This window comes from Diplocloster hominis, from assembly GCF_032380655.1.
Classification (GTDB): domain Bacteria; phylum Bacillota; class Clostridia; order Lachnospirales; family Lachnospiraceae; genus Diplocloster; species Diplocloster hominis.
The window spans coordinates 57672-115342 of record NZ_JAWDIY010000001.1 but is presented as its reverse complement, the minus strand read 5'-3'; the positions used below and the strand labels follow the sequence as shown (position 1 = coordinate 115342).

Annotated in this window: 46 protein-coding genes (2 of these 46 cut by a window edge); 41 read left to right on the top strand and 5 right to left on the bottom strand. The window is 50.1% G+C overall.

Annotated features, from left to right (window positions below):
- The 5 genes from ABC831_RS00460 to ABC831_RS00440 all read left to right on the top strand — a co-directional run.
- A protein-coding gene (locus tag ABC831_RS00460) for an ABC transporter substrate-binding protein (protein WP_343246329.1) crosses the window boundary here: on the top strand, positions 1 to 689 show its 3' portion. 640 nt of this gene lie to the left of the window's left edge; 689 of the gene's 1329 nt are visible here — the last part of the coding sequence; its start codon lies off the left edge, out of view; it ends in the stop codon at positions 687 to 689.
- 117 nt (positions 690 to 806) lie between these two features.
- Positions 807 to 1703: a carbohydrate ABC transporter permease gene (locus tag ABC831_RS00455; protein ID WP_343246328.1), complete on the top strand. Its 897-nt coding sequence runs from the start codon at positions 807 to 809 to the stop codon at positions 1701 to 1703.
- A gap of 10 nt (positions 1704 to 1713) precedes the next feature.
- The gene (locus ABC831_RS00450) at positions 1714 to 2571 is read left to right on the top strand and encodes a carbohydrate ABC transporter permease (RefSeq protein ID WP_343246327.1); all 858 of its coding nucleotides are present in this window, start codon (positions 1714 to 1716) and stop codon (positions 2569 to 2571) included.
- Between the two features lie 50 nt (positions 2572 to 2621).
- On the top strand, positions 2622 to 5432 hold the full coding sequence (locus ABC831_RS00445) for an alpha-L-rhamnosidase-related protein (protein WP_343246326.1): 2811 nt from the start codon (positions 2622 to 2624) through the stop codon (positions 5430 to 5432).
- Between the two features lie 22 nt (positions 5433 to 5454).
- The gene (locus tag ABC831_RS00440; protein WP_343246325.1) at positions 5455 to 8715 is read left to right on the top strand and encodes an alpha-mannosidase; all 3261 of its coding nucleotides are present in this window, start codon (positions 5455 to 5457) and stop codon (positions 8713 to 8715) included.
- Between the two features lie 238 nt (positions 8716 to 8953).
- Here ABC831_RS00440 and ABC831_RS00435 read toward each other — a convergent pair whose 3' ends face one another.
- Positions 8954 to 9718 (bottom strand): IclR family transcriptional regulator, encoded by a 765-nt coding sequence (locus ABC831_RS00435; RefSeq protein WP_343246324.1) that lies wholly within the window; start codon positions 9716 to 9718, stop codon positions 8954 to 8956.
- 263 nt (positions 9719 to 9981) lie between these two features.
- Here ABC831_RS00435 and ABC831_RS00430 point away from each other — a divergent pair, with 263 nt between their 5' ends.
- From ABC831_RS00430 to ABC831_RS00390, 9 genes are all read left to right on the top strand, one after another.
- Complete coding sequence (locus ABC831_RS00430) at positions 9982 to 10917, top strand: dihydrodipicolinate synthase family protein (protein WP_343246323.1); 936 nt, start codon at positions 9982 to 9984, stop codon at positions 10915 to 10917.
- Positions 10914 to 12314: an ABC transporter substrate-binding protein gene (locus ABC831_RS00425; protein WP_343246322.1), complete on the top strand. Its 1401-nt coding sequence runs from the start codon at positions 10914 to 10916 to the stop codon at positions 12312 to 12314. The genes ABC831_RS00430 and ABC831_RS00425 overlap by 4 nt, the downstream gene beginning before the upstream one ends.
- Before the next feature lie 67 nt (positions 12315 to 12381).
- A complete protein-coding gene (locus tag ABC831_RS00420; RefSeq protein ID WP_343246321.1) occupies positions 12382 to 13257 on the top strand; it encodes a carbohydrate ABC transporter permease in 876 nt (291 codons plus the stop codon).
- Between the two features lie 46 nt (positions 13258 to 13303).
- Positions 13304 to 14107: a carbohydrate ABC transporter permease gene (locus ABC831_RS00415; RefSeq protein ID WP_343246320.1), complete on the top strand. Its 804-nt coding sequence runs from the start codon at positions 13304 to 13306 to the stop codon at positions 14105 to 14107.
- A gap of 440 nt (positions 14108 to 14547) precedes the next feature.
- Positions 14548 to 15585 carry a Gfo/Idh/MocA family protein gene (locus tag ABC831_RS00410; protein ID WP_343246319.1) on the top strand — a complete coding sequence of 346 codons (1038 nt, stop codon included), beginning with the start codon at positions 14548 to 14550 and terminating at the stop codon, positions 15583 to 15585.
- Positions 15575 to 16543 carry a Gfo/Idh/MocA family protein gene (locus ABC831_RS00405; RefSeq protein WP_343246318.1) on the top strand — a complete coding sequence of 323 codons (969 nt, stop codon included), beginning with the start codon at positions 15575 to 15577 and terminating at the stop codon, positions 16541 to 16543. The genes ABC831_RS00410 and ABC831_RS00405 overlap by 11 nt, the downstream gene beginning before the upstream one ends.
- A 97-nt stretch (positions 16544 to 16640) precedes the next feature.
- Positions 16641 to 17816 carry a mandelate racemase/muconate lactonizing enzyme family protein gene (locus tag ABC831_RS00400; RefSeq protein WP_343246317.1) on the top strand — a complete coding sequence of 392 codons (1176 nt, stop codon included), beginning with the start codon at positions 16641 to 16643 and terminating at the stop codon, positions 17814 to 17816.
- Between the two features lie 12 nt (positions 17817 to 17828).
- Entirely contained in the window at positions 17829 to 18512 is a 684-nt protein-coding gene (locus ABC831_RS00395; RefSeq protein WP_343246316.1) for an N-acyl homoserine lactonase family protein, read from the top strand.
- 42 nt (positions 18513 to 18554) lie between these two features.
- On the top strand, positions 18555 to 19448 hold the full coding sequence (locus tag ABC831_RS00390) for a dihydrodipicolinate synthase family protein (RefSeq protein ID WP_343246315.1): 894 nt from the start codon (positions 18555 to 18557) through the stop codon (positions 19446 to 19448).
- 257 nt (positions 19449 to 19705) lie between these two features.
- Here the strand turns inward: ABC831_RS00390 and ABC831_RS00385 are convergent, their stop codons facing one another.
- Complete coding sequence (locus tag ABC831_RS00385; RefSeq protein ID WP_343246314.1) at positions 19706 to 21736, bottom strand: oxidoreductase; 2031 nt, start codon at positions 21734 to 21736, stop codon at positions 19706 to 19708.
- Positions 21737 to 22049: 313 nt separating this feature from the next.
- Between ABC831_RS00385 and ABC831_RS00380 the strand changes: the two genes are divergently transcribed.
- From ABC831_RS00380 to ABC831_RS00370, 3 genes are read left to right on the top strand one after another with little or no spacing between them, the layout of a single operon-like run.
- Positions 22050 to 22976: an alpha/beta hydrolase gene (locus ABC831_RS00380; protein WP_343246313.1), complete on the top strand. Its 927-nt coding sequence runs from the start codon at positions 22050 to 22052 to the stop codon at positions 22974 to 22976.
- Between the two features lie 6 nt (positions 22977 to 22982).
- A complete protein-coding gene (locus ABC831_RS00375) occupies positions 22983 to 24797 on the top strand; it encodes a DUF6320 domain-containing protein (RefSeq protein ID WP_343246312.1) in 1815 nt (604 codons plus the stop codon).
- Positions 24794 to 24955 carry a hypothetical protein gene (locus ABC831_RS00370; RefSeq protein WP_343246311.1) on the top strand — a complete coding sequence of 54 codons (162 nt, stop codon included), beginning with the start codon at positions 24794 to 24796 and terminating at the stop codon, positions 24953 to 24955. Before ABC831_RS00375 ends, ABC831_RS00370 begins: the two co-directional genes overlap by 4 nt.
- Before the next feature lie 37 nt (positions 24956 to 24992).
- On the opposite strand, the gene ABC831_RS00365 is transcribed toward ABC831_RS00370, so the two are convergent.
- Positions 24993 to 25211 carry a hypothetical protein gene (locus ABC831_RS00365; RefSeq protein WP_343246310.1) on the bottom strand — a complete coding sequence of 73 codons (219 nt, stop codon included), beginning with the start codon at positions 25209 to 25211 and terminating at the stop codon, positions 24993 to 24995.
- 689 nt (positions 25212 to 25900) lie between these two features.
- Here ABC831_RS00365 and rpsL point away from each other — a divergent pair.
- The 20 genes from rpsL to ABC831_RS00265 all read left to right on the top strand — a co-directional run bounded on the left by rpsL (position 25901) and on the right by ABC831_RS00265 (position 49726).
- Positions 25901 to 26323 (top strand): 30S ribosomal protein S12, encoded by a 423-nt coding sequence (gene rpsL, locus ABC831_RS00360; protein ID WP_343246309.1) that lies wholly within the window; start codon positions 25901 to 25903, stop codon positions 26321 to 26323.
- Positions 26324 to 26515: 192 nt separating this feature from the next.
- Positions 26516 to 26986: a 30S ribosomal protein S7 gene (gene rpsG, locus ABC831_RS00355; protein WP_238727421.1), complete on the top strand. Its 471-nt coding sequence runs from the start codon at positions 26516 to 26518 to the stop codon at positions 26984 to 26986.
- Positions 26987 to 27096: 110 nt separating this feature from the next.
- Entirely contained in the window at positions 27097 to 29214 is a 2118-nt protein-coding gene (gene fusA, locus ABC831_RS00350; protein ID WP_343246308.1) for an elongation factor G, read from the top strand.
- A 141-nt stretch (positions 29215 to 29355) separates the two neighbouring features.
- The gene (gene tuf / locus ABC831_RS00345; RefSeq protein WP_343246307.1) at positions 29356 to 30549 is read left to right on the top strand and encodes an elongation factor Tu; all 1194 of its coding nucleotides are present in this window, start codon (positions 29356 to 29358) and stop codon (positions 30547 to 30549) included.
- Positions 30550 to 30860: 311 nt separating this feature from the next.
- Complete coding sequence (locus ABC831_RS00340; RefSeq protein WP_343246306.1) at positions 30861 to 31700, top strand: hypothetical protein; 840 nt, start codon at positions 30861 to 30863, stop codon at positions 31698 to 31700.
- A gap of 397 nt (positions 31701 to 32097) precedes the next feature.
- Entirely contained in the window at positions 32098 to 33015 is a 918-nt protein-coding gene (locus tag ABC831_RS00335; protein WP_343246305.1) for an ROK family protein, read from the top strand.
- A 51-nt stretch (positions 33016 to 33066) separates the two neighbouring features.
- Positions 33067 to 34359 carry a C4-dicarboxylate ABC transporter gene (locus ABC831_RS00330; RefSeq protein WP_343246304.1) on the top strand — a complete coding sequence of 431 codons (1293 nt, stop codon included), beginning with the start codon at positions 33067 to 33069 and terminating at the stop codon, positions 34357 to 34359.
- A 69-nt stretch (positions 34360 to 34428) separates the two neighbouring features.
- Positions 34429 to 36582: a hydantoinase/oxoprolinase family protein gene (locus tag ABC831_RS00325; RefSeq protein WP_343246303.1), complete on the top strand. Its 2154-nt coding sequence runs from the start codon at positions 34429 to 34431 to the stop codon at positions 36580 to 36582.
- 35 nt (positions 36583 to 36617) lie between these two features.
- Positions 36618 to 37319 (top strand): beta/alpha barrel domain-containing protein, encoded by a 702-nt coding sequence (locus tag ABC831_RS00320; protein ID WP_343246302.1) that lies wholly within the window; start codon positions 36618 to 36620, stop codon positions 37317 to 37319.
- Complete coding sequence (locus ABC831_RS00315) at positions 37316 to 38803, top strand: DUF4127 family protein (RefSeq protein ID WP_343246301.1); 1488 nt, start codon at positions 37316 to 37318, stop codon at positions 38801 to 38803. Before ABC831_RS00320 ends, ABC831_RS00315 begins: the two co-directional genes overlap by 4 nt.
- A 67-nt stretch (positions 38804 to 38870) precedes the next feature.
- Positions 38871 to 40223, top strand: coding sequence for an FAD-dependent oxidoreductase (locus tag ABC831_RS00310; protein ID WP_343246300.1), 1353 nt, complete (start codon positions 38871 to 38873; stop codon positions 40221 to 40223).
- A gap of 1 nt (position 40224) precedes the next feature.
- Positions 40225 to 40827 carry a hypothetical protein gene (locus ABC831_RS00305; protein WP_343246299.1) on the top strand — a complete coding sequence of 201 codons (603 nt, stop codon included), beginning with the start codon at positions 40225 to 40227 and terminating at the stop codon, positions 40825 to 40827.
- 73 nt (positions 40828 to 40900) lie between these two features.
- Entirely contained in the window at positions 40901 to 42220 is a 1320-nt protein-coding gene (locus ABC831_RS00300; RefSeq protein WP_343246298.1) for a hypothetical protein, read from the top strand.
- 178 nt (positions 42221 to 42398) lie between these two features.
- Positions 42399 to 42965, top strand: a complete 567-nt coding sequence (locus ABC831_RS00295; protein WP_343246297.1) for an RNA polymerase sigma factor — start codon at positions 42399 to 42401, stop codon at positions 42963 to 42965.
- A complete protein-coding gene (locus tag ABC831_RS00290; protein WP_343246296.1) occupies positions 42907 to 44382 on the top strand; it encodes a hypothetical protein in 1476 nt (491 codons plus the stop codon). The genes ABC831_RS00295 and ABC831_RS00290 overlap by 59 nt, the downstream gene beginning before the upstream one ends.
- 304 nt (positions 44383 to 44686) lie before the next feature.
- A complete protein-coding gene (locus tag ABC831_RS00285) occupies positions 44687 to 45217 on the top strand; it encodes an RNA polymerase sigma factor (RefSeq protein WP_343246295.1) in 531 nt (176 codons plus the stop codon).
- Positions 45214 to 46017, top strand: a complete 804-nt coding sequence (locus ABC831_RS00280; RefSeq protein ID WP_343246294.1) for a hypothetical protein — start codon at positions 45214 to 45216, stop codon at positions 46015 to 46017. Before ABC831_RS00285 ends, ABC831_RS00280 begins: the two co-directional genes overlap by 4 nt.
- Complete coding sequence (locus ABC831_RS00275) at positions 46008 to 46895, top strand: ABC transporter ATP-binding protein (RefSeq protein ID WP_343246293.1); 888 nt, start codon at positions 46008 to 46010, stop codon at positions 46893 to 46895. Before ABC831_RS00280 ends, ABC831_RS00275 begins: the two co-directional genes overlap by 10 nt.
- Positions 46882 to 48108: an ABC transporter permease gene (locus tag ABC831_RS00270; protein WP_343246582.1), complete on the top strand. Its 1227-nt coding sequence runs from the start codon at positions 46882 to 46884 to the stop codon at positions 48106 to 48108. The genes ABC831_RS00275 and ABC831_RS00270 overlap by 14 nt, the downstream gene beginning before the upstream one ends.
- Before the next feature lie 247 nt (positions 48109 to 48355).
- Positions 48356 to 49726: an ABC transporter substrate-binding protein gene (locus ABC831_RS00265; RefSeq protein ID WP_343246292.1), complete on the top strand. Its 1371-nt coding sequence runs from the start codon at positions 48356 to 48358 to the stop codon at positions 49724 to 49726.
- Here ABC831_RS00265 and ABC831_RS00260 read toward each other — a convergent pair whose 3' ends face one another.
- Together ABC831_RS00260 and ABC831_RS00255 are read right to left on the bottom strand one after the other, a co-directional pair.
- Complete coding sequence (locus ABC831_RS00260) at positions 49727 to 50917, bottom strand: AraC family transcriptional regulator (protein ID WP_343246291.1); 1191 nt, start codon at positions 50915 to 50917, stop codon at positions 49727 to 49729.
- A complete protein-coding gene (locus ABC831_RS00255; RefSeq protein WP_343246290.1) occupies positions 50910 to 52694 on the bottom strand; it encodes a sensor histidine kinase in 1785 nt (594 codons plus the stop codon). Before ABC831_RS00255 ends, ABC831_RS00260 begins: the two co-directional genes overlap by 8 nt.
- A 223-nt stretch (positions 52695 to 52917) precedes the next feature.
- On the opposite strand from ABC831_RS00255, the gene ABC831_RS00250 reads away from it, so the two are divergent.
- From ABC831_RS00250 to ABC831_RS00235, 4 genes are all read left to right on the top strand, one after another.
- Positions 52918 to 53802, top strand: a complete 885-nt coding sequence (locus tag ABC831_RS00250) for a carbohydrate ABC transporter permease (protein WP_343246289.1) — start codon at positions 52918 to 52920, stop codon at positions 53800 to 53802.
- A complete protein-coding gene (locus tag ABC831_RS00245; protein ID WP_343246288.1) occupies positions 53802 to 54635 on the top strand; it encodes a carbohydrate ABC transporter permease in 834 nt (277 codons plus the stop codon). The genes ABC831_RS00250 and ABC831_RS00245 overlap by 1 nt, the downstream gene beginning before the upstream one ends.
- Before the next feature lie 28 nt (positions 54636 to 54663).
- Entirely contained in the window at positions 54664 to 57393 is a 2730-nt protein-coding gene (locus ABC831_RS00240) for a glycoside hydrolase family 38 N-terminal domain-containing protein (RefSeq protein ID WP_343246287.1), read from the top strand.
- A 77-nt stretch (positions 57394 to 57470) separates the two neighbouring features.
- Positions 57471 to 57671, top strand: the 5' end (the start) of a protein-coding gene (locus ABC831_RS00235) for a phosphotriesterase family protein (RefSeq protein WP_343246286.1). It continues 843 nt past the right edge of the window; only the first 201 of its 1044 coding nucleotides appear in the window; the start codon lies at positions 57471 to 57473; its stop codon lies off the right edge, out of view.

Here is a 57671-nt window from a genome sequence, read left to right as displayed (position 1 = left end):
TCGCGTTCGGAGCCTCCGATCCCTGGGAGATCCTGTTCCAGTTCGAACCCCTTCTGGCCGCCATGCACATAGACTGGCTGGATGAGTACCAGGAGAAAGGAACTGTGGCGGTGAATGATAAGAGAGTGGTGGAAGTCTTTGAAAAAATGCTTGAATGGGCGGACAAGGGGTATTATGGCGTGGGTTATACAGGAATAGATGGCTCCGGTGCGCTGCTGGCTCTCTCTACAGGGAAGGCGGCCATGTGTATCGATGGAACATGGAACGTACAGACGATCCAGGAGAATAATCCGGATCTGAACCTGGGAGCGTTCCAGGTGCCCTGTGAGGACGGAACCAGACCGTTCGTGGGGACCAATTCCAATGGCTTTTCCATAAACGCGAAGACGGAGAATCCGGACGCGGCGGTTGCGTTTGCTAATTATTTTGCTTCCCTGGAAGGACAGACAGCCTGGCTGAATGTGCTGAACAGTGTGCCGATGACGGAAAAGATCGTTTCCTCCAACGAAGTCATCAATGAGATTGCCAGGTTTGACAAACAGGTGGAAAGCTATTACAGCATACTGGGATACCTGGAAGGAGACGGGGAGAGCCCCAGAAACATATGGGAAGAGGATCAGACGAAGGTGTTCTCCGGAGGATTGACTCCGCAGGAATTTACAGACGAACTTCAAGCCCTGTTAAAGTAAAGGAACGGTTAGCCACTGCATAGATTGGGCCTGGCGTGTTCGGAGAGTCGGACTGTCTGAACGCGTCAGGCCCGGTCTGGGTTTTGAGTGCAAAAAGGCATAGGAATGGAGGAAAAAATGAGAAAAAAGCGGTCCTATATCGGATTTATAACTCCGGGCTTTATACTATATACAGTTTTTATGATCCTGCCGATTCTCTGCGCGGCTTACTTTAGTCTGTTTGACTGGGGCGGATTCGGCGAGATGAAATTTATCGGTCTGGATAATTTTCAAAAATTATTCTTTGATAAAAGAATGTCCGGCATTTTTTTTAACGCGCTGGGCAATAACATGAAATATTTGTTATGCGTGCTGTTGATTATCACGCCGCTGCAGATCCTGTTTGCTTACGTTCTGTATATAAAGATACCTTTACACAAATATATCAGGTTCATGATCTTTCTGCCCTACGTGATCAGCACTTCCATTGTGGGATTTTTTGCGATCCTGCTGTTTGATGCCAACATAGGGATTTTAAACGATGTGCTGGGGAAGATCGGGGGGCAAAGCGCGAAGCTGGCCTGGATGGGGGATCAGAATCTGGTATTTAAGGTGTTTGTCTGTGTGATCATCTGGGCATGTATCGGGGCGGGTATGATGATTTTTTATGCCAATATGCAGGAGATCTCCCCGGACGTGATCGAGTCGGCTACCATAGACGGTGCCGGCGAGGTAAAAAAGTTCTTTTATGTAGTGCTTCCCATGCTGAAGTCATCCCTGTCCACGAACCTGACCTTAAGCGTCATCTATGCGCTGACAATGTTTGATATCCCTTATGTGCTGGTTGGGCCGCAGGGGGGCGTGAACAACAGTCTGGATTTTGTAAATATGGTATTTTACAGATATGCGTTCGGGGGTACCTATTTCGGGGAGACATCGATCGGATTCGGCTCCTCGATCAGTATCACCATGTTTGTAATTATCATGGCATTCTCACTGGCTGTCCGGGCGGTCATGAAGAAAATGGAAAGCTGAGGTGCGTATCATGAAAAAAACGAAAAGCTCTGGCACACATCCCCATCATAAGCCGAAGGGATTACAGTGGGCAATCACGGCCATTCTCCTGCTGTACTCGCTGATCGCCATCTTTCTGATCGGAAATACCATTCTATCCTCTTTCAAGACAAAATCGGATCTGATCAGCAATATGGTGGGAATACCGGAAAAATTTACAATGCAGAATTATCACACTGTCCTGATCGAAGAACATTTTGGACGTTACTTTTTAAACAGCGTGGTACTGGTGTCGGTGTCGCTGCTGTGCCTGATCGCGGTTGCGTCTATGACCGCTTATGGTCTGGTGCAGTACGAGTTTAAGGGCAGGGGATTCCTGCAGGCCTATTTCCTGGTGGGGTTAATGTTCCCGATTCAGCTCGGCATCCTTCCTATCTTTATCATGATGACGAAGCTGCATCTGAATAATACGCTGCCGGGCATGATATTGATATACACGGCCAATCTGTCATTTTCCGTATTTGTATTCTCTAATTTTTTCAAGGGAATCCCCATATCGCTGATTGAATCCGCCAGGATAGACGGAGGATCGGAATTCCGTATATTTTTGAGTATCGTGCTGCCCATCTCCAAACCGGTTATATCAACGGTAGGACTGTTAAGCTTTGTCCAGCTGTGGAACGACTTCTTTATGCCGCTGGTATTCCTGACCAAGAAGAATGTGCGGACACTAACTCTGGCGGTATATAATTATACGGCAGATTTCCTGGCCAACTGGGATAAAATATTTGCTGCGGTGACGGTTGCCCTGATACCGATCATTCTCGTATATATTCTGTTCTCGGAACAGATTGTGGCCGGTCTGACCGGCGGGGCGGTAAAAGAATAGGGCAGCCGGAGAGGGAAAAATAGGTGAAGGCTAAAGAAGGGGATAAGATTATGGAAATGAAATGGATCTGGGCAAGGAATGCCGGCGAAGAGAATGTAAGGGTGTGTTTCCTGGGGGAATTTGTGCTGGACAGCGGGGAGGAACAGGCGAGTGTTCAGATCTGCGCGTCCACCCGGTATATCTTATATATAAACGGAGAAAAGATCGGGCAGGGTCCGATACGTTCCGGTAAAAAGACCGGGTATCTGGACTGCTGGGATATTGGCAGCGCCTGTGTGAAAGGGCTCAATTATATCCAAATAAGGGTCTGGAGTTACGGCTGGTCCACCTACCAGTCGCTTTTCGCAGAAGGAGGAGTCTGCTATCGCGTGGAAGCGGGCGGCAGGCTGCTGGCGGTATCGGACGAACAGGTCCGGTGCGCAAAGGATAAAGGGCATCAAAGCTATGCCCCGAAGAGAAATGTAAATCTGGGATTCACGGATTATTATGACGCCCGCTGCTTTGACAGTTCCTCGCTTTTTTCACCGGAAACTTGTTCCGGGTGGGAGAGGGCCAGGATCAGCCATATGCCTTTTGAGAATCTGGAAGAGCGGCCGGTCCTGCCCTTCCATATGCAGGAAATCTTCCCAAAGAGGCTGCTGCATATCCAGGAGGTGTCAAAGACCGCGCTGTCGGTCAGTATCAATACGCGCGATGCGTTTTTTCCGGGCAGGCAGGATGCGGATGAAACGATTTTCCTGGGATATCTGGGTTCTGTTATAAACTGTGAGAGGGATATGAAAGGGATGATTTCTTTTCCCAACCGCTCCTGGAATGGATTACTTGGGAGCTTTTGCATCGACGGTTCGCTGTACCGGGTTACGGACCGGGACCGGTCGGTGGAGGTGGAGCTGACAGCGGGCGCACATTTTTTCCTGATGCAGCTGGCCGGTAAATTCGATGATTTATACTGTCATATGGAATTTGCCTTCCCCGGTGCGCTGGCCTTTGGTGATGGCGGGAAGCATCAGTTTTTTACAGCCGGGCCTTATGCACGCCTTACTTCCGGGACGGACGGCCGGGCACGGATCTATAATGATTTTGAACCTGAGGATGGAGAAAAAAAGGGGCTGTTTTGCCTGGATACCTTTGAAGAATTTGAAAAACAGGCGGGAAATATCGTCTGGGTAGATGAAAAATATGTTTTTATGGATAGTTATCTGCTGTCCATGGCCAGAACGGAAAAGGTGGTCAGGGAATTAAGCGTCCGGGTGGATAATCTGGGTATTCTCTGGAACAACCAACAGGATACCCGGATCAGTCCGCCCAAACAGGGGGACTATAAACGTCTGCTGCTGGATTTTGGAGACGAATATGTGGGAACTTTCTCATTTACCCTGCGGGCGGCCGCCGGGACGGTGCTGGATATATACTGTTACGAGAATCACTATGAGGATCAGCCGGATTATACCATTGGGCTTAATAACGGTGTCCGCTATATCTGCCGGGAGGGATGGCAGACCTATGCCTGTATGGCGCGGACCGGCGTGCGGTACGCGCTGCTCACATTCCGTGATCAGGCCCAGGAGGTGCGCATCCGCAGGTTTTCCCTGGAATACGCGGTCTATCCCATGAGCGGCCAGGCTGAATTTTCGTGCAGCGACTATGAGCTGAACAGAATCTGGGAGATGTGCAGTCATACACACCAGCTCTGTATGGAGGATACCTTTACCGACTGTCCGGCATATGAGCAGGCTTACTGGATCGGGGACGCCCAGTTAAGCTCAACGATTAACGGCTGTATCTCGGGAAATTATGAGCTCATGCGCCATAATCTTTGCTTCGCCGTAAATGCTCTGGAGAATACAGGTCTCATGAATGCACTGACGCCCACAGACTGGAACACGTCTATTCCATTGTGGGCGATGAACTGGTGTATCGCTATCCGGGACTATGCGGCGCTTACAAATGACACAGGGATAATCGCCGAACTCTATCCGCATGTGAAAGAGATGCTTACTGCGTATGCAGCGCTTATCACAGAGGAGGGGCTGTTCCTGATCAGCAGCTGGAACCTGATCGACTGGGCGGACCTGGATATCAGGGACAACCAGGGAGTGGTGACAGGGCAGCAGGCCGCTCTGTCTTATTGCTACAAAATCGGGGAAGGCTTTGCTGAAAGAATGAAGGACGCAGCAGGGCAAAGATTCTTCAGGGAATGCCGGGATAAGCTGCTTCGTGGGATCGGGGAGAATCTGTGGGACAGCGATAGGAGCTGCTATTACGACGGCTTTACCCGGGAGGAGGGATATTCGAAGACAGCCAGCATCCAGACCCATGCGCTGCTGTACCTGTACGATGCTATTTCAGACCCTGAACGCCGGAAGCAGACAGCGGAATATCTGATACAACCGCCGGATTATTTTGTAAAAGCAGGCTCTCCGTTCATGCTCTATTATGTCTATGAATGTCTGGACCGGATCGGGGAACAGGGCAGGATTCTTGAGGATATCCGGGATAAATGGCTCAGGATGCTTTCCTTCGATACCACCACCTGCTGGGAGGTATTCCCGGGTTTTTATGAGGAGGACCGCACCAGAAGCTATTGCCATTCCTGGTCTGCGTCTCCGGTTTTGTTCTTGCAGAGGCTGATACTGGGTATAAGACCGCTTGAAGAAGATTTTTCCGGGATCTGCGTAGAACTGCCCGAAGCCCCCATCACCTGGTGCAGGGGTTCCATGCCGACGGTTCGGGGAACCATCTTCCTGTGGTGGAACCGGGAGGAGAAGAGGATGAAGGTGCGCGTCCCGGAGGGCACGGAAGTGGAACTTAAGGTACCGGATGACTGGAAGGTGGAAATGACGGAGACATCGGAAGATTAGAACAAAGAAGGAGGAAGAAAAGGTGGATGCCTTCACGGAGAAGAGGATTGAAAAGATCCTGGGAGTGCTGGAGTCCGGCCGCCGGCCTGTCAGTATCCCGGCCGCGGGGTGGCGTTTTACGAAACGGCATTTTCCTGTGTCAGACCGGGCTTTGGTCACCGGGACGCAGAACTGGGACAGGGAGCCGGTTATACCTGCTGAGTGGGAGGAATGCACGGATAACCGGACTTATGAGGGAATGGGAACCTACTATGCATTTTGGAACCGTATCCCCATAGCCAAAGACCTGCGGGCGGAACATCTGGAGCTGGTAATCGAGACAGGGCCGGAAGGACGCTGGGATGCTTCCAACCCTCAGGGGGCGGTATACATAAATGGAGAACTTGCCCAGGGGCTGGATGTGAACCACACCAGCGTCTTTATAAAAGGGAAAGACACAGGGGCCGCGTATACGGACGGGCCGGAGTACTGCGAAGTACTGATACTGCTGTACAGCGGGGAGGAGGCCCGGGAATTTCCTTTTCACGCGCGTCTGTGCGCGGTAGATGACAGGACCGAGGAATTTTACTATGATCTGCTGGTGCCCTGGCAGTGCGCCCGCCTGATGGAAAAAGAGGAGACGCAGTACCAGCGGCTGATGGAAGTGCTGAACGGTACGGTTAACCGGCTGGATCTTCGGAGAATAGGGAGCAGGGAATATTATGACAGTCTTAAGGAGGCGGACCGCTATCTGATGGGCGCGCTTGAGGATATGTACAGTATGGACAAAATGCCTCAGGCTTACTGCGTGGGACACACCCACATTGATATCGCCTGGCTGTGGACGGTAGAGGTAACCAGGGAAAAGGCGGCCAGAAGTTTTTCTACGGTACTGTCGCTGATGAACCGGTATCCGGAGTACCGGTTCCTGTCCAGTCAGCCGATTCTGTATGAGTTTGTGAAGGAAAATCAACCCGAATTATACGGGAGAATACAAAAACGCATAGAGGAAGGGCGCTGGGAGGCGGAGGGCGGAATGTACCTGGAGCCTGACTGTACCCTGACGTCAGGCGAGTCATTAGTCCGCCAGCTCTTGTACGGCATAGGTTTTTTTGAAAAAGAATTCGGGAAGAAGAGCAGGATACTGTGGCTGCCGGATACCTTCGGCTTCTGCGGTACCCTGCCGCAGATCATGCGCCAGTGCGGAATAAACTGGTTCGCGACGACGAAGATCAGCTGGAACGAGACGAACCGGTTCCCATACGATACCTTTTACTGGGAGGGAATCGACGGCAGCAGAGTCCTGGCCCATATGATACCGACCAGGGACTACGAAACCCCGGGGCGCAGGATACGGACGGATCAGGAACATCATTCGGAATTTACGACCAATTACAACGGCTGCCTGAATCCGGCGCAGATCAAGGGAGGATGGCAGCGGTACCAGCAAAAGTCCTGCAGCTCCGGCTTCCTGTGTTCTTACGGTTATGGAGACGGCGGAGGCGGCCCCACCCAGGATATGCTGGAGACGGAGAAGCGCCTGCGCAGGGGAATGGGCGGCTGTCCTTGCACCAGGCTGTCTACAGCAGGGCAGTTCTTTGCCGGCCTTGAAAGAGAACTAAGCGGAAATCCCGCTGTTCCGGTATGGTCCGGGGAATTGTATCTGGAATACCACCGGGGCACCTACACTTCTGTGGCAAAAAATAAAAGGCTGAACCGGAAACATGAATTCCATCTGCTAAACCTGGAATGTCTGCTGGTCCTGGCGGAACAGTATCTCCAACTGCCCTATCCGGCCAAAGAGATGGAAGCCATGTGGCGGATACTGATGCAAAACCAGTTCCACGATATCCTTCCAGGGTCTGCCATAAAGGAAGTGTATGAGAACTCTTGGAGGGAATATGATCTTTTGGAGCAGAGGGAAGAGGTGCTGGAGAAACGAATATCCGACCGGTTAAACGTCCTGTTCCCGGACGGCGGCGTACTGATCTATAACCCTAATGGGTTTGAGGACAGCTGTCTTGTCCAGATCCCCGGTGACGGCGGCTTTGGCACGGATGGGACGGCTGTGAAACCCGGAGATTGGATCGTGTCCGGGCGGATACCGGCCAAGGGCTGTTGTTTTTATACGGACAAGGAGCTGGAACAGCGGAAAGTCAAGGATGGGCCGGCCGGCTTTTCAGTCGAAGGCAGGAAAATAAAGACTCCCTGGTATTCTCTGGAATTCGATGAAAACGGATGGTTTCAGTCCATCTATGACAGCCAGAACCAAAGGGAACTGGTCCCGGCGGGAAGACGGATGAATGTCCTTACTATATACGAGGACATCCCTTATGATTTTGACAACTGGAACCTGTACTCTTATTACCGGGACAAAGCCTATTATCCGGAAGCCGGCAGCAGCTTTGAGGTTCGGAGGCGGGACAGCGGGATTCTGGAGGTATACCTGACGTGGAAATACCAGTCTTCGCGAATCGAAGAGACCATCCGGCTGTATAAAGACAGCAGGCGCATCGACATTTCAGCGGAGATTGACTGGCAGGAGAGCAGGCAGTTCCTGAAAGCAGAATTTCCGGTAGATATTAACAGCAGGGAAGCGGTCTTTGATATTCCATACGGTAACATCACCCGGAGCACCACGGAAAACACCTCCTGGGACCAGGCGAAATTCGAAGTTCCCTACCAAAAATGGATGGATATATCGGAGGGAGGTTTTGGAATCAGCTTCCTGAACGATTGTAAGTACGGGGTAAGTATCCGGCAGGGTGTGGTCGGTCTGTCTCTTGTCAAATCGGGGGGCTATCCTTACCCGGAGGCGGACAGGGGGAGGCACCGGTTTATTTACTCCATATATCCTCATGCCGGAGATTTCCGCCAGGGCGGTACCGTACGAGAGGCATACCGGCTGAACAATCCGATGCAGCTCGTGAGAATAACTGCAGGCTGTCAAAATGCAGGCCGGCATAATACAGGCCGACATGGCAGTCAGACCCGGCATATACTGCCGGGCAGGCAGGCGCAGCCCGGCGGAATATCAGATCTACGCCTGAATCTGGTGGCTTTTCAGGCAGATAATATAATCCTGGAGGCGGTTAAAAAGAGCGAGGACGGCCGAGGCTATATATTCCGGTTTTATGAGTGTTATAACCAGAGGTCTGGTCTGCGGCTGAATTTTACGGAAAAATATAGTCATGTGTACCGCTGTAACCTTTTGGAAGAACCCGTTCTGGAGCTGGAGGCGGCTGACCAGGTTTATATAGTGGATGTGAGGCCTTATGAGATCTTTACAATAAAATGCATATGAGAGGGGACTGGCATCTTTCGGCAGTAACGTCAGCCCGAACAGCAGCTGCGTGGAGAAAGGGGCCTGTCCCCGGAAGCCGGTCTGTTAGAGGAAAAAAAGCGCCTGCTACCCCGGATGCTGAACTATTCCAGTCAACAACCGGGGACAGGCCCCTTTCTCCGCGCAGCTGCTGTTCGGGCTGACGTTACTGACGAAAGATGCCAGTCCCCTCCCAATATAAATGAATCTAAGAGCATTTCTAAATATCTAATGTTGTCAGTATACTTTCTAACTGATGCTTTGCATCCATCAATATTCCCGCCATCTGATCCATATTTTCCTCACCCCGGTAGACCGGCATGGAGATGGAAAGCGCCGCAATGGTGGCGTGCTGTCTGTTCCATATAGGAGTAGCGATACACTTAATATAGGGGGAGGACTCTTCCGTCTCATAGGCCAGCTGGGTGATCCGGATCTGACGGACCTGATCCAGCAGCATTTCCAGGGAAGTGATCGTATTCGGTGTCAGGGAGATCAGTTCCTGATCCTGGTACAAGCCGCGGATTTCCTCGTCGCTGTAGCCGGAGAGCAGGGCTTTGCCGATGGCTGTGGCATGAGCCGGGATTCGCTTTCCCACGTGGGAAGCGATGCGCAGAGGCTGCTTGCTCTCATATTTATACAGGTAGACGACATCCGTGTGGTTCAGGATGGCGAAATGCGCAGTCTCATTACTGCGGTCCGAGACGTCGGCGGTAGTTTCCTTGGCCATCGAGTAGAACGGGTTCGATGACAGATAGGAGTTTCCAACTTCAAAACACTTTAAACCGATACTATACTCGCTGTAGTTCGGTTTTTTTGTGAGAAAATCCAGATTGCTCAGGGTCAATACCAGGTTGTGGACGGTACTCTTGGGAAGGTCGGTTACATCGCAGATTTCTTTAAAGGTAACAGGGCGGCTGGATGTAGCTACAAATTCCAGTATTTCCAAAGAGTGCTGCAGAATTCGATGGTTTTTAACGTCCATTTTCATATCCTCCGATTCATATATATGAATAACGTATATATACTATACAATAAATTGGAAGGTAAAACAAGAAATAACTGGTTGATTATGTAAAATATTTCATTAGTTCTATTAAATATGTAAAATATGCATAAAAAATGATCTGCAATTTGAGAAATATATACATATTGACTTAGCATAAAAATTCGGTTAAATTATATATAAACATAATACATAAATAAATATATAGTTCATATATATGAACAGGAAGAGAGGAACAATATATGGAGAAGCTTGTTCCGAAAGGAAATTATGGAGTGGTCATGACCCCATTCCGGGAGGACGGCACGCTGGACGAAAAGCTTCTGAGACAGGAGTTTCTGTACTGCAATACGACCAATGCGGCAGGATTGCTTCTGTGCGGCTCGACCAGCGAATTTATCTATCTGGAACTCGATCAGGCGAAAAGAGTGTATCAATTGGGAAAGGAGTGTGTAAGTAAAGAGAAAGTATTAATCGGAGGAGCGGGAGGAGCCAACGAACACCAGGTAATGGAACGGCTGATATACCTGGCGGATATCGGTTATACCTACGCGATTATCTGTCCCCCCTATTATTATCCTCAAAAACCGGATGACATCTATGACTTCTACCGGAACATATCAGCCAGAGCACCCACGGGATTAAAGCTTATGCTGTACAATATCCCGTTTTGCTCCCCTGGAATTCCGCTTTCCATCTTACCCAGGCTTCTGGAACTTGAGAATATCGTGGGAATGAAGGACAGCAGCGGCGATATGCTGTATTTTACCAAAGCGGTGAGTATGGCGCAGGAGCGCCGGCCGGAATTTGCCATATTCACCGGCCAGGATTCTACATTTCTGCCAAGCCTCACTGTGGGAGGGCATGGATGCATGTCTGCCCTGGTCTGGATGCTGGACACGGATTTCTCGATCCTCAGGCTGTTTGAAGAAAACGAGATGAAGAAGGCAGGAGAAATACAGATGCAGCTGATCCGGTTAGTCCGGCTGCTGGACCATATTAGTTTTCCGGAAAATTACAGAGCTTTATCCGGAGTACTGGGAATTCCGATGGGGACTCCTCAGCGAAGTTTTCACGGTTTGCAGGGCGAGGAATATGATCGCTGGGAAGCAGCAGTTCGTAACACATTAAGGTACATACAACCAAAGGAAATAGAAAGAAGGAGGTCTTTTGTATGAAAAAGTTATTGAGTGTATGGTTGATCGCAGCGATGCTGGCAGGATGTCTGATCGGCTGCGGAAACTCCGGCGGGGAGAAGGCGGGGGATGCGTCCGCAGTGACACCGCCGGCAGCGGACGCTGCAGGAACAGGGACAGAGGCGCCGGCCGACAGTACTTCCGGTGAAGTTGTGGAAATTCAATTTTTCCATACCACCTGGGTAGAAGGAATGCTGGATATTCTGGAAGAAGCCATCGCAGGTTTTGAGAAAGAACATCCGAATATTAAGATCGTGGAGACCCGGACCAGCTGGACCGACGCTCCCTCACAGCTGATGACATCCATTGCCGGCGGAACCGCTCCGGATCTGATCATGTGTAATCCCAGTATGCTGGCCCAGTTCCGGGGGATCGGCGCCCTGGCGGACATGACCGATCTGGTACCCCAGGAGCTGCTGGACAGTATGCTTCCCAGCGCGATACAGATGGTGACTACGGAAGAGGGCAAGATCGACGGGCTGCCGCAGGAGGGGTGTAACTGGGCCCTGTTCTATCGGAAAGACCTGTTTGAGGAAGCCGGTCTGGATCCTGAGAAGCCGCCCAAGACCTGGGATGAATTCCTGGAATGTGCGAAAGCGCTGACTAAGGATACGGACGGCGACGGTAAGATCGATCAGTATGGTTACGGCTGGCCTGTACAGGCGGAGAACGCGACGGACTACTGGGTAAATTTCATGCAGATGTGCGGAGCCGATATTTCCAGCTATGCAAACGGACAATGGCAGTCAAAACTTTCGGACGACGCGGCAAAGCAGGGGACACAGATCATGGTAGATCTGGTACAGAAATACGGGGTATCCCCCAAGAGCGTGGTGGACAGCGACTGGGAGGCAGTCTGCAATATGTTCGTGGAAGGCGAAGTGGCTATGATGCACAACGGCGCATGGGTTACCGGCTCCGTAGCGGAAAAAGGTCCGGATCTGGATGGAAAATGGGGAACTGCCGTATTATTTGACGGCCCCGAGCGGGCGGCATACCGCGGACATCCGAATACATTTAATATTATGGAAGCATCAGAGCATAAACAGGAGACCTGGGAGTTCCTGGAATACTTCTATAACACCGCCAGCACCAGGGATGAAGGGCTGACGATCGCAGGTTCCTTCTGCAACGCTTCAGGGGGTATGCTGTACACCGAAGATTTCGTGGATTATGCGAGAGACCACTACAACGAGTACTTGCAGCCGTTCCTGGATGAAGTCTATGACTGTTATACCCCGCCGCTGGATCCGCAGTGGGAGACCCTGGCCAGCATGTATGGAAGATCCACGGTACAGCAGATGATTATGGGCGATGTCAGCGTGGAAGACGGCCTTAAGAATCTGGATAACCAGCTAAAACTCCTGCATGGGGAATAAAGAATCCTATGCGGTATAGAGAGCCTCCGCCGGCTTTGGCCGGCGGAGTAATTTGGAGGTTTTGGATATGAAACCAAAAACAAAAAATAAAATAACACCCTATTTGTTTTTGCTGCCTTGCGCCGTCCTGATTCTGGTTGTTTTGATCTATCCGGTATTGGAGGGGGTGAAAGACAGTTTCTACAATGAAAACCTGCTGTCGCTGGCTCCCGTAAAATTCGTGGGAATCAGCAACTATACGGCGCTGTTGAAAGATCCGATGTTTACCCACGCGCTGGGTCGGTCCGTTGTCTGGACATTGATCATTCTGGTATTCGAAATGGTATTGGGGCTGTTTTTCGCAACAATTTTAAATAAAGAAATATTCTGCAAAAAGTTTTTCCGCTGTCTGGTACTGGTTCCCTGGGTCATTCCCAACGCCATCGCCGGAATTATCTGGAAATGGTTCCTGAATGAATCCTACGGGATGATGAACTATCTGCTGAAATCAATGGGGCTTATCCAGAACAATCTGCCGTGGCTGTCGGACCAGACGTTATCCGCGGTCTCTGTCATCATGATCATTACCTGGAAGAGTATCCCGTTCGTAGCGATTACCCTGCTGGCCGGTCTTCAGGCGATCCCGAAGGATCTGTATGAGGCCGCAGAGGTGGATGGAGCGAACCACTGGCAGAGTTTCCGGTTTGTCACACTGCCCATGATTAAGAACATCGCAACGATCGTGGCGATCCTGACCTCCATCTGGAACTTCAACCAGCTGGATATCATTCAGGTGGTGACCAAAGGAGGGCCGGGTGAAGCGACACTGTCCCTGCCGGTCTATATCTACCGGCTGTTTATGCAGACATTCCAGACCAGCTACGCATCTACGGCGGCGATCATTATGATGCTGGTCATGATCGTTCCGTGCATTATCTATGTAAGAAAATTATTAAAGGGGTGAGGATAAAATGAGCAGGGCTTCAAAGAGAAAATGGAAGAAAAGGGGCATGACTCTTTTCGTTCTGATTGTTACCTTAATATTAATCCTGCCGTTTTTATGGATGATTTCCACCTCCTTTAAACAGCCGGATGAAGTCTTCTCCTCCATTCCCAAATGGCTTCCGAGAGACTTAAGCTTCAGCAATTACCTGTCGATCTGGCAGCGCAGGTACTTTACTGATTATTTTCTGAACAGCCTGATTGTCTCCGGTTTTACCATGGGAATCGCGTTGATCGTGGCCATGTTTACCGGTTATGGAATTTCCCGGTTTTCTTTCCGGGGTAAGACATTTTTCTCTGCTATGCTGATCGTGGTACAGATGTTCCCGTCCATGCTGCTGCTGATTCCGCTGTATATGATCATGAACAGCCTGGGACTTCTGGATACCCACCTGTCCATGGTGATCGCTTATACGACATTTGCGATGCCGTTCTGCAGCTGGATGATCAAAGGATACTTTGACACGATTCCGGTTTCCCTGGAAGAATCCGCCCGGATCGATGGGTGCAGCAGACTCGGGATTCTCTTTAAAATCGTCATGCCGTTAGCGGCCCCCGGAATCGTTACCGTGGCCATGTTCGCGTTTGTACTTTCCTGGCAGGAATATTTATACGCTATGACATTCGCCAGAACGGAAGGAATGCGTACCCTGACGGTGGGGATCGCATTGATGCAGGGGCAGCATGGAAGCGTGGACTGGGGACAGATTATGGCCGGATCGGTGATCGCCTGCCTTCCGGGGCTGATCCTGTTCACCTATCTGGAAAAGTATCTGGTGCAGGGCTTTACTATGGGGGCTGTTAAGGAGTAACGGGGAGTGGAGAGGAAGGGCCGGGATGAGAGGGGATGGGCGCGCCCTTTCGGAAGCGGGCGGCTGATCTCGTGTGGCCGAATCACTTCGGTCGGGCCTAAGAGTGACTAACTCCGGAGTCTGGAGAACCTCTTATTGGAAAGGCCCGGAACAAACTCGCCAAATAACGGCTCGGACAGTGTTCCAGGCCTTGCGAGGTTCTCCAGCCTCCTGCGTAAGTCACTCTAAGGACCGGCCTCAAGTGATTCGGCCACACGAGATCAGCCGCCCGCTTCCGAAAGGGCGCGCCCATCCCCTCTCATCCCTGCTTTTTATAAGGCCGTTTTCCATGTTCGGATGGGTAAGGGAGTTGAGTTGTATGCTGTAACTGTAAGGGTGTTTATGGAGCTGTGGCTGTTGTGGGTTTATTAAAGTTTTTATATTTGGATAGGGAGGATTTTATGGTACATATTGGTATTATCGGATTGGGATGGATGGGCAGACTGCATGCTGGTTATCTGAAGGAGATCGATGATTGTGTTGTCTGCGCGGTGTGCGATAAGAATGAAGAGGCGGCTCATGAAGTGGCTGCTGAATATCATGCGAGAGCTTATACAGATCATAGAAAGCTTTTGGAGGACCCGGAGGTGGATACGGTTTATATTGTTACGCCTCAGATGTTCCATTATGAGATCGCAAAGGATGTGATTAAGGCGCAGAAGAATATGCTGTGTGAGAAGCCGCTGGCATTGACTGCGGAAGAAGTTAATGATTTGAGGAGGCTTACGAAGGATTACCCGAAGAAAATCATCATCGATTTTCCGGAACGGTTTTCCGTGGCGACGCAGGAAGCCATGGCGGAGATTGGCAGCGGAGCCATAGGAGATATTATATTCATGAGAGGGAATTTCCGGTTCTGTATGAAAAAACATGCAAATACCCACGGTGCCTGGGTATTCGACAAATCAAAAGGAGGAGGCCTGATTCTGGAATCCAGTGTTCATCTGTGGGATACCGTCCGTTATATGACAGGCCGTGAGGTCGAACGGGTAGCAGCCGTAGCGCACAACAATGAACACGCCAACTTTGAGGACAGCTTTGCCTGTGTGGCATATTTAAACGGCGGAGCCATCGCGTGCATCGATATGAACGGCTGGCTTCCGGAGGACGCGGCTACGGATAAGCGGTTCGAGATTATGGGGAGTATTGGCAGCATTTATCTGGATGAGTTCAAAAATTTTATGACCATTCAGAGTGAACGGGGTGTGGAAAACAACCCCGGTATGTTTACCAGGAGCATGACCCACAAAGACGTCATGTGGCATTCTGCCATAGCGGGCGGTGTAAAACGGCTGAACGAGCATTTTATCGATTGCCTGAAGAAAGACAAAACCCCTCTGATCGGTCTGGAAGACGGAGCCAGGGCCTGCGAGATCACATGGAGTGTCGTGAAAGCCTTAGAGAGCGGAAGATTAGAGGAGGTTATCTATGGAGAATGAAAATAAGACAGTCCGAATCGGGATCGTAGGCTGCGGCAGAGTCGCAGAAAACCACGTGGAGGCCATACAAAAGACTCCTAACGCGGTTCTCACTGCTGCCGCCGGAGGCCGGAAGGCAGCGGCCTTCTGTGAAAAGTACGGGCTTACGCTTCTGGATACGAAAGACATCTGTACCAGTCCTGAGATCGACGCGCTGCTGGTCCTGACTCCCTGGGAGAAACACTGCGAATACGCGAAAGCCGCACTGGAAGCAGGCAAACATGTGCTGGTGGAAAAGCCGGTCAGCTTTGAAGCCGGGGAAATCGAAGGTATGGAACAGGCAGCTGATGAAAACAATGTGGTCTGCATGCCGGGACACAGTTACCTGTACCTGACGGAGCTTTCCAGAATCCGGCGGGAAGTGCAACAGGGAGGAATCGGAACACCGGCCTATCTTTATCTGTCGGAAACCTATTACATGGCGCCGGAATTATTTCAAAAATACGACGGTCCGGAGGTCGATGTTCTGTGTCATCAGATCTATTTATCTCTGGCGTTTTTGGGAGTGCCCAAGTCAGTCAGCGCGTTCCGGTCCGGATTCGACCGGTCTGTGGTGGAAACCGGCGGTCCGCAGATCATCGTGAACCTGAAATATGATGGGGGCTGCCTGGCACAGATCATGTTATCCTGGGCTGCGGAGGATCACACTTCAGATCCCTGGACATTCAAAGTAAAAATGTTGGGAACACAGGGCTCCATGCATTTTTCCAGACGGGATTATGTCCGCAACGTGGGAGAGAGCTACGACCAGGTGTTCTATCAGGAGATGTTTGATGCTCAGATGGATCATTTTGTCAATCACTGCATTCTCGGCGGGGAACAGCCATTATCCACGATCCGGGACGCAGGCTGGGTCTGCAGGCTGCATAACCTGATACTACAGGCGGCGGACACGGAGCAGGTCGTACAGGTTTTATGAGAGTGACATTATATATGATGAAAAAACAGCGGTAATAATTAGAGCGTTTACCTATACTGATATGTGCGGGAATACGCACGCATGGAGGAAATCAGGCATGAAAATAACCAATGTAGAAACGATTCTGCTATCCTACCGATATGAACAGGATGAAAAATGGAAATGGTCCGGAGGCGCCACTTTACAGCGCAACTGTGTGCTGGTACGGGTAACCGTAGATGATAAAATCACAGGACTCGGAGAAATCGGGGAATCCGCCTATCTGCCGCGGGCCATAGAGAAAATGATCGACTATCGTTTCAAACCCATGTTATTGGGAGAAGATCCTTTTAACATCGAAAAAATCTGGCAGAAAATGTACATCCAATCCGCCCATTATGGGCGCCGTGGGGTGATCGCCACGGTCATCAGCGGTATCGACATCGCCCTGTACGATATCATGGGGAAAATACTGAACCGGCCGGTTTACGATCTGATCGGCGGCAAATACCGGGAAAAATTCAAAGTATACGCAAGCGGGGGGATGGCAAAATCCATCGACGATCTGGCAGCGGAAGCCAAAGATTATATACAGCGCGGCTACTTCGGTTTTAAAGTGCGGATTGGAAGCGAAGACCCCTCAGAAGACATCGAACTGATACAGGAACTGCGCTCCAGAGTGGGCAGCAAACCGGCTATGCTGGTTGATGCCGGCCAATGTTACACGAATTTCCCCTGGACCTATGACACAGCGTTCCGGGTATGTAAGAAACTGGAAGGCTGCGACCTCTTCTGGCTGGAAGAACCGCTCCATCCCGATGACATCGAAGGCTTTGAACGTCTGACGGCAGCCACCAGTATACCCATCGCAGCAGGGGAAAATGAATTCGTGCGCTACGGGTATTACCCGCTGATCACCCGCCATGCGGTAGACATGATCCAGCCCGATGTCACCCGTTCCGGGGGAATCTCTGAGTGTAAGCGGATCGCGGCCATCGCTTCCGCCTGCCATATGCGCTGCGCCCCTCACATATTTGGAAGCGGTGTGGGCTTCATGGCGAACATGCACTTCCTGGCCTCCACCCCTAACGCCTTCGTGATGGAACACGACCAGACACTGAATCCGCTGCGGGAGGAATTGCTCCTGAAACCCATCGTATACAAAGACGGCTATGTAGAGCTGATTCAGGATCTTCCGGGGCTGGGCGTAGAACTGCGGGAAGAAACCATAGAGAAATATCCTTACAACGACGAGGACGCTGTGAACAAAGGAGAGTTCATTCCCATTTTCTAAGGAGGAAATGCAATGGCTTATCAGATCACGCCAATCAAAGCAGGAGAGTTCGGGATGGTCCGGGATGATATCAAGTACAAAGGCGGGTCCCCCCAGATCACAGGATACGTTCCTTCCTATATATATCTGTTACAGCAGGGAAATGACCAGTACCTGGTAGACACCAGCTTTACAGACCCGGTATTCTGTTCCCGACGGATGCAGTTAGAAGTAAACCGGGTAAAACCACTTCCGGAGCTTCTGAAGCAGCACGGCGTTATCCCGGATATGGTAAAGGGCGTTTTTTTCACCCATCTGCACTGGGACCATGCCGGCAATATAAGCCTGTTCCCCAATGCCGTTCTATACTGTCAGGAGAGGGAATATGAAGCAGCCCGTGATCCTGACGCTTACCCGCCCCAGTTCCTCACAGAATTCCGCGAAGCTTTATCCAGGCTGATTCTGTTGGAGGGGGACCAGGAACCAGTACCGGGAATACGAGTGCATCTATGCAAGGGCCACACTCCGGGATCCCAGATGATCGAGACGGACACCGAACGGGGTCCGGCCCTGATTCCGGGAGATGTTATCATGACTATGAAAAATATCACCCGGAATATACCGGTAGGCCTGGCAGTAAATCAGGACGATGCGGCAAAAGCCCTGGACTATGTTAACAGCAGAGCCTATTCGGCTATTTATCCCAGCCATGAATAATATTCTGATGAATTTTCATCAATGTGAACCGGAGGGAAAACCATGCCATTATTGAAAGGAATCATACCTGTCATTCCCACGCCATTCTCTGAAAACGGGGAAAAGGCAGACATCGAAGTATTTCAGAAACTTGTTGAACACGGGATAGAAGAAGGAGCTAACGCGCTGTGCCTGTTTGCGGCAGGGGCGGAATTCTATAAACTGACCAATGAGGAAAAGAAAGAGCTTCTGAACGCAGCGGTTGAAGTAAATCAAAGACGTATTCCCATCCTTGTCACGGTATCAGAACACGCAACCCTGTTGGCCGAGCGGGAAGCATCCTATTATCAGGAACACGGGGCCGACGCCATCAATATTATGCCCCCGTCCTTTGCTGCGCCAAGCGGCCCCATGATTGCCCGGCATCTGGTACGTGTATGCAAAAGTGTAAGGATACCTGCGATGATCCAGTATGCCCCCGCCCTGACCGGAATGACGATCGCTCAGGAAACCTTCCGTGAGATTATGGAGTCTGGAAATATACCCGAGCTATATGTAAAGCTGGAGGCATCACCCACAGGTCCTTTGATTACCTCCTTTCAGAACGCCACAAAAGGGAACTATCACATCGTCGTAGGCAACGGAGGGGAATGCATGTACGAGGCCCTCACAAGGGGGGCATGTGCGGTTATGCCCGGCCTGTCCATGGTCCGGAGATTCCGGGAAATATACGACATGTATATAGCAGGAGAGTCGGAAACCTCTTATCAATTGTTTAAGAAATTCCTGCCGTTCGTCCACTTCATGCTGCGGGATATTGAACAATTCGTAGCCATGGAAAAAATTATACTGAGGGACAGAGGCTTGCTTCCTAATGCCGTCTGCAGAGAACCTAACAACTATCCGGATCAATACACTGTCCATATACTCAGCCAATTGGTGAGAGAACTTAACTAAACGGGTAATCTTTTCTGAATACGATACCATGCACGCCCATTGGAGAGGGGACTGGCATCTTTCGGCAGTAACGTTCGCCCGAACAGCAGCTGCGCGGAGAAAGGGGCCTGTCCCCGAAAGCCGGTCTGTTAGAGGAAAAAAAGCGCCTGCTACCCCGGATGCTGAACTATTCCAGTCAACATCCGGGGACAGGCGCCGTTATTTTACATTCAGAACCACCTAAAAGGTGAATCCCATATGAACAGGCAATGCCCGCTCTAAATAGAGTAAGCCAGATCCACCGCGTCCCGTACTGCCGTCAGCACCTTTCCGATGCCGGAGCTGTCGCCCAGGTTATACAGCTCGGGGACTTTGCCCTCCAGCTCGTGATACAGCTTGTCGTTGGGTACGGCGCCGACTGCCAGGATAATCATGTCGCAGGGAATCTCAATTACGCTTACGGTACCGTCTTTTGCCGTGCGCTCTACAGTAACCACCTTGTCTTTCACGGACAAGACCTTTGTGTTCGCGTATTTCTTAACGCCCATCCGGTCCAGACCCTGAAGCAGCGGCCATGCGGTGCCCGGATCAAAGCCTTTGCCGATCTTGGGAAGTATCTCCACGATGGAGATATTCCGCAGACTGTGATTCATCAGGCCATCCAGGAATTCCCGGTTTTCCGCGTGATGGATACACAGGAAATGATACTGCTCCGGGGTAAGCGTTCCGGCTTCCGCCAGCACATGGGCGGTTTCGCAGCCTACGGTACCTCCGCCGATAATGACGACGTTCTTTCCGGGGATGACTTCCCTTGCCAGAATCTGATGTGCCGTATATACAGGAACCGAACCGTCATCGCCTGGCAGCGGCATCGTCTTGGGAATCACACCGGTAGCGGTGATCACCACATCAAAACCGCCGGCCGCCACCTCCGCGGCATCCGCTTCTTTATTACAGACAACTTCCACACCGGATTTTGCGAGCATGTTCTCGTAATATCCGATCAATTCCATAAAATCTTTCTTGCTGGAGGGAGCCGCCACAAGCGGCAGCTGTCCGCCGATCCTTTTGTTCTTCTCCCAGAGGGTCACCTGATGGCCCCGCTGCGCCAGATTCACTGCCGCTTCTGCGCCTCCCGGGCCTCCGCCGACCACCAGAATCCGTTTTATTTTTTCCGGTGCGGGTTTATCCCGGAAGAGATACTCCCGTCCGGCTTTTCCATTTACCAGGCATTCGCCGGGCTTATCGAAGAAGGAGTTGGCCAGACATCCCTGATTGCAGCCCATACACTTGCGGATCTCACCTAGCCTGCCCTCTTTTACCTTGTTGGGCCACTGGGGGTCCGCCAGCAGGGCTCTGGCCATACTGACCATATCGCTTTTGCCCAGAGCCAGAACTTCCTCTGCCACGTAAGGATCGTTGATCCGGTTAGAAGCCGACACCGGAATCTGTACCGCCTGCTTGATCTGATGCGCCAGATATGTATAAGTCGCCGGAGGCACGTCCCCGGTAATCTGCGGAATCTGCGTCTCGTGCCAGCCGCCGGTCACATTCAGAAGATCTACACCGGCCTCCTCCACAGCCTTTGCGAAAGCTACTGTCTCCGCAAAGCCTGCGCCGCCCGGCATGAAATCATTTCCGGTAATCCGCATGAAAATAGGGAAATCAGGTCCTACCGCCCTGCGGACTGCCTGTACCACCTCCTGTCCAAAACGACAACGGTTTTCAAGGCTTCCTCCATATTCGTCCGTCCGCTTATTTGTAATCTCAGATAAGAACTGACAGATCAGATAACCGGTGCAGGCGATAATCTCCACCGCGTCGAAGCCGGCTTTTTTTGCTCTGATGGCTGCTTCAGCCCATTTTTGCTGAGTGAGCCGGATATCTTCCAGACTCATTTCCCTGCTGGTCTCACGGCTGAAGCTTGAGAAGGTCGATGATGCGGACAGCCCGGGAAGATGGTCCGGCATAGAACCGCTTCGCATATACCGCCCCGAATGATAGAGCTGTGCCCCGACTTTCGCTCCTCTTTCGTGAATACCCTCGACCAGCTCCTGGTAGCCCTCGATAAAAGAATCATCGCTCAGGCTGTCCAGACCGATGTCGCCGCCCAGATCGTCAATCCGCATACCACCGACCAGGATCATCGCAGCGCCACCCTTTGCCCTCTCATAATAGAACTCCTTCAACCGGTCGGTGGCATAACCGTGGTCCGCGTATTTCATATGGAACGCCGGCATGAGTATACGGTTTTTGAGTTCCAGTCCGTTAACAGTTAACGGTGAAAACAGATGGTGAAAATTAGTCATAAAACCCCTTTCCGCCTGCAGTTATTTTAGTCGATTCTATGTATGCAGGCTAACCATTTCCACCCTCCTAAATCCTATCTCCTATATATATTTATTATATCGCCGGGCTGATGAATTAGCAACGTTCACTTTGAGGTATATTTTTTTTAGCTGCTTATTCTGTTTGGCCCGTTTCTTGTATATAAACGGAGCATGTGCTATGATAAATAAAATAAATGATACGCAACAGAAAATGAATGGAAAAGAATCAGAAAAATCAAATCAATATAATAAGAAGCGCGGGGATAGACCCGGAGGAAGATGAGGCTGTTGGATGGCGATAAATAAAGCGATGAGGGTTGTACTGAAAGCACTGTCCTACGGGGATATCGAAGTAGAGTCGTCCCGGCAATTTGCGAATCTGAAGTCTCTGGATCCAATGAAACTGTTTTATAAGAAATATAATGGGAAGATTTATAATGAGGGACACGAGATACCGGTCCGTTTTTACATGCCGGATGAGAAGAGCCTGGAAACCGGAGGCAAGGGTAAGCCGGTGCTGTTATTCTTTCACGGCGGAGGCTGGGTGACCGAGAGCGTGGAAAATTATGACCGGGTGTGCGCCCGTATGGCGCAGGACACGGACCACGTAGTCATGTCGGTGGAATACCGGCTGGCCCCGGAGCACAGGTTTCCCACGGGGCTTCAGGACTGCTATGCGGCCGCTAAGGCTCTGTACACTCAGCAGATCATGGAGATCGACCCCGGCCGGATCACTTTGGCGGGGGACAGTGCCGGCGGCAACCTGTGTGCTGCGGTGAGCCTGATGGCCAGAGACCGGGAAGAATTTACACCTGCCCGTCAGATCCTCATATATCCTGCCTTAAACAATGACTACACGGATCAAAGCCCATATGCCTCCGTACAGGAAAATGGGCAGAGTTATCTTTTGACAGCGAAGAAGATGGAACAATATCTGGAATTATATCAGGGCAGTCCCGCAGACCGGCAGAATCCCTATTTCGCCCCCCTGTGCGAAGAAGATCTGAGCCGGCAGCCGCGGACCCTGATATTGACGGCGGAATACGATCCGCTCAGAGACGAGGGGGAAGAATACGGGAGACGACTTGAAAAGGCGGGAAACCAGGTAAGCGTATATCAGGTAAAGGACGCGCTGCACGGTTTCTTCGCACTTGGAATCAAGTACTATCACGTACAGGAGAGTTTTCAGGTGATCAATCGTTTTTTGAAGGAGGAATAAAGAAACGTGTTTCACACAAAGAGAGCTTATTGGCGGAAATTAGACAATGCGGCCAAGATCTTTCCGGCGACCAGCGGCAAACGGGATACCCGTGTATTCCGCTTCTACTGTGAGCTTCACCAGGACGTAAAACCCGAAGCCCTTCAAAAGGCTTTGGATACCACGATAGAAAAATATCCGGTATTCCTCTCTGTACTGCGCAAAGGATTCTTCTGGTATTATCTGGAGGAGAGCTCCATACGGCCGGCAGTAAAACAGGAGAGCAAGCCGCCCTGCAGTAACCTATACATTCATGACAAGAAAGGTCTGTTATTCGAAGTTACTTATTATAAGAAGAGGATCAATTTTGAAGTGTTCCACGCGCTGACCGACGGGACCGGCGCCACCCAGTTCATCCGCGAGCTGGTCAAAAACTATCTGATCGAAGCCCACGCCTCAGAAGGCCTTACCGATGAACCATTAACCGATTCATCCATCACCGTACAGGATCTGGAAGACGACAGCTTCTCAAAATACTATAGTCCGAATGACAAAAAGAAAACCAGGAAAGTGAAAGCATTCCAGCTGCACGGCCCCGGTACCCGGGACGGCGGGCTCCAGATCACGGAGGCCACCCTGTCGGTCAAAGAAGTGCTGTCCAAAGCCAGGGAATACAACGTCTCCATCACGGTTTACCTGACTGCGGTCTATCTGTGTGCGATCCACGAGGAGATGAACCGGTTCCAGGAGCGCAAACCCGTAGCACTGATGGTGCCCCTGAACTTAAGAAAGTTCTTCCCCTCCGACTCCATGCTGAACTTCTTTGGCTGGATCGAACCCAATTACCGGTTCGAATCAGGCCGTTTTGCCTTCGGGGATGTAGTTCAGGAAGTAAAACAGTATTTTTCCCATGAATTGACCAAAGACCAGGTAGCTGTCCGGATGAACGAACTGATGGGGCTGGAACGCAATCCGATCCTTAGAATCCTGCCTCTGGAGATCAAAAACTTCGGCATGAAGCTGGGCGCCCGTTTCTCAGGAAAAGACGTAACAGCAGTATTCTCCAACATGAGCGTAGTGTCCATGCCCGACCAATATATCCCGTACATCAGGCGATTCGGAGTTTTCACCAGCACACCCACCATGGAATTATGCATGTGTTCCTTCCAGGACCAGCTGGCGCTCACTTTCACATCCCGTTTCGAGAGCCGGAACATCGAGAGGAACTTCTTCCGTATCCTGAAGGAGCACGGAATCGCAAGTGAGTTCCCGGAACCCGATTTCCCGCCCCGCCAAAAAGAAAAGCTTGTGGGAAAGCGTTTCTTCCAGTGGTTCACCTTTGGCAGCATCTCCGCCGCAGTCATCACAGTCATGATAAACATGATCGTAACCCCGCGCCTATATTGGTCCCTCTTTGCCGTGGCCGGGGCATTCAGCATGTGGCTGGCGCTGGCAGTCGCCTTTTTCAAACGCCGTAACCTGCTGAAAAACTCACTCTGGCAGCTTTTTATCATAACCATCGGCTGTCTGATCTGGGACCTGTGCACCGGGTGGAACGGCTGGTCCGTGGACTACGTCCTCCCGGGCATGTGTGTCCTGATCCTGGCTTCCATGATCACCATCACCTGTGTCCAGCGCCTGAAACCCAAAGACTACATGATCTACTATGTCATAAACGCCCTCTATGGGCTTGTCCCTGTAATCCTCCTGCTGACCGGTGTGGCTGATGTGCGCTATCCATCTGTGATCTGTTCCGGTATTTGCCTGTTGAGCCTGGCTGGGCTGGTTATCTTCAATGGACGGGACTTTTTCTCTGAGCTGGGGAAGAAGCTGCATATTTGAGATTCGGACTTGAAGGGAGCGGAGGCGGCGGGGATGTTCCCACAGACGGCTGTCTGCCGGAGACATTGGCGGCCCTGGCAAACGGCAACAGCTGTTCCTGTGCTGCAGGGATCATTGGCCGTGTGCCGGGGCTGTGGGCTTGCGCCGGCAGCTGCTAAATAAAAACAGACCGGCGGGGTCAGGAACCGGGGCTATTCACCAGGAACGCATGATGCGTTCCCGGTTCAGAGCCCCTTGCGTGTCGGCGTGGAACGCCGCCCCGCATCCTGACCCCGCCGGTCCGTTTATATTAAGCAGCAGCTCGGCCGCCCAATGCCCCGGCACACGGCCAATGATCCCTGCAGCACAGGAACAGCTGTTGCCGTTTGCCAGGGCCGCCAATGCCTCCGGCAGACCAGCCGTCTGTGGGAACATCCCCGCCGCCTCCGCTCGCTACTCTAATAAGAGCCAGGGTGGTTTGCAGCTAAGATGCAGAAAATCTTTAATTCGGCTTCGAACATCCTGTTGTGCAGGAGTTTTAGTCCAGACACATTACAAATCCCGCATTACTAACGCAGGGGAAAAAGGGGCAGGGGTTGTGGGGACGGCCTGGGACGGATTTGGCGCGGCGGTGTGTGGGATCTGGCCGCTCATGGGCCCGGGGAGCATCGTCCGTGTCCCGGGGCATTGGGCGGTCGTGCAGATGCTTAATAAAAACGGGCCGGCAGGTTCAGGATGCGGGGCGGCGTTCCACGCCGACACGCAAGGGGCTCTGAGCCGGGAACGCATTATGCGTTCCTGGCGAATGGCCCCGGTTCCTGGACCTGTCGGCCCGTTTTTATTTAGCAGCTGCCGACGCAAGCCCACAGCCCCGGGACACGGACGATGCTCCCCGGGCCCATGAGCGGCCAGATCCCACACACCGCCGCGCCAAATCCGTCCCAGGCCGTCCCCACAACCCCTGCCCCTTTTTCCCGTCCCAATAGATAATAAAATGGAAAAAATAAAAAAACAGCTTGACAGATAAGCACCCACCCATTATAATTATTTAGCGTGCATGCAGATGCATTATATTTGGCATACACAAAAAAGTTTGGGAAATCCACTATCAGGAGGTGAAAGAAATGCCCACATTTAACCAGTTAGTAAGAAAGGGACGTCAAACATCTGTAAAGAAATCCACAGCTCCGGCTCTGCAGAAAGGATTCAACTCTCTGCACAAAAGATCTACGGATATGTCTTCTCCCCAGAAGAGAGGTGTTTGCACCGCAGTGAAGACCGCAACCCCTAAGAAGCCGAACTCCGCTCTTCGTAAGATCGCCAGAGTTCGTCTTTCCAACGGAATCGAAGTGACCAGCTATATCCCCGGTGAAGGCCATAACCTTCAGGAGCATAGCGTTGTTCTGATTCGTGGTGGAAGGGTGAAGGACTTACCTGGTACCAGATACCATATCGTCAGAGGTACCCTGGATACCGCCGGTGTTGCCAACAGACGGCAGGCCCGTTCCAAGTACGGCGCTAAGAGACCCAAAGACGCCAAGAAATAATTCTTGTTGAGTATCACAAACAGAACTATGGTTAGTGTAGGTGTTTCATCCCTGTTTTCAATATGCATCAGATAACATCATGAATTACCGCACGAACACATTAAGTCCATAGAACGACACATGTGAGTACCGATGAATTAACCGAAAAGAAGCTGCCGGAAAAAGGCGGCAAATGTTAAGGAGGGAAGTAACGTGCCACGTAAAGGACATACTCAGAAAAGAGATGTATTAGCAGATCCGTTGTACAATAACAAAGTAGTCACCAAATTAATCAACAACGTTATGCTGGATGGTAAAAAAGGTGTTGCTCAGAAGATTGTATACGGAGCATTTGACAAAGTAGCTGAGAAAACCGGGAAACCGGCGATCGAAGTATTCGAAGAGGCTATGACAAATATCATGCCTGTACTGGAAGTAAAAGCGAGACGTATCGGCGGCGCTACCTATCAGGTACCGATCGAAGTTCGTCCCGACAGACGTCAGGCCCTGGCTCTTCGCTGGTTAGTATTGTATTCCCGCAACAGAGGCGAGAAGACAATGGAAGACAGACTGGCAAATGAGCTCATGGACGCAGCCAACAACACAGGCGCATCCGTGAAGAAGAAAGAAGATATGCACAAGATGGCAGAGGCGAACAAAGCATTCGCTCACTATCGCTTCTAATCTGTTGCCGGATTGTATATTCAGAGTAAAAAGTCTGCTTTTTGCTCTTGCGTCTGCGGATCTGCCCGGGAGGGCAGGTTTGCAGCACTAGATTTAAGGAGGAAAATCCCTTGGCTGGAAGAGAATATCCGTTAGAGAGAACCAGAAATATCGGTATTATGGCGCATATCGATGCGGGTAAAACCACATTGACCGAGCGTATTCTATATTATACCGGTGTGAATTACAAGATTGGTGACACTCATGAGGGTACTGCTACCATGGACTGGATGGAGCAGGAACAGGAAAGAGGTATCACCATCACTTCAGCCGCCACCACATGTCACTGGACATTACAGAAAGAAAACAAACCTATGCCGGGTGCTCTTGAGCATCGTATCAACATTATTGATACTCCCGGACACGTGGACTTTACCGTTGAGGTAGAACGTTCCCTGCGTGTACTGGATGGTGCGGTTGGCGTCTTCTGTGCAAAGGGAGGCGTTGAGCCTCAGTCCGAGAATGTATGGCGTCAGGCTGACAAATACAATGTACCCCGTATGGCATTTATCAATAAGATGGATATCATGGGTGCAGACTTCTACAATGCTGTAGATATGATTAAGACCAGATTGGGTAAAAATGCGGTTCCGCTTCAGCTGCCGATCGGCAAGGAAGATGAATTCAAAGGCATTATCGATCTGTTTGAAATGCAGGCATATATCTATAATGATGACAAGGGCGAAGATATCAGTATCGAAGCCATTCCGGAAGATATGCAGGCACAGGCTCAGGAATATCGCACCGACCTGATCGAAAAGATCTGTGAGACGGACGATGAACTGATGATGGAATATCTGGAAGGAGAAGAACCTTCTGCGGAGGCATTAAAAGCGGCTCTTCGTAAAGCTACCTGCTCCTGTGAAATTATTCCTGTCTGCTGCGGTACCGCATACCGGAACAAAGGTGTCCAGAAGCTTCTGGATGCTGTTCTTGAATATATGCCCTCACCTATCGACATCCCTTCCATTACCGGAACGGATCTGGACGGTAACGAGGTGGAGAGACATTCTTCCGATGAAGAGCCTTTCTCCGCTCTGGCATTTAAAATCATGGCTGACCCGTTCGTTGGTAAACTTGCATTCTTCCGTGTGTACTCCGGTACCATGAACTCCGGTTCTTACGTATTGAATGCGACCAAAGGCAAAAAAGAGCGTGTGGGCCGTATCCTGCAGATGCATGCGAACAAGAGACAGGAACTGGATAAGGTATACTCCGGTGACATCGCCGCTGCGGTTGGTTTCAAACTGACCACGACGGGTGATACGATCTGCGATGAGCAGCACCCGGTTATCTTAGAGTCCATGGAGTTCCCGGAACCGGTTATCTCCGTTGCGATCGAGCCTAAGACCAAAGCAGGTCAGGGCAAGATGGGGGAAGCGCTGGCGAAGCTGGCGGAAGAAGATCCCACCTTCCGGACGCATACGAATCATGAGACCGGCCAGACCATTATCGAAGGTATGGGCGAGCTGCATCTGGAAATTATCGTAGACAGACTTCTGCGGGAGTTCAAAGTAGAGGCAAACGTAGGCGCTCCTCAGGTTGCGTATAAGGAAACCTTTACTAAGTCCGTGGAAGTGGACAGCAAATATGCGAAACAGTCCGGTGGACGTGGACAGTATGGACATTGTAAGGTTCGTTTCGAGCCGATGGATGCCAATGCGGAAACCACATTCATCTTCGAGTCCGCGGTTGTCGGCGGTGCGATTCCGAAGGAATACATCCCGGCTGTCGGCGAAGGTATCGAGGAAGCTGCGAAAGCAGGTATCCTGGGCGGGTATCCCGTTCTTGGTATCAAAGCTACCGTATACGACGGTTCTTACCATGAGGTCGACTCCAGTGAGATGGCATTCCACATCGCCGGTTCCCTTGCGTTCAAGGACGCTATGTCAAAAGGAAATCCGGTACTGTTAGAGCCGATCATGAAAGTGGAAGTAACCACGCCGGAAGACTATATGGGCGATGTAATCGGTGATATCAACTCCCGCCGTGGCCGTATCGAAGGTATGGATAACATCAACGGTTCCGAGCTGATCAAAGCATATGTACCGCTTTCCGAAATGTTCGGTTACGCTACCGATCTTCGTTCCAAAACACAGGGCCGTGGTAACTACTCCATGTTCTTCAACAACTATGAGCAGGTGCCGAAGTCCGTACAGGAAAAGATTATCGCTGATAAGAATAAATAAGACGAAATCAGCCCATAATTTAGTAAATTAGGCTTGAATTTATTTCCGTTATGAAATATAATCAAAAATAGCCGATTAGTATCCAAAAACCAGTAAAAATAAGCCCGTGAGGCAAGATATTTATAAGGAGGACGTTTTAAAATGGCTAAAGCTAAATTTGAAAGATCCAAACCGCATTGTAATATCGGTACCATCGGTCACGTAGACCATGGTAAAACTACTCTGACCGCTGCTATTACCAAAACTCTTCATGCAAGATATGGTACCGGCGAAGAGGTAGCTTTCGAGAATATCGATAAAGCTCCTGAAGAGAGAGAAAGAGGAATCACGATCTCTACCGCTCACGTTGAGTATGAGACCCCCAACAGACACTACGCTCACGTTGACTGCCCCGGACATGCTGACTACGTTAAGAACATGATCACCGGTGCTGCTCAGATGGACGGCGCTATCCTGGTTGTAGCTGCTACCGATGGTGTAATGGCTCAGACGAAAGAGCATATCCTTCTGTCCCGTCAGGTAGGCGTTCCTTACATCGTTGTATTCATGAACAAATGTGACATGGTAGACGACGAAGAACTGCTTGAATTAGTAGAGATGGAAATCAGAGATCTGTTAAGCGAGTATGAGTTCCCTGGCGATGACACACCTGTTATTCAGGGTTCCGCTCTGAAAGCTCTGGAAGATCCCTCCAGCTCATGGGGAGATAAGATCCTTGAGTTAATGGAAGCTGTTGACTCCTGGGTTCCCGATCCTCAGCGTGACACTGACAAACCTTTCCTGATGCCTGTAGAGGACGTATTTACGATTACCGGCCGTGGTACTGTTGCAACTGGTAGAGTAGAGCGTGGTATTCTGCATGTAAATGAGGAAGTTGAAATCATCGGTATCAAAGAAGAGTCCAGAAAGACTGTTGTAACCGGTATCGAGATGTTCCGTAAATTACTGGACGAAGGCCAGGCTGGTGATAACATTGGCGCACTGCTTCGTGGTGTTCAGAGAACTGAAATCGAAAGAGGACAGGTTCTTGCAAAACCCGGCTCTGTAAAATGCCATAAGAAATTTACCGCTCAGGTTTACGTTCTGACCAAAGATGAAGGTGGACGTCATACTCCTTTCTTCAACAACTACAGACCTCAGTTCTACTTCAGAACAACTGACGTTACCGGTGTTGTAAATCTTCCGGAAGGCGTAGAGATGTGTATGCCTGGCGATAACGTAGAGATGAGCATCGAGCTGATCCACCCGATCGCTATGGAGCAAGGTTTAACCTTCGCTATCCGTGAAGGCGGACGTACCGTTGGTTCCGGCCGTGTTGCTACGATCATCGAGTAATCATTGATTTAGAGCCAGATAGTAAAATAAGCACCGCAATTCCTTGGGAAACCAGGGGGTTGCGGTTTTTTTGACGTGGTTGGCATTATTATTAAACTTGCCTGCCGGCACAAATAGGAACGATATGAAGTAGAAACGTAAGACAGATGGGGTTAAAAACGGCAGAGAACAGCGGTATGGCGATAGTAGTGTCTGTTAAATAGTGGTGGATAAGTGGTAAAGGCAGTGGTATAATCAGTGTAATTGATAGAAAACTGTCGGGATAATAGATGCCTATTTCTTACTAAACAGAGAATAACAGGAGCAGATAAATGAAGAAGATAACCATAGCTACTTATGTTTCTATTTTAGTTGTATGTTTGACACTTTCTGCCTGCAGCACAAAAGAGCAACCGCCAGAAACAAAAGAGCAACCGGTAGAAACAAAACAACAACCGCTAGAAACACAGCAACAAATTACAAATCAGGGGAATGGATCAGAGAATAATGTGGAAGATGACATGGAAATGGATGATACTGCAGAACTTCATGGTCCTTCAAAAGAGGAAGTTCTTGCTATGCGGGAAACGGTATTAGAAGGAATGTCCGATGAGGAGATTGAGAGGCTGACTGAAAATATTAAGGTTGCGAACCTCCGGTTAGAATCTGCGTATTTGAATGATAACATTTTTGATAAGCTGTCAGATAAAGATAGCTTGTATTGGAATTATTTTGATCAAAAGGGTGACATACAAATAGGCTGGTCCTATGACGGCAGTTATTCTGAGATGAAAACGATTATGGAGAATGAGGGTATTTCTGAACGTGAATTCAACGAAAAATATGGAGAGCCGGTAATCGAATACAACAGATTTGACGCAGCTAATTTCATAAACCTGGTTCAAGATATGCAGGAGTCGGTTCATAACGAAAAGCTCATTGCAGACCTTCAGCAGTTGATTGATCTGACAAGGATTGCGGCAGAAACTCACGAAATGGAGTATGCCAATGCGATTTATAAAATCCTTCATGATTTAGATTACTTTCTTTTAAGGTATGGAATGGAAGATGTTGGAAAGTTTACTAATGATGGCGGCGTGGTATCAAGGTATTATGGAGTACTCACTGCTTATGGGGCAACCCCTTTTGTGCCAGATGCAGAAAAGAAATAAACCTGAGGCTAATAAAATTGAGGTAGCAGGTATAGAAATGCTGCTGACGTGAAGCTGCTTTATCCAAGAGAGTACGGTTCGTGATTAATTGATGGGAACTATCACTACAGAAGTTACATTGAAAATGCATGTAAGGGGCTGTTGGGAAATTAGAGTTTGCATACCAGCTATTGATGTGAAACGCAATCCTGTTCCATATCAGGTATGACTCATTCATTTCCCGGCAGCCCCTTTTACGATGTTCCTGTCAGCCCACGTTTCTAACCTGTATAATTTTTTAACATAGGTAATTTTTTAGCGGAGAGGATATTGACAGATGCTTTTCCACAATGTTATAATCAATTCACAAATACTTTTTACGAGCTTCGTAAAAAGTTCCTACCGGAGATGATAACGTATGCTGGACCAGTTAAAGATTAAAAACCTGACGAACATATTGGTATGTCTGTTTTCGAAACAGAAGGCTACAAAAGCGGAACTAGTACAGTGGACGGGGCTTAGCAACTCTACCGTATCATCCACCGTGAACAGCCTGCTGAAGCTGAACCTGTTGGTATGCGCGGGGATGGAGGATTCCATAGGCGGAAGACGCTCTACGATTTACCGTCTGAATAAGGATTACGGGGAATTCATCGGTGTGGATATCAAAGAGGGAGAACTGACCCTGGTGGTAACGGACTGCGAGAATAATATCCTGCAGCGGTACAGCTGGGAGATGGATGGGTCTCAGCCGGTGATTGATCTTCTGACCGGAGCACTGGAACAGACCATAGCCGGATGCACGCATGTATTGGGGATCGGTATCGGCCTGGACGCCCAGATCGACCACAAAGAGCAGGTGATACGCCATTGCGACGTATGTAACTGGCATTACGTCCATCTAAAAGAGATCATTGAACGACAGTTTCTGATTTTTACATATCTGGATCACCGGGTCAACGGCGCCGCTGTCCGGGAGGGAGTCATGGGCAGGGCCTGCGGGCTCAATAACTATCTGTGCTGCTATGAATCCGTGGCACAGAAGGTGGCACTTGTACTTGACGGGCAGATCTGCCGGGGGCACCGGAATTATACAGGCAGAATGAAGGAGCCGGAAAATTTGATACGGTCAGCGGAGACGCTGGTTCATTTTCTGGATTTGTCGAAGGTTTTTATTGGATACCGAACAGAGGAACGTAAAATAGAGCTGCTGAAACTGGCACAGGCCATACCCGAGAAAGTCGTCTGTTTTCCGGAGACAGAAGACACGATCCCGGTTGGAATGGCGGCAGTGGCACAGAAGGAATGGTTCCAGTCGATCTATTTTATGCTCTGATGTAATGTATAAATGCTAAAAACTGTATTCATCTAAAAGAGGAGGGTTTTTATGATTACTGCGTTGATTATTGTCATTTTTGTAGCTATGTGTGCGCTTATGTACACCAAAAAGCTGTCTGCCCTGTTTGCTTTGCCGCTGATGGCGTTCCTGATCGCCCTGGTCTCGGGCATCCCGTTTATGGATGTCAGTGCTGAAGAACCCGGGATCATTACACTGCTGTTTGTAAACGGCCCTGTTCGTCTGGGCTCTGCCATGATGATGCTGATATTCGGCGCGATCCTGGCACAGTATGTAAAAAATGTGGGGATTGCACAGGCATTGGTACGCAAGGTATCCGAACTGGCCGGTGACCGGCCCCTGGTACTGGGAATTTCCTTTTTCCTGGTGTTAAGCGTTCTGTTCACCACACTGGGCGGTTTGGGCTCCGTAATTATGATCGGAACCATCGTACTGCCGATTATGACATCCGTTGGAATCAGTTCCCTGGGTGCAGGATGCATCTTACTGCTGGCCCTTAGCACCGGCGGCATTTTCAATATGGCTAACTGGGGCCTGTATATCGACGCGTTCGGACTGAGCGCGGATGAGATCCGTAATTTTGCCTGGCCGCTGGGTGTGATCTTTGTCATCATGGGAATTCTGTTTGTGGTGATCCAGACCAAGTTTGACGGGAAACTGTTCGGGAAAAAGAAACTTGCGTGGGCAGCTCCCGCACAGCCGGAAGAAGCTCCCGCGCGTAAGGTTAACATTCTCGCTATGCTGACACCCCTTATACCGCTGGTTATGGTATTGGGATTCAAGATTGATATTATTGCCGGGTTTGTGACAGCGATTATTTACTGTATGATCACCACGATCAACAGGGATACCATGAAAGAACTGACCAAATCCGTTACCCAAGGTATCGCGGATTCCGCAGGAGCCATTTTCCTGATTATCGGGATCGGCATGCTGCTCATGGTGGTGATGGACGCCAGAGTGACTGCCCATATCGGGCCGGCACTGGCGGCGATACTGCCTTCGAACGCATTTGTGTATGTGATCTTCTTCGCCATTCTGGCGCCGTTAGCACTGTACCGCGGGCCTCTGAATGTGTGGGGACTTGGGCTTGGAATCGGTGCTGTGATGATGGCTACCGGAAAATTGTCCGGCATGGCTTTGATGGCTGCTCTGATGTCTACGGGACAGCTGCAGGGCATCTGCGATCCCACGAATACACACAATGTGTGGACCGCCGCGGCTACCGGAACGGATGTAAATGATATTCTGCGTAAGACGCTGCCGTATGTATGGGTGGCAGCCATAGTCGGATTGATTGTGGCCGGTGTTATGTATTTCTAAATGATGGGAGATGGAAGGGCAATCGGAACGCAGCATTGCTCTTCCATTTGAAAATGGAGGATTAGCAGCATGAGAAACTTAAGGATCGGGATCGATGTGGGGGGGACCTTTACCCACGCAGTGGCTGTAGAACTCCCGGGAAACCAGGTGATCGCCCATGCGGTCACGCCTACCACGCACACTGCAGAAAGTTCTGTGTCTGAGGGGATCATTAAGGTCTTTCGGGAAGTGATAGAGAAGTCCGGCGCGACACCCGAAGAAGTCTGTTTTGTGGCGCACAGTACCACCCAGGCCACCAACGCCCTGCTGGAAGGAGATGTCTCGAAGGTGGGAATCGTGGGCATGGGGAAGGGACTGGAGGCAGTAAAAGCAAAAACAGATACACAGATTAAGAGCCTGGAATTAAGCCCGGGCAAATTTCTTCAGACCAGCCATGTATACCTGAACTCGGACCCAAAAGTGTTTGCCAGGGAACAGGTGGAGACGGCGGTACAGAAGATGAAAGCGGAAGGCTGCCAGGTGATCGTGGCCAGCGAGGCTTTCAGCGTGGACAATGTGGAGAACGAACAGACGGTGACAGCGGTGGCGGCCGAAAACGGACTGCCTGCAACTGCCAGCCATGAGATTTCCCAGCTGTATGGGCTGAAGGTGCGCACGCGTACGGCGGTGGTGAATGCCAGTATTCTGCCGAAGATGACTGCCACGGCGGAACTGACAGATGAGAGTATTAAGAAGAGCGGGATCAAAGCGCCGCTGATGATCATGAGAAGTGACGGCGGTGTGATGGATCTGGTTCAGATGAAGCAGCGCCCGATCCTGACGATGCTCTCGGGACCGGCCGCAGGGATAGCGGCCGCGCTGATGTTTGCTAAGGTCTCCGATGGAATCTTCCTGGAAGTCGGCGGTACCAGCACGGATATTTCCGCCATCAAAAATGGTAAGGCCATGATCAAGAGCGCCAATGTGGGCGGCCATCTGACCTACCTGAAGACGCTGGATTCCCGTACTGTGGGAATAGGCGGCGGCTCCATGGTGCGCATGGACGGCCCGAAGGTGATCGATGTGGGCCCGCGAAGCGCCCATATCGCAGGACTGGGTTATCTGGCTTTCAGCGGGGAAGAAGAGATCGCGGACATCCGTCCTGAGCTGATCCAGCCCATGCCCATGGACCCCGGGGACTATCTGGTTGCGGTGAATGAAAAAGGAAAGCGGTTTGCCGTAACCCTGACCGATGCTTCCATCGTGGCGGGGATGACGAAGCCGGGAGATTATGCCTATTCCCATGAAGAAGCTGTGAGAAAAGCATTCGATCAGCTGGCCGGACAGTTTCAGACCAGCGCAGAAGTCCTGGCCCGGGATATCCTGGACAAAGCCATGTTGAAAGTGCGGCCGGTAGCCGAGGCGTTATTAGAAGAATATGAGCTGGACCGGGATCTGGTCTCCCTGGTGGGTGGCGGCGGAGGTTCTACCGCCGTGGTGCCGTGGCTCAGCAAAAAGATGGAGATGAAATATCTCATTGCCCGGAAGGCGGAAGTGATATCGGCCATAGGAGCGGCGCTGGCCATGTTAAGAGACAGTGTGGAGCGGACCGTCGTGGAGCCCACGGAAACAGATATCCTGTCGATACGCAAGGAGGCCATCGGCCGGCTGGAGAGCATGGGAGCTGATCCCGCTACGATCGAAGTCCAGACAGAGGTGGAACATTCGAAAAATATTCTGCGGGCCATCGTTACCGGAGCGTTTCAGATGGATAAAGATGCGGCGGATCTTAAGCAGGCATCAGAGGAAGAGCTGCTGAAAAAAGCGGCACAGGCCTTTAAATCACCGGAAGGGGAGATCCGCGCGGCCCAAAAGACCAATGGGCTGACCGTATTTGAACGGTGCCGGGAGAAGAAAAAGCTGTTCGGCCTGCTGTCGTCAAAAGAGCTGGATTACCGTATATTGGATGATTATGGTGTGGTGAAGCTGCAGGTAAATCATGGCTATGTGAAGCAGACCTGCGTGAAGAATGCGCAGGCGGGGATTGCAGAATTTATTGAAGATAAGGCCACTTACAATGATGTGGGCATGATATTGCCGGAAGTCTTTCTTCTATACAAAAGCCGTATCGCCGATTATTCCAGTATCTTGGATTTCGATCAGTTAAAAGGCCTGATCCGTATCGAATTGCAGGGACTGGATGAGGAGGAACCGGTTGTGTGCGTGGTCAGGACCCGAAAATGAGAAGGCATATGCCTTGGAAAGGAATCGCGAATAATATGAACACCCGTTATTTGGATATGTTACAAAAGAACAGCATGACTCTGATCATGAGCCTTCCCGCCAATGATCCGGAACTGGCCCGGGCCGCCTGGGAATATGGGGCGGATGTGGTGAAGGTACATATAAACGTGGATCATCATGCCAGCAAGACCCATTTTGGAAGCTTTGAAGAAGAAAAAGAGGCGCTGCTTCAGATCCTTCAGGAGGCCAAAGGCCCCTGCGGGCTGGTGGCGGGCGGAAATCTGGAAAAAGCCCGGCAGGATTACCGTGCTGCGGCGGAGGCGGGCTTCGAATTCGTATCCTTATACGCGAAGCACACGCCCCTTGAGATTCTGGAGAGCGGCCTTATGTTAAATATGATAGCCCTCGATTCCGAATATACAACGGACGAAGTGCGCGCGCTGGATAAAATCGGAGCGCATGTTCTGGAAGCATCTGTGATGCAGCCGGACACCTACGGGCAGCCACTCTCAGCGAAAGAGCTGATGGAATATTACACCATCTGTTCCAATACAGAACTCCCGGTAGTGATTCCCACGCAGCGGGCGGTCCTGCCGGAGGAAACAGCCGCACTGCAGCGCTGCGGGGCTAAGGCGGTGATGATCGGCGCGGTGGTAACCGGGAAGACGAAGGACAGTATCGCCCGCAGTGTGTCCGCGTTCCGGGAGGCGATCGATCAGCTGCAGGTGAGCCTATGAAAATCTGTTTCCTGCCGCTGGATTCCCGGCCCTGCACGAGCCTGTTTCCCAGGCAGCTGGCGGCGCTTAGGGGATGTACACTGACGGTACCTCCGGAAAACCGGATGGACTATTTCAAAACGCCTTCCCAGACAGAAGAAATATGGACCTGGTTAGAACGGGAGACAGCAGATGCCCATATCCTGGTATTATCCGTGGAGCAGCTGGTTTATGGGGGACTGATTGCCTCCAGAGGCGGCGGCTGTCCGGCGGATCAGGCAAAGCGATCCCTGATTCGGCTGGAACGGCTGAAAGAGAGAAGCCCCCGGCTTAAGATCTACGCTTCCAATGTCTTAATGCGCACAACGGTGAGTACGTTAAGCCGAAAGAGCCAGATATGGTGGGAACAGATCGCGCGCTATTCCGGCCTTAAGTATGCGGCCATAACGGAAAAAGGAGAGAAGCAAAAACAGGCGGAAAAGAACCTTGAGCTGCTGGAAGCAAAAATTCCTGCCTCTGTACTGGAGGAGTTCCTTCTGGCGCGTCAGAGAAACCATATGGTAAATATGGAATGTGTCCGACTGGCGAAGGCAGGGGTATTTGAGCGGCTGCTGATCCTGCAGGAGGATTGTTCCGCCCTGGGTCTGCAGGTGCTGGAACAAAATGAGATCCGTGAGGCTGTGAGAGAGTCCGGTTTGCAGGAGAAGGTGTTTCTGCACAATGGGACGGACGAAGCCGGCATGGAGCTGGTTCTCTATGCGCTTAGCGCAGGGACCGGGACGGATAGCGGCGTAGGGATGGATATACGCATAGAGTGGCTGTGGGAAAACCGCGGTTTTACAGCAAAGTATGAGGACCGTCCGTTCACAGAGAATCTCAAAAGCCACATGCAGGCAGCGGGAATACGCGAAACAAAAGAAGCGGATCAATGCCTCCTGATTCTACCGCCCAGGTCGGTACAGGGCGATTACTGCCCGAAATGGGAGAACCCGGATAGTTATACACAAGAAGAATACGAGGCTATGGCCCAAAGCGCCGCCTCTTTGATCAATCAGGGAAATCCCTGTTATCTGCTGGATGTAAGCTATGCCAACGGAGGGGACCTCCGGTTCATGAAGCAGCTGGCCCGGATGACGGAGCCGGACAGATTGTGCGGGTACGCGGCCTGGAATACGGCAGGGAACTCCCTCGGTACGATCCTGGCACAGATTCTGGCCTGCCGGGGCCATAATACGCAGGACAACCAGCGTTTTACGGCAGAGCGCCTTTTGGATGATCTGCTCTACCAGGCGGCCGTCCGGCAGACATTTTCAGAACGGCTGGCTGGGTCCGGGGAAGATGTATGGTGTCTGAAAGATTTAAAAGGGGCAGAGAAGCTGTTGGAACAGGCGGTGCAGATGCACCGGGCTGACTTTGAGGCGGTATTTGCAGGTAAGCTGCCGGAGTTTTCGATTCGTCTTCCCTGGCCGCGGGTCTTTGAGGCAGAAGTAATAGCAGACAAGTGATCGTTCCTCCCGGTTGAGCTGCTTTATCGTTAGAAGCGAAATAAGAAAGGATAAAGGGGTTGTTGTTGTGAAGAGAATCTATGATGTGATTGTCGCAGGAGCCGGACCCGGAGGGATGACCGCAGCCCTTAGCGCTGCGCGGAACGGCATGAAGGTACTATTGATCGATCGTAATGGCTGTCCGGGCGGTATGAATACCAGCGGTATGGTATGCCCTCTTATGACCTTCCATGCGGGGGAGAAGCAGGTAGTAAAAGGGCTGGCGCAGGAGATCGTAGACCGGCTGGCCAAAAGGGGGGCTACCCTGGGACATATCCCGGACCCGATCGGCATGGTCTCGACCATTACGCCTATTGACCCGGAGATGTTAAAATTGGTCTATTTCGAGATGCTTGCGGAAGAACCGAACATTAAAACCCTGCTGTATACGGTGCTGGAATCTGCGCAGTGCGAAGACGGTGTGGTGAAAAGTGTCACAGTATTGAATAAAAGCGGTAAGACGGTGTATCAGGCCAAGACCTTTATCGATGCCACAGGCGACGGGGATCTGGCAGTGGCATGCGGGGCGGACTGTGTGCTGGGGCGAAGCCGTGACGGAATGACGCAGCCCATGACACTGATGTTCACGGTGGGGGGAGTGAATCTGCCGGAGACGGTGGATTATGTCGAGAAGAATCCGGAGCAGTTTATTCTGAATAAAAAATGTGATCTCAGGAAGTATCTCGCGGTATCCGGGTTCTTCAACCTGGTGACCGAGGCGCAGGAAAAAGGGGAACTGACCCTGCCAAGGGACCGGGTCCTGTTCTTCCAGGGGGTCCATGAGGGGGAGGTCCTGGTGAATATGACGAGGGTTACCAAGCTGTCCGGCGTTAACGCGAAGGATCTGACGGCAGCTGAGTTCGAAGCCCATAAGCAGGTGGATGAGATCCTGCGCTTCTTCCAGAAATATATTCCCGGGTTCCAGAACTGCTATCTCAGGGTGGTGGCGTCCGTTACCGGAGTCAGGGAAAGCCGGCGTATCGTGGGAATCGAGACGCTGGAGCTGGATGATGTGCTGAACAATGCCGTCAGTGAACGGAGTGTGGCGGTCTGCGCATGGCCTGTGGATATTCACGATCCTGTGGGAAATGAACTGAACTGGATGAGGAAAGCAAAGGCCTGCTGCTATGATATCCCCTATGGGGTTATGGTTCCGAAAAAGCTGAAAAACCTGCTGGCTACAGGACGCTGCATTTCCGCCACTCACGAAGCGCTGGCATCGGCACGGATCTCGGCCACGGCTATGGCTCTGGGCGAAGCAGCCGGGGCTGCTGCTGCGATCGGGGTTAAGAACGGACTGTCCTTTGCCCAGGTGGATGTGGGCGAACTGCAGAAGAAACTGCTGGCCCAGGGGGCTGTGCCGGGAAAGAGCTGGCTGTGATATGAAAACGCCGGAAGTATGCCGGGAAAGTAAGGCTTGTGATAGGAAGGCCCCTGATATATACCAGGAAGCCAGGAAACTGGATTTTTCTCTTTGGCTTTCTTCGCCTGTATTTGCCCGTATACCCGCAGAGGTGATGGAAGCCTTCTACAGCGGAGCGGTGGAATACGGGCGGAGCCTGGCTGTCAGGTATCCTGTGGGTCAGGAGGATATTGCAGCGGCGATTCTGGAGCTGGGGGTGGCGCGCATCGTGCCGTATACGGAAGCGGACCGGAAGGGGAACGCGCCCAAGGCTTATTATGAACCGGAAAGCAGAGAAATACATTGGGATGACCATTTCGCGCAGCGGCTGCTGGCCCTTCCGAACGCATATGAATGGGTCGGGGACAAAAGGCAGATCGATACCGCCATACTTCTGCACGAGACCTTTCACCATCTGGAAGAAACGAGAGAACGGCCGGCAGATGCATGGCTCCGGGAGAGATACGGCCGCAGGTGTATGCCTGTTTTCCGGGAAATCGGGGCATTTGCGTTTGTGAATGAACAGATGCCAGGATATTGCTGCCAGATGATGGATTATCTATGGGTACGGCGGGACAGATAATACCGGGGTGATTCGGTTTTACAAATAGGAGATAGATAGTTAAATAATGAATGGTTGATTGGAGGGGTTCTAAATGATAAAAGCAATAAAATCTGCGTTAAAATCTGCAGTGCTGGCTTTCATGCTGACAATAAGCATGGCGATGCCGGTAATGGCGGAATCCAATAATTACACAAATGCGGCGATTCCGCCTGAAGCGGCAGCGGAGAACGAGGCGTCTTTTACATTGAAGCATAAGATCTATATCGAAAATTACGCCAACGGGTCTGTAAGTTATGTGGATCTGGAAGGCAAGCACACCGTGATCGGAAAAGTATACCGTCCGGCCCTTACCGCGAAAGATTCCAGCGATGGTTTTTGGGCCGCCCACTATGATAAAGCAATAGACGGAACGTTTTCCTGCGTCACTGCTGCCGGGGCCAATGCCATGCATCTGAAAATGGGGCCGGAGGCCAGTTATGATCCGCTTAACGCCGGAGCATGGAAACCCAAGCAGATCAGTGTCGGTATCAAAGAGGATTACGATCATGCCAATGGAAGCTACAGCGACGCGATGATCTATACTTCGGTCCCCGGCGGGACAAACATTTTCGGCGGTTCCTGCGCGCCCTATGTCGGGAACCCGGTGAAATATCTGAATGCGGGCGGGACCTGGGAGACGCTGGACAACTATTTCCAGGGAGACTATACAAAGCAGATTCCCAAGCGGCTGCTGATCGAAGTGTATCAGGCTTCCACGGCAAACGGGTCCCCGGATTACATAGAGTTCGAGAACTGGGCGGCCGGCGATACGGTGGGTGGTATTACGAAGATCGGCAACGGGCATGTGACGGTTCATTATCCTGATGATACGGCTAAATATATCGCGGATGTGATTCAGCGTGTACAGGGAACCGGAAGGTTCACAGGCAGCGAATACGCGGATGTGGGACGTCTGCGCGCGGCACATCCGGGGGTCATCTGCTTTTCCACTTCCCCGAAGGTGGGATTTACCCATGATTCGGGCCTGCGGGGCGGTTTTCAGTTCGTGCCCGCGAACCATGCGAAGTATTTAAGTTATGACCTGGGACAGGATTCCTTTATCGGGAGAGATCAATGGGGAATCATAGCCCACGTGGGGGCTGACGCAAATGATCTGTACAATCCGGATTATATCATCGACGGCCATGTCAGCTACGATCCGGTATGGGAGGGTGTTGCGCCGCTGTTCGCGGAATATATTACGCCGCGCAATATTCCCGGTAATCAGGACGCGTCCACTTACTTTGTCGTCTCAGATGATTTTGGGCAAACCTGGCAGGAATGTCCAACCATACAGGGCGTCACGGATAAAACAGTGTCGCCGGTAGCGGACTGGACCAATATTCGGCTTTACCTTCGCTATCCAAACTAAAGACTGCAGGGGCTGCTGCAATAAGCGCATATACAGGAGCGCGTATTTTGCAGCGGCCCCTGTTTTTTCTTTGTCTTTAGCGGTGGCGGGTGATAGAATGATAGTGATTATTATGTATGAATCCTGCGACGCTTTCTTTCTAAAATCCTACCTATCAAGTGAAAGGAGAGAAACCTGTATGGAAGATAATAAAATAATAGATTTATTTTGGAACAGGTCGGAGAGGGCGATCACAGAAACCAGAGAAAAGTACGAACGGCTGTGTATGAGAATTTCCATGAACATCCTCCACAATATGCAGGACGCGGAGGAATGTACCAATGATACTTATCTCAGGCTTTGGAATGTAATTCCCCAGGAGCGGCCGGTCTACTTCAGCGCGTTCCTGTGCAAAATCACCAGAAACCTGTCGCTTGGCAGACTGAAATATTATATGGCTAAAAAAAGAAATATGGATGTGCTGCCGGTCTATGAGGAGCTGGAAGAAGTTCTGGGAGACTGCTGCGATCTGTCGGAGCGGATCTCACAGCAGGAGCTTGTGGAGACGATCAATGTTTTTCTGGGAGGTTTATCACTGGAAAAAAGAAATATATTTATCAGAAGATATTTTTTCTTCGATACGGTTTCGGATATCGCATCCAGGTATAAGCTGACGCAGAGCAAAGTGAAATCAATTCTCTCAAGAGATGGAAAAAAACTGCGCCAGTACCTGCGGGAAAGGGGATACGGTGATGAGAGCAGATAAAATAATAGAAGCGATGGGCCAGATTGATGATTCGTATCTATCAGCTGCCATCAACTCTGGAACACAGGACGGACGTAAAGCCCGCGAACGGACAAAAAGGTATGCGTATTTAAAATGGGCGGCCATGATAGCGGTGGTAATTGGGATTTCCTTCGTGGCTGCGTTCACTGCGAATGCCCAGTTCAGGGAATGGATCATTTCACTGTTTCAGTTTCAGGAAACAGAGGAGGTGCCTGCGCAGACGGTTCCGGCCCAGGAAAAAAGTGACGGGATGAATGACGGGGACGGCCATATCGATCTGTATGCCGCCGATACACTGGAAGAGGTTTTCGACGTACAGTATCTTCAGTCTGATTCCTATCTGGATATGACAGATCAACTGTTTTATTATGTAGACGGGGAGGGGAACACCCTATTCTATGCCGCTGTGCAGAATGAATTCGTGCCGGTACCTTCTGCGAGAATCGAAGCGGAAGTATCTATGCTGGGAGTGAGCGGACAGATAGATTACGATTACTGCCGGTATCAGGGGAAACCTGTTATCAGGGAACGGGAGCGGGACCGCTTTGAGACGGATGAAAAGAGTGATGCCCAGTTCCTGCTGTCGGTATCCAATGATAACCAGCTGATTTTGACACTGTATAAAAACCCCCAGAGGGATGAGTATTCTTATTCCACAGTTTATGATATGGATACCGGTAAAATAAGGGATCTGTTTTCCGGGATTTTTGTGGATGGAAGGGAAATTAAGGATTATGCTGTGCTGAGGAGCTGGGAGGATGCGGGAAACGGACTTTACACGGCTGCCCTGGGAAATGAGATGGAGAGTACCCAAATATATCTGATCGATACATCGCAGAAACAGGCGGTTTCCATGCGGGATCTGACGGGGATTACCGATATTTCTTCCGTCAAAGCGGTGGACGGGAAGCTTCTGATTGGGGAAGACTGCCCGGATGGTACATTTAATTATTACTGTTATGATTATTCGGAAAATACATGTCTGACTCTGTATGACCATGCGCAATATTGGCAGTCAGAGGCTCAGGAGCAGGATGGCTTGAAAGTGAAGTTCTCCGGAGGGCGGTATGATTGTGTCATGGAGGCGGGCCGGATCTATTTAGTAGATGAAGTAACGGGTAAAAGGATGAGTGTGGAGGGGTTAACAGAGGAACTGGCGGAAAGCATCATTGTCAATGAGGCGGATGATAAAGTCCTGGTTTCCGCATTTTCTGAGGAAGGGATCTCCCGGATGGGTGTCATCGACGTGAAAAAAGAAGTGTTTTACCTGCTGGAGCGGAAGAACAGGACCGGCGCCCATGAATACTCGATCGGTTGGAATGGGGACAGTATTATGATAAACGCGGCGGATGAAGAGGGAACGAAAAGCTATGTATATTTGTATACGTTGAGATAATGATTCATTGCGATAAATGGACTCGTTGATCTGAATGGATTCTTTGAGATAAATAGATTCTTTGAGATAATTAGATTCGTTTGGAAGAGTGGGGCTGTCGGGAAATGAATAAGTCTTACCAGATATGGAATATGATTGCAGGTTTTACATCAATATCTGGTATGCAGATTTTATTTCCCGACAGCCCCATTTGATTTTTGACGGACGTGACACAAAATATGGATACAGGGCTATCCTTTTTCCTGTGTTTTCAGTTATACATAGTATAGAAGCGCTTTTAAATGAAATGGAAAGGAGGGGAACCATGGATAAGGATTTTCTTCTGGTCAGGAAAATGAAAAACGGGGATGAGGCAGCTATGGAGATATTTGTCCGCAGGTATTATCCGGTCATTTTGCGGTATTGCCGGTATCATATAGCGGGAAGCAGCGGCAGCATGAACGCGGAAGATGTGGCGCAGGAGACATTCGAGCGGTTTTTCAGATCTCTTACGGATTATCAGCATCAGGGAAAGGCGGTTCATTATCTCTATGTCATCGCGGGCAACCTGTGTAAGGATTTTTATAAAAAGCAGGCCGGATCTCTGATAACGCAGTATCAGATACCGGAAGAAAATCCTATTGGCAGCGTTGACGTAAAGGTGGACATGGAACGGGCGTTGGAAAGGCTGCCCCACGAGTTGAAACAGGTTATTATATTACATTATTTTCAGGGGCTTAAGCTAAAGGAGATAGCCGGTATACTGAATATCGGCCTCCCTCTGGTAAAATACCGCATAAAAAAGGCAAAAGAGCTGTTAGCCAAAATATTAGCAGGAGAGGAGGAGAAGTTATGAAGAAGAAAGACCGGAAAATCGAGAAAGAGAATTTTAAAGACCGATTGGTAGAAGCGAAATTGCGGGAATACAAAAACAATCAGCCGGATCTGCCGATCAGGGAACATGAAATCCAGCGGACCTTACTGATTGCGGAAAAAGCATTTTTTCAATCCATACAGGAGCGCACAAACTCATACTTTGATTTTTTGTTCCAGCAGGCTGCTTATCTGCGGAAACGCTGGTGGGTATTACAATTTATCATACTGGTGGTTTTGTGGCGGATTCTGTATTCGGCCGGCAGCAATTATTATGTCCAGAGGAGTATGGGGGTACTGGCTTCCGTCTTTGTTATTCTGGTAATCCCCGAATTGTGGAAAAACCGGAGCAGCAGTTCAGCGGAAATCGAAGGTACGGCATTTTTTTCGCTGCGTCAGATTTATTCGGCCAGAATGCTGCTGTTCGGTATGGTGGACGCTGTGCTTTTGAGTGCTTTCTTTGGAACGGTATATCTGACGGTACCTATCACAATAGAAGAGATCCTGTTTCAATTTTTCCTTCCTTTTAATGTGACGTGCTGCATCTGCTTTCGGACACTGTGCTGCAAAAGGATCGCTTCGGAGTATTTTGCTGTGGGGCTGTCCCTTCTGTGGATCGCGGTCTGGATTCTGATAATTTTAAAAGAACCGGTGTATGCGGCGCTGTCCGGGCCGGTCTGGGCCGGACTCACCGGCGGCTCTTTCCTGTATCTGATCTATGCGGTTTTGAGGGTGCTGGGCCGGTGCAGAAATGATTGGGAGGTTCATACTATATGGAATTAAAAATAGAAAATCTGACAAAAAACTATCAGGATATAACGGCGGTTAAGAATGTGACGTATTCCATGCATCATGGGGTATATGGCTTGCTGGGAGCCAACGGCGCCGGTAAAACAACATTTATGCGGATGCTGTGCACGCTGCTGAAACCATCAAACGGCGCGATTACCTGGGACGGAAAAGATATCTTTGCCATGGATGCGGAATATCGGAAATTACTGGGTTATCTGCCCCAGGACTTTGGATTTTATCCCGACTTCACGGTACAGGATTATCTGATGTATATCGGATCGATCAAGGGGATTCCGACTGCTGTTGTGAAAAAAAGAATCGGTGAATTACTGCAGCGGGTAGGGCTTACCCAGATGCGGACGAAAAAGATGAAAAAACTGTCCGGGGGAATGAAACGAAGAGTTGGCATCGCGCAGGCGGTGCTGAATAATCCGAAAATATTAGTGCTGGATGAGCCCACATCAGGGCTGGACCCCAACGAGCGGATTCGTTTTCGAAACCTGATCAGTGAGCTGTCCCAGGACAGGCTGGTTTTGTTATCCACCCATATTGTGTCGGACGTGGAATACATCGCAAATGAGATCCTTCTGATGAAAAACGGAGAGATCGCCCATTCCGGCACACCCGCAGGCATCATGCATACGTTACCGGTAAGGGTATGGAGCTGTCTGGCCGGGAGGGAGGAATTAGAAGCCTACGCAAGACAGTATCAGATCGCGAATATGAAAACGGTCACTGAGGGGGCCGAACTCCGAATCCTGTCGGCTGACCGGCCATGTCCGGGAGCAAAGGAGGAAGATATGACGCTGGAAGATGTTTTCCTATATTACTTTGGAGAGAGGGCAGGTGAGGAAGATGCTGCGCTATGAACTGAAAAAGATCTATATGAGAACGGGAAACCGGATTGCGGCCCTTCTGCTGATCTTTCTTTTGGGGATCGTATGCTGGCTGGGGATTACCGGCGTTGAGTATATAGATGAAAATGGGAATAACCATACCGGTTATGCCGCGGCTCAGAAACTGCGGGCGGTGAGGCAGGAATGGGCAGGGCCGCTTACGGAAGAAAAAATAAGTAAAGTGATCGGGGAAAATAACAGAATCAATGCGACGCCGGAAGCCCAGTCTGAGGATGTACAGGAGAATAACAGGGCGTTTGGCTGGAAGCAGGGGATATATGACATACGGAAGCTGCTGGTCAATGCGTACGGAGAATTCCGGGAGTATGATTATTATATTCCGGACTTTTTATCGCCAAAAGATGCTGGGGATTTCTATCCCAACCGGGTCAGGCAGTTGAAGAAATGGCTGTATACGGAGGCGAAGGATCAATTCACGGAAAAAGAGAAAGTATTTTTAATCCGGAGATATGAGGAATTAGAAATCCCTCTGCAATATGACTATGCGGAAGGATGGAAACAATTGTTGGAATGCGCGCCGATGCTGCTTATGGTGATGGTGCTGATACTCAGCTTTCCGCTGGCTAATATTTTTCCGGGCGAGTTTCAATGGAAGGCGGACGCGGTTTTTTATACGTCCTATCATGGGCGCGGCAAGGCGGTTTCAGCGAAGATAAAGGCGGGGCTTTGTGTAATTACGGGAGTTTATTGGATGGCCGTACTGCTGGTTACGGGAATCATACTCGGTGTTCTGGGGGCTGACGGCGCCGGATGCCCGATACAGACAGGGAGCGCCGGATGGAAGAGTTTTTATTCCCTAACTTATTGGCAGGAGTACTTGCTGATTATGATCGGAGGGTATCTGGGCAGTGTATTTATTTTACTGTTTACCATGCTCCTGTCAGCCAAGACCAAATCGTCGGTGGTGGGGGTCATCATTCCCTTTGTGCTGATCTTTCTTCCGACCTTTCTGTCCGGAATCGGCGGCGCGGGAGTACGCAAGCTGCTGGGGCTGTTACCGGATCAGCTGCTGCAGATGAACCGGGTAGTTTCCTATTTTAATCTATATGATATCGGCGGAATGATATGCGGCGCGGTTGGAATTCTGCTGGTCATCTATGCCGTCTTGTCTGTGCTGTTATGTCCGTTCATATATCGGGTGTACAGGAAGGCGGAAGTAAATTAAAAAAATTTTATAGAAAGGGATCTTAACCGGATAGAATGTTAATATCATCTAGGTCTTATAGAAATTTTATCCATTTGCTTTCAGGAAAAATAAATCTATAATATTACTAACCTCATCGGGGTTGGTAATTGCAATTGCCCATGTATAATGAACTATCTGATATCCCGGGATCTCTGTATGGAGAGACCGCCAGAGATTTTGGTCGCTTGAATTCCGGGACCATAACTTTTATGCAAGGAGGAAAGGTATGAGGAAACTATGGAGTATCTTGTTGGTTGGAGCGATGATGTGTTCACTGACCGCCTGCGGTTCGGACAAAAGTGCGGGACAGGAGGCACAGCCTGAAAATACCAGCGGACAGGAGGAGGCGAAAAAACAGGAGGAATCGAAAAAACAGGAGGGAGATTCGGCCCCGGAAGATTCTAAAAAAGCCGCTACCCTTACCATTATGGGATCGGAGGATTGTTTTTCAGAGGTGGAACTGGAACTCTATCAGCAATTTGAGGATGAAACCGGTATTGCGATCGAGCTGATTACAAACCCGAACGACATGAATAATAGTATTCTGGGTGCGAAGATTGCCACCAAGGAACTGCCGGATGTGGTAGCCTATTTCAACGGGGAGGGCGGACGTAGTATCCTGATGCCGGAAGATAATTTTCTCCCGATCACGGATGATCCCTGCCTGGAAAATGTAAACAAAGAACTTCTGGACACCTATTTGAATTGGGGCGGTGAAGTATATGGTTTTCCGAATGCAGGTGTGCAGAACTGGGGGATTCTGTATAACAAACAAGTATTTGAGGACCTGGGGCTGGAACAGCCCAACTCGTTCGAGGAGCTGGAAGCGGTCTGCCAGAAAATAAAAGATGCAGGCGTGATACCGATCTATCTGTCCGGCGGGGACGCCTGGCCGACGGAAACGTGGCTGGACACTTATTGGGGAGCCTATATTGCGGCGCAAGTACCTGATTTTTGGGAGCAGTATGCGCAGAATAAAGTAAAACTTGCAGACCTTCCGGAAGCGGTAGAGTGTCTGCAGCGCCAGCTCGACTTCTTTGAAAAAGGATATTACGGAGAGACGCCATTATCCGATATGCATGATGGAATGTATGGCGCGCTGTATGAAGGCAGAGCTGCGATGTTTATCTTTGGGGATCACGTTTTCGCTTATGGCGCCCAGAAATATCCGGATTTTACGGAGAAGATCGGCCTTATGCCGTTCCCGGTGGATGGAAGCGGCGCTTACGCGGTACCCTGTTCCGAAGCCCTTTATATTAACAAGGACAGTGGGCATATCGAGGAAGCCCTTCAGTTGTTCAATTTCCTGGCAAGGCCCGAAAACGTCGAGAAGCAGTACAATGCCGAACAGCAGGCGTGCTATTTCGAGGGAGTCACTCTGGATCTGATCCCGCAGATTCAGGAGGCGCAGAAAGCAGTCCAGAGCGGCAAGATAGGCAGCGTCTGGTTTGATTATGTGCCCGCCAGCTATTCCCATATTACATATGAAGTGATTCCGGAGATGCTGTTAGGAAATATGACGCCAAAAGAAGTATTGAAGGCGATTGATGATGAGATCGCGAAAAATGCGGAAGCGCAGGGGCTTCCCGGATGGTAATCATTCGTCCTTCAGAGCGTTTCGGCGGTACTCAGAGGGAGACATTCCGGTTTCTTTTTTAAACAGCCTGCTGAAATAAAACGGATCGGGAAAGCCGACCAGTGTAGAGACATCCTTTAAAAGGGTGTCTCTCTTTTGATCAGATAAAAGATATTTGGCGTTGGCAATGCGGATCTGGTTTAAGTAACGCAGAGGAGCTACCTGATAGGCGGCGCGGAACACATTGCAGAGATAGCCGATGGAGTAATGAAACTGCTCAGACAGATCATTCAGGGAAATAGGGCGGTTATAATTGCTCACCAGATATTCTTTCATCTGTTCAGCAAGATTTTTAGCTTCGTACTCATAATAGGAGGTATGAGAGAGACCGGAAGTAATATGCTGCTTTAAGAAAGTCCTGAGGTTCATGATTTCTTCCGGTATATAACTGCAGCCGTCCGAAGGACGACCGACAACCATAGTGGTATTCGGTATAAGAAGAAAGATCTTCTCCCACAGTTGGGAAAGGGTTTTTTCGGAAGCATCGGATAAAGGATAGGAGAATCCCAGAATGATAATATACTCATTTGCATATTTCCCGGGAACGATAAAGCATTGGGCGTCCGGGAACAGGTCGTGGGCGACAGCCGCTGCCCGGGCTGAAAAATGAGGGATCTCGTCCAGAATACACAAATATTCTTCGGATAGGATAGGGCCGATGCAGGTATAGGCCATCCGGAAACAGTTTATATTTTCCAGCCCGGCAGGTATACTGCATGCCTTCTTGGAATCGGGAAAAACATGTCGGAAGTATTCCTCAATTTTCTGTTTTTTTCGGCTTTCTATCTCTGCCGCCCCATTGGCAATCGTCCGTTTCACCTCATCCGGTATCAGAGGTTTTAACAGGTAATCATACACATTTAACCGCAGGGAGGTTCTGGCGTACTCAAAATCCGCATATCCGCTGATGATGACCGGAAGGACGTCTGGATAAGCTCCGGTAACCAACTCGATTAATTCAAGGCCTGTCATACCCGGCATACGGATATCCGTGATCAGCATGTCGGGAGGGCTTTTGGGGATTTTCTCCCAGGCTTCTTGCCCGTCATAGGCATAGCCTGAGATTTCCAACTCGGTATCGAGAGAATGCAATAACGCAGTGAGCCCATTTAACAAGAGCTGTTCATCTTCCACCAGAAACACTTTAATCATAAATGAGTCCTCCTATTGTCACCGTAGCGCCGGATTGAGACGAATGGATTTCAAAAACAGTATTCTGTTTTTGACGGATATAGAGCCTTGAAAAGGTATTCAATACTCCCAGTTCATCTGAGCGGATATAAGATGCCTGACCGCTGTCCAGCAGGCGTTTGATCCGCTCCTGCCCATGACGGATGGCTGCTTTCGATTCTTCGGAAAACCCGCAGCCGTTATCGGTTATATAAATCTTCCAGGCATTTCCGTCTGTTTCTCCTGAAATATCGATTTTTTTCAGTGCTCTGTCACTGTTGAAGCCGTGATAGATGCAGTTTTCTACCAGGGGCTGCAGAATTAACCTGGGCACAGGTACCTCTTCCAGTGCACTGTCGAGCTTAAGGGTGTATTCCAGGCGGTCTCCATAGCGGTATTTCATGAGAGCCAGATAATGTTCCGTATACTCGAATTCCATCTTCAAAGTCGTTGCTGTGTCTACCTCCTGCGTATAGATCAGGATACGGGAAAGGTGGGAACACATGTGCACGATATTTAAGTCTCCGCTTGATAACGCGGAGGAACTGATGGCCGCCAGCGTATTATTGATAAAATGCGGGTTGAGCTGGGACTGGAGGGCCACGATGGTGGCCTGCAGCTCCCGCATCTGAGATTCCGAGGACAGCGTAGCGTACTGCTGCAGTTTTTGCAGCATCTGGCCGGTGGCCTGCGCGAGCTGTTTCGTCTCGTGAGTGTTGCAGTCATCCGGATCGAGCGGAAGGACATAATCGTGGAAATCGATCTTCTTTACCGCTGCGGTCAGTTTTTCCACAGACTGGGAGGTGTATCTGCTGATATAGTAGACAATCAATATACTGAACAAAGACACCAGGAACGCGAAGAAGAAGGTGGTATTGCGTATATGATACAGATATTCAAATAGATCCATACGGTTCTCCACTGCCAGAAGAGTGAAGTTATTATCAAGCTTTACGGAGCTTATTATTTCCCCTTCATATTCAAACTGGCTGGAGGCACTGGAATCCAAATGACCGCAGGCTTCCCTGTACCGGGAACGTAAAACCTCATCGGAAACGGTCACATAGGACGGCGCCGGATACAGCAGGTTACCGCTGCCGTCAAAGATAAAAATATCAACCGTGGGGGCGGGCTTGCAGATCTTCTCCAGGTTTTCGTAGGACTGCAGCACTTCCGTATATCCGTAAGAAACATAACCCCGTTTGCTTAACCTGGATGCACTGTAATACAATTTATCGCTGGACGAGGAAAGCGGATCAGACGAAGGTCCCTGGATGCACAGCGAGCCGTTTAAAAGCTCCGCATTTTTTACAGCGTCTAATTCTAAGATATCAGAGGTATTCAGGTTCCGCCTGGGGGAGCCGATGGAGCAGTAGTCTCCCCGCCTCCCAAAGATGCTGGCCCTGGAGATCTGATTGGTGATCGAGATATATGCGGACATATCCTGTGTACAGTTTTTCTTAGCCTGCAGATTAATATCAAAATAATTGGAAGGACTCATGTCCTGATTGGCGGCGGTGAGTGATTCATAGATCGCATCACTGTAAATAATCTGAAGCAGTATGTTGTCCATTAGCGAAAAATAGTTGTCCGCCTGGCTGGCAACCTGAAGTACAAGCTGGGCACGGTCGTTTAAGTACCGCTCCTTGGAATTCTGATAATCCCGTCCAAATATCAGCAGCAGATAGGCGCAGGTGAAGGCTATGATAACTACTGTAAAGGATAAGAATAATTTTTTTCGCTGAGACCTGTTTTTCATGTGGATTTCACCCTGTTCTATAGGATAGATACGTACATTGTCTTAAGATCAGCCGTGACTGTTCCTTGCTAACAAAAATTATATCAGAGTTAAAAAAAGAATGACAGGGGGTTACCGCTTTAGATTAAGAATGTCCATGGCAGATCTTAAGAATGTTCATTTTACTGGCCGGATCACTCCGGTATAATGATGGAAATAACCGCAAAGAAAGGAGTGAGAAACCATGAAGAAGAGTAAATTCTATCCACTTTATTTTGTTCTGCCGGTTCTGCTGGTGTACGGCATTTTTTATCTGATTCCCATAACATTCGGAGAAGTGTATGCCTTTACCAACTGGAATATCTATGTATCCGATATCAAATTCAACGGACTGGATAATTTCAGGCAGATGTTTACCGACTCGGCCACAGCAAGGGTATTCTGGCGGGCAGTGTCAAATACCCTCTATTATGCGTTTATGACATTAATACTGGGTAATATTATATCTCTTTTGCTGGCACTGGCACTGAACAAAAACTTAAAGACAAAAAGCATCCTGAGGACCATCTACTTTATACCTACTATGCTATGCGCGCTGGCAGTCGGGCTGATTTTTACCGCTGTCTATAATCCCCAGTACGGTATTATCAACACGGTGCTTAGGGGGATAGGACTTGAGAACCTTACACAGGAGTGGATCGCGGACCCGTCCATCGCCATGAACAGCGTTATCACAGCCGGAATATGGAAGGGAGTGGGTATGACATCGCTGATTTATCTGGCGGGCCTTCAGGGAATTCCGGGTGAATATTATGAAGCCGCGAAGATTGACGGAGCGGGAAAAATCCAGACTTTTTTCCGCATTACCTTCCCGCTGTTAATCTCTTCGGTAACGATCAATCTGTTTCTGGGATTCGTAGGCGGGCTCAAAGTGTTTGATTTCGTCATTACGATCACGAAGGGGGGACCGGGATCGCAGACACAGGTATTGGCTACGATGGTGTACAAAGAGCTGTCCGCGGGCAGATATGGCATGGCTACGGCATATGAACTCGTTCTGAATATTATTATCGCAGTTCTTGCTTTCGCGGGTCTGGGCCTGTTAAAGAAAAAGGAGGTGGAGCTGTAATGGAATTGCGTACAAAACGTGGCACGATACTCGATATCTGTCTGGAGATCCTGCTGTGGCTCCTGTCCCTCACCATACTGTGTCCGATGGCAGTGGTGGTGGTAAATTCCCTGAAAACAGCGGCAGAGGCAGATTACCTGAGCCTGGAGCTTCCTGCGGTCTTTCAGTTCCAGAACTATGTGGAAGTGTTTCAGAAGGCGGATGTGGTCCGGTGCTTTGGAAACAGTGTGGTGATCACAGGAGTTACGGTGCTCTTATGCGTGGTCTTAAGCTCCATGGCCGCTTATGTACTCTCCAGAAACCGCACCAGGCTCAGCCGGTTTTTATTTTATCTGCTGCTGCTGGGACTGGTATTCAATATAGCCATGATTCCCACGATTAAGATTATGCAGACCTTCAAGCTGATGAATACACTGGTTGGTTTGATCCTGGTCTATACGGCCACATCGGTTTCGTTCTGCGTCTTTATTTATCATGGATTCGTACCGACGATCTCAACGACGATTGATGAAGCGGCGATTATTGACGGCTGCAGTCCGCTGCGGGTGTTTTTCCAGGTCATATTTCCGCTGCTGAAACCTGTGAATGCGACGATCGTCATAGCGGTATTTGTATCCATATGGAATGAATTCCGGATGCCGCTCTACCTGATGAACGATCCGAAGAGATGGCCGATTACCATGACAATTTATAATTTCTGCGGCCGGTACAGCTCGGAATGGAACATGGTGTTCGCGGATATCGTACTGGTGACCCTTCCGATCGTGATTGTATATTTCCTGTGTCAGAAATACATTATTGACGGGATGACGGCCGGTGCCGTGAAAGGGTAGACGCGCCCCGGATTTTTGAGGAGGTTATATGAAGAAGCCATTTTATGTATATTTTGTGCCTAAGACACATCATGATCTTGGATATACCCAGGCAATCGATGAACTTTTAGAGTCCTACTGCCGTTATTATGACGATGTGTTGGATTTTTGTGACCGTACGGCTGCTTATCCCCCGGAAGCGCAGTACCGCTATACCGTGGAATCCTTTTGGTCTTTGGATTATTATCTGAAACACACGTCCGGGAACAACTGCGAACGCATGAAGTTCTATGTAAAAAGCGGCAGGATTGAAATCCAGGCATTTTACGCAAATGTGATAGACGGCATCTGTTCGGAGGAAGAGATAGCCCGGCTGATGTATCCGTCAGCGGCTTATGCGAGAGAATGCGAAGGGAAGATTACTTCGGCTGCGCTTACGGATATCCCCGGAATGAGCGCGGGGGTAATCAAAGCTCTCTCTGATGCAGAAGTGCCCTATCTGTTTACGGGATTCCCGACTTATTTCGAATGGGAAGACTGCGAAGGCAGACATTTGGAAAAAGGAAACTCCTTTTGGGACGAGAAAAAGCTTTTTGACTGGGGATATCCGGCAGCATACCAGTGGAAAGCGCTTGACGGGGGGGAGGTTTTCGCCTGGTATCAATTCGGATATGGGCACATGAGCAAGGCGGTCCGTACCGTCTTTGAAGCCGAGGTCTATGAGGAGGTATGCAGGGAGCTGCCGGAATATGTGGCGGAATTAAAGACAAAAGGGGTACCGTATCAGGTCATGCGCTACGTGGATCACGGCATGGATAATGTACCTCCGTCCATGGCTGTCTGTGATGTGGTGAGACGGTGGAATGAGGAACACGAGGACATCAAATGTATCGTCGCCACGGAGAGCATGTTTTTTGAAGCATTAAAGAGGGACTGCCAGGGCAAAACAGTCAGGACAATCACGGGGGAACTGCCGCATACGGATTATACCACCTGTTCTTTATCGGAGGCTTCGGTCTCGGCGTTAAATGCCCGGACAAAAGCAAGGCTTCCGGTACTGGAGAAGCTGAATGCAATGACACTTCTGTCAGGAGACGGACCTGATATCAGAGAGCGTATGAGGTCCGCATATTCCGATGTGATCCTGTACGACGAGCATTGTTTCGGCATGGATACCTTTGGATATCCATATGAGTATAACCGGTCCCTGAAAATGAATTATGCGTTTCGGGCCGCGATAAAAGCGGAAGAACTGTGGGATTCCGTAAAAATTACAGACGCTGCAAAAACCGATGGTACCTATACGCTATTCTGTCCCGCAGGGCTGAAAGGGAATTCAGCAGCCACATTTCTGCAGCGCGAAAAACTTGGAAATGGTTCGGATCATCATACATATATGCTGGTCGATTCCGATGCCATAGAACCTACCGATGCCATAGAACCTACCGATGCCATAGAACCTACCGATGCTATAGAACCTGAAAAAACAGAACCTGGCAGTATCTATTCCGTTAAAACAGATGGCAGGAATCCTGCGGTGCTCGTGCAGTGTGACCGGATAGAAGATGTCCGGCTGCCGGTCTGCGGCCTTGCGGATTTGTATGCTATGAAACTGCCGGATGAAGTGATCAATCAGTATACCTTTGCAGTACCCGAAAAAGGGAACCTCTCGCTGTGTAAACTGCGGTTTTTGGGGAACCTTCCGGTCACCGATGAGGTGAAATGCGAGGATCATATTTTTGAAAACGGCTTTTACCGGCTGGAGTTTGATCCTGTAAACGGTACACTGGCCAGGGTGTATGACAAAGAAATCGGCAGGTACGTTACGCAGGCAAACCAGCCGGTGGGGCAGATCCTTGTCAGGGATATAGAGACCAACCGGATCTTCCGAACGAAGACAGAACGCATGTATCACCGCATGGAGGGGGCGGTGGCAGACAGTATGGTCCTGTACTCAACGGTATATTCTATCCCTTTGGCAGTGACGGAGATAATTCTGTATCATACCATGAAGCGTATCGATTTTTCGTACAGGCTGGTTCTGGACAGGACGCCGCTGCGGGAGGCATTTGTGGTATTTCCGTTCGAAATGGAGAATCCAATCCTTACTTACCAGGGAATCGGAACGCCGGTCAGGGCCTTTGAGGATATCATAGAAGGCGCAAATACCAATCAGTTTGCCTGTCAGCACTGGTGCAAGGCTGAGGGAAAAGAATATTCCTGTGTCTTGGCTATGAACGAAGCGCGCATCATGGAATTCGGAGGAATCCATCCCACGGCCGTATCCCAGGCGCACCGGCATTTAAACCCGGCAGGATATCAGGAACCGTATGTCAGCGGGAGAGATATGAAAAATGCCCATATGGTTTCCATGATTTTATATAATAACTGCCAGACGAACTTTCCTCCGCTGCAGCAGGGGGAGGTGATCTACCGCTACTCGGTAACCACCGGCAGCAGGGTGAATGCGGAAGCTTTTGCAGAAAATGCTGTATATCCGCCAGAGCTTCTGCAGGGTAATATACCCTGCCGGGAGATCCGCCTGGATCAGGAAAATCTGTGTATCACGTGTTTTAAGATGGCGGAAAACAAGGACGGATTCATTGTAAGAATCAGGGAGACCGAAGGCCGGGAAGCGGAAGCGGGGCTTGATTTTGGGGATAGGAAAGCATCCTCAGCCATAAAATGCACCATTTTAGAAGAAGATATCTGCGAAATTACTCCGGATCAGATACCGATCGGTGCTTATGAAACGGTTACGGTGAGAGTGAGATTCTGATTCCCTGCGGTTTTAATTTTGCGGGTATCAGATCTGTTTTTTGTGCCGCCTGCGTTTGGCGGCGGAAGGGAGAGATTATGAGCCATATCAATACAGTGCTGGGGCCTATTGCACCAGAGCAGCTGGGGATCACCATGATGCACGAGCACCTTTTGTGGAACCAGGAAGTTTATCAGAAGAAGATCGATCCGGATAAGCCGGGAGAAGCAATTCTGACCAGGAAGATTTGTTTGGAGGACCTCTGTAAGATCCGCTTATGGCATATGCATAATCACAGG

What these genes read in the sequence shown, in the direction of transcription:
- ABC831_RS00455 (WP_343246328.1), top strand. Translation starts at nt 807, where the DNA reads ATGAGAAAAAAGCGGTCCTATATCGGATTTATAACTCCGGGCTTTATA.
- ABC831_RS00450 (WP_343246327.1), top strand. Translation starts at nt 1,714, where the DNA reads ATGAAAAAAACGAAAAGCTCTGGCACACATCCCCATCATAAGCCGAAG.
- ABC831_RS00445 (WP_343246326.1), top strand. Translation starts at nt 2,622, where the DNA reads ATGGAAATGAAATGGATCTGGGCAAGGAATGCCGGCGAAGAGAATGTA.
- ABC831_RS00435 (WP_343246324.1), bottom strand. Translation starts at nt 9,718, where the DNA reads ATGGACGTTAAAAACCATCGAATTCTGCAGCACTCTTTGGAAATACTG.
- ABC831_RS00430 (WP_343246323.1), top strand. Translation starts at nt 9,982, where the DNA reads ATGGAGAAGCTTGTTCCGAAAGGAAATTATGGAGTGGTCATGACCCCA.
- ABC831_RS00425 (WP_343246322.1), top strand. Translation starts at nt 10,914, where the DNA reads ATGAAAAAGTTATTGAGTGTATGGTTGATCGCAGCGATGCTGGCAGGA.
- ABC831_RS00420 (WP_343246321.1), top strand. Translation starts at nt 12,382, where the DNA reads ATGAAACCAAAAACAAAAAATAAAATAACACCCTATTTGTTTTTGCTG.
- ABC831_RS00415 (WP_343246320.1), top strand. Translation starts at nt 13,304, where the DNA reads ATGACTCTTTTCGTTCTGATTGTTACCTTAATATTAATCCTGCCGTTT.
- ABC831_RS00410 (WP_343246319.1), top strand. Translation starts at nt 14,548, where the DNA reads ATGGTACATATTGGTATTATCGGATTGGGATGGATGGGCAGACTGCAT.
- ABC831_RS00405 (WP_343246318.1), top strand. Translation starts at nt 15,575, where the DNA reads ATGGAGAATGAAAATAAGACAGTCCGAATCGGGATCGTAGGCTGCGGC.
- ABC831_RS00400 (WP_343246317.1), top strand. Translation starts at nt 16,641, where the DNA reads ATGAAAATAACCAATGTAGAAACGATTCTGCTATCCTACCGATATGAA.
- ABC831_RS00395 (WP_343246316.1), top strand. Translation starts at nt 17,829, where the DNA reads ATGGCTTATCAGATCACGCCAATCAAAGCAGGAGAGTTCGGGATGGTC.
- ABC831_RS00390 (WP_343246315.1), top strand. Translation starts at nt 18,555, where the DNA reads ATGCCATTATTGAAAGGAATCATACCTGTCATTCCCACGCCATTCTCT.
- ABC831_RS00385 (WP_343246314.1), bottom strand. Translation starts at nt 21,736, where the DNA reads ATGACTAATTTTCACCATCTGTTTTCACCGTTAACTGTTAACGGACTG.
- ABC831_RS00380 (WP_343246313.1), top strand. Translation starts at nt 22,050, where the DNA reads ATGGCGATAAATAAAGCGATGAGGGTTGTACTGAAAGCACTGTCCTAC.
- ABC831_RS00365 (WP_343246310.1), bottom strand. Translation starts at nt 25,211, where the DNA reads ATGTTCCCACAGACGGCTGGTCTGCCGGAGGCATTGGCGGCCCTGGCA.
- rpsL (WP_343246309.1), top strand. Translation starts at nt 25,901, where the DNA reads ATGCCCACATTTAACCAGTTAGTAAGAAAGGGACGTCAAACATCTGTA.
- tuf (WP_343246307.1), top strand. Translation starts at nt 29,356, where the DNA reads ATGGCTAAAGCTAAATTTGAAAGATCCAAACCGCATTGTAATATCGGT.
- ABC831_RS00340 (WP_343246306.1), top strand. Translation starts at nt 30,861, where the DNA reads ATGAAGAAGATAACCATAGCTACTTATGTTTCTATTTTAGTTGTATGT.
- ABC831_RS00335 (WP_343246305.1), top strand. Translation starts at nt 32,098, where the DNA reads ATGCTGGACCAGTTAAAGATTAAAAACCTGACGAACATATTGGTATGT.
- ABC831_RS00330 (WP_343246304.1), top strand. Translation starts at nt 33,067, where the DNA reads ATGATTACTGCGTTGATTATTGTCATTTTTGTAGCTATGTGTGCGCTT.
- ABC831_RS00325 (WP_343246303.1), top strand. Translation starts at nt 34,429, where the DNA reads ATGAGAAACTTAAGGATCGGGATCGATGTGGGGGGGACCTTTACCCAC.
- ABC831_RS00320 (WP_343246302.1), top strand. Translation starts at nt 36,618, where the DNA reads ATGAACACCCGTTATTTGGATATGTTACAAAAGAACAGCATGACTCTG.
- ABC831_RS00315 (WP_343246301.1), top strand. Translation starts at nt 37,316, where the DNA reads ATGAAAATCTGTTTCCTGCCGCTGGATTCCCGGCCCTGCACGAGCCTG.
- ABC831_RS00305 (WP_343246299.1), top strand. Translation starts at nt 40,225, where the DNA reads ATGAAAACGCCGGAAGTATGCCGGGAAAGTAAGGCTTGTGATAGGAAG.
- ABC831_RS00300 (WP_343246298.1), top strand. Translation starts at nt 40,901, where the DNA reads ATGATAAAAGCAATAAAATCTGCGTTAAAATCTGCAGTGCTGGCTTTC.
- ABC831_RS00295 (WP_343246297.1), top strand. Translation starts at nt 42,399, where the DNA reads ATGGAAGATAATAAAATAATAGATTTATTTTGGAACAGGTCGGAGAGG.
- ABC831_RS00290 (WP_343246296.1), top strand. Translation starts at nt 42,907, where the DNA reads ATGGAAAAAAACTGCGCCAGTACCTGCGGGAAAGGGGATACGGTGATG.
- ABC831_RS00285 (WP_343246295.1), top strand. Translation starts at nt 44,687, where the DNA reads ATGGATAAGGATTTTCTTCTGGTCAGGAAAATGAAAAACGGGGATGAG.
- ABC831_RS00280 (WP_343246294.1), top strand. Translation starts at nt 45,214, where the DNA reads ATGAAGAAGAAAGACCGGAAAATCGAGAAAGAGAATTTTAAAGACCGA.
- ABC831_RS00275 (WP_343246293.1), top strand. Translation starts at nt 46,008, where the DNA reads ATGGAATTAAAAATAGAAAATCTGACAAAAAACTATCAGGATATAACG.
- ABC831_RS00270 (WP_343246582.1), top strand. Translation starts at nt 46,882, where the DNA reads ATGCTGCGCTATGAACTGAAAAAGATCTATATGAGAACGGGAAACCGG.
- ABC831_RS00265 (WP_343246292.1), top strand. Translation starts at nt 48,356, where the DNA reads ATGAGGAAACTATGGAGTATCTTGTTGGTTGGAGCGATGATGTGTTCA.
- ABC831_RS00260 (WP_343246291.1), bottom strand. Translation starts at nt 50,917, where the DNA reads ATGATTAAAGTGTTTCTGGTGGAAGATGAACAGCTCTTGTTAAATGGG.
- ABC831_RS00255 (WP_343246290.1), bottom strand. Translation starts at nt 52,694, where the DNA reads ATGAAAAACAGGTCTCAGCGAAAAAAATTATTCTTATCCTTTACAGTA.
- ABC831_RS00250 (WP_343246289.1), top strand. Translation starts at nt 52,918, where the DNA reads ATGAAGAAGAGTAAATTCTATCCACTTTATTTTGTTCTGCCGGTTCTG.
- ABC831_RS00245 (WP_343246288.1), top strand. Translation starts at nt 53,802, where the DNA reads ATGGAATTGCGTACAAAACGTGGCACGATACTCGATATCTGTCTGGAG.
- ABC831_RS00240 (WP_343246287.1), top strand. Translation starts at nt 54,664, where the DNA reads ATGAAGAAGCCATTTTATGTATATTTTGTGCCTAAGACACATCATGAT.